This is a genomic window from Cohnella endophytica (assembly GCF_003628305.1).
Taxonomy (GTDB): domain Bacteria; phylum Bacillota; class Bacilli; order Paenibacillales; family Paenibacillaceae; genus Cohnella; species Cohnella endophytica.
The window spans coordinates 1-54,713 of record NZ_RBZM01000018.1; the positions used below are offsets into that span (position 1 = coordinate 1).

The following is a 54,713-nucleotide window of genomic DNA, read 5'->3' on the forward strand; positions in this document are numbered from 1 at the left end:
AGATGAGATTTCCCAATTCGTAAGACCCCTTGAAGAACACGAGGTTGATAGGCTCGGGGTGGAAGCGCGGTAACGTGTGGAGCTGACGAGTACTAATCGGTCGAGGGCTTATCCTAAACGAATTGACACGTAAGACAAATGATACATTCACCTTTCTTCTAAGCTTTGTTTCGCATCCAGTTTTCAAGGCGCAATAGCCTTAAGTAGAAGCGATCTCATTCGGGATGGCTTCTTTTTTGTTGTCTTTTTCGGTAATTCTGTTCAATAATTTCACCAATTCCCGCTTTTACCGCTAATTAACTACCATTGGCACATCTTGGCCGATCCCACGATAATCCGCCACTTCTCCCATAAACTCATCAGCAGAGCCTTTCCTCCAGATGCAAACAATACCGTTACCTTGTATTGCGGGAGGCAAAATGGATGAAACGGTACCGTAACTTGAGCAGGTTCGCAATCTTTTCCTTAGTCATCGTGCTCTTGGCATGTCCATTGTCAGGTTGCGCGACGGATAATACCTCCGCGGATTCTTTGGACGATCAACTGATCTCCGCCGCAGTTAAACAACAACAAATTCGAAAAGCAACTAAGAAGAGAAAATACGCGAATTACGCTGCAGCCGATAGCCGGCCCGTCACCTTAAACCCGTCGACTCAGCCCGTTCGCGCGATCTATGTTTCTTCGCACGTTGCCAACGGCAAAAGAATGAACGCTCTGATCGACTTGGTGAAGCAAACGGAGCTTAATGCGATGGTCATCGATATTAACAGCGGCGTTTCTTTGGTGGCAACCGAGGGTAAGGGGAGCAAAGCAAAAAACTATAAAAAGCTGGTTTGGTCGAATAAGCGATCGGCGCAGCATTTTCGCGAAGTGATTAAGAAGCTAAAAAACGAAAACATATACTTGATCGCCCGCATCGTCACTTTCAAAAATCCGGAGCTGGCGCGCGCGGTACCGGCCTGGTCGCTCAAACGCAAGAACGGCAAAACATGGACGGACCGTAGCGGAACGCCATGGATCGATCCCTACCGGCAAGACGCATGGGAATATCCGCTAGCGTTAGCCGAGAAGGCTGTAGAAATCGGGTTCGACGAAATCCAATACGATTATGTTCGTTTTCCGGAGAATGCCGCCAAAGTAGACCGTGAAGTGGCTTATGACAATGAAGAAGGCTGGAAAAAGAGCGAAGCGATTAGTAAATTTCTTCATCGGGCCAATCTCCGTATCCATAAATCGGGGGCAAGGGTATCCGCCGACGTGTTCGGATTGGTCGGATCTACCGACGACGATATGGGAATCGGCCAAAGCTGGAGCGCGATCGCCAGGGAGGTCGACGTGATCTCGCCGATGATCTATCCTTCCCACTATTCCCAAGGAATGTGGGGAATCGCGAATCCGGATCTTAGTCCGGGGCCGATCATTACCCGTGCGTTGAAGGATACGGTAAAGCGAAACCGCAAGCTGAACGAGAAGGGGATTGCGACCGCGAAAGTCAGGCCGTGGCTGCAAGGGTTCACGGCAGGCTGGGTTCATCCGCACCAAACCTACAAAGCGGCACAAATTCGCGAACAAATTTTAGCGGCTCGCAAAGCGGGATTTTATTCCTATATGATCTGGAACTCATCGAACAAATACCCCAAAATCAACACCTAAGATGGATAGGATTGGGAGTCAAGAATGCTGATTTGATGCGGCTTTAGAGGTTTCGAATGTGCTTGACAGCCTATGTCGCCTCTGCTAAGATTGACGATAATCAATCGGAGACATTCACCGGAGAAGATCCGGCTAAGGGGGTAATTGGCTGTGTGGCAAACGAAATTCGCCAAAGAAGGGCTTACGTTCGACGATGTGTTGTTGGTTCCTCGGAAATCTTCTATTCTTCCTCGGGACGTTGACGTATCGACGGTACTCAGTCCTTCGGTAAAGCTTAATATTCCGTTGATCAGTGCGGGAATGGATACGGTCACGGAATCGGCTTTGGCGATCGCAATCGCTCGCGAGGGCGGAATCGGAATTATTCACAAAAATATGTCCATCACTCAGCAGGCCGAAGAAGTGGATCGGGTTAAACGTTCCGAGAGCGGGGTTATTACGAATCCTTTTTCCTTGACTCCTGATCATCACGTATACGACGCCGAGGAACTGATGGGTAAATATCGCATTTCCGGCGTGCCGATCGTGGATAACGACGGTAAATTGGTCGGTATTCTCACGAACCGCGATCTGCGCTTCGTGCATGATTACTCCATCAAGATCAGCGACGTAATGACGAGCGAGGACTTGGTTACGGCTCCGGTCGGTACGACGTTGCAGCAAGCGGAAGGCATCCTTCAACGTCATAAGATCGAGAAGCTCCCCCTCGTAGACGAGTCGAACACCCTTAAGGGACTCATTACGATTAAAGACATCGAGAAAGCTATCCAGTTCCCTAACGCGGCCAAGGATAGTCACGGACGCTTGCTTGTCGGAGCCGCGGTCGGCGTGTCCAAAGATACGTTCGAACGTTCGGAAGCTTTGGTGCAGGCACAGATCGACGTGTTAGTCGTCGATTCGGCTCACGGTCACCACATCGATATCGTAACCATGGTAAGCAAACTCCGCGAGAAATACCCGGAGCTGACGATTATCGCCGGTAACGTGGCGACGGGAGAAGCGACCCGCGATTTGATTCAAGCAGGCGCATCCGTCGTTAAAGTCGGTATCGGACCCGGATCGATCTGTACGACGCGCATCATTGCCGGTATCGGCGTGCCGCAGATTACGGCCATTTACGACTGCGCGTCCGTTGCTCGCGAGTACAATATTCCGATTATCGCGGACGGCGGTATCAAGTACTCCGGCGAGATTACGAAAGCAATCGGAGCCGGCGCAAGCTGCGTCATGTTGGGAAGCCTATTCGCAGGAACGGAAGAAAGCCCTGGCGAAGCGGAAATTTACCAAGGACGCCGCTATAAGTCTTATCGCGGAATGGGATCGATCGGCGCGATGAAGGAAGGTAGCAAAGACCGCTACTTCCAAGAAAACGAGAGCAAGCTCGTTCCCGAAGGGATCGAAGGCCGCATCGCCTACAAAGGTCCTCTTAAGGATACGATTCACCAGCTTCTTGGAGGTCTTCGCTCGGGTATGGGTTATTGCGGTACGAGTTCGATCGAAGAACTGAAGAACGAAACGCAGTTCATCCGGATCACGGGAGCCGGATTGCGCGAGAGCCATCCGCATGACGTGCAGATTACCAAAGAAGCGCCAAACTACTCCATGTAAATCCTGTTCGGGTTAGTATGCATAGAGAAAGCCGAGGGAATGGAATTATCCAACCTTCGGCTTTTTCCTTTAAGTCGTCGTATGTTACAATAGGACGAAGCTATTTTTATCGAAAAAGGGGAGAATGCGTTGAATCGCCATCATCTTAAGTCCATCTCGAAAGCATTCATCACGAAGCGGTTCATCGCCGTTGTCGTTCTAGTTCATCTATTGTTCTTATTCGGACTATCCTCTATGGCTTCCGCAGCCGACGAAATTCCGGGAGCGCCGCAGATCGCGGGCAATTCCGGTATCCTAATGGATGCGGAAACGGGCCAGATCCTATATCAATACAATGCGGATGCACCGTTGCCTCCTGCCAGCATGTCGAAGATGATGACGGAGTACCTCGTATCCAAAGCCGTAAAGCAAGGCACGGTTTCTTGGACCGATACGGTAAAAATCGGCGAGAACGCGGCCAAGCAAATCGGAAGCCGTATTCTTCTTGCTCAGGGCGATCAACATACGATCAGAGAGCTTTATATCGCGATGGCCGTTTATTCGGCTAACGATGCTACAGTGCAATTGGCGGAGGTCGTCGGCGGCAGCGAGGCGGGTTTCGTGAAAATGATGAACGATGCCGCTGCCGAGCTAGGCATGACGGCCTCTCATTTTATTAACGCAACCGGTCTTGACCGCGCGGATATGCCGGAGAAGTACCGTCCCGCCGAATCGGGCGAAACGCTAATGTCGGCTAGAGATTCGGCTGTTCTGGCTTATCATATCCTAAAAGAAGAGCCGGAATTCTTGGAGACTTCCAAAATTCAGGAATACAAGTTCCGTCCGCGGGACAAGGTACCGATGAAAAACTGGAACTGGATGCTCGAATCCAACGTGAACAATCCAACGTTGAAGAAATTCGCATATCCTGGCGTAGACGGCTTGAAAACGGGACATACCAGTAGCGCGGGCAACTGTTTTACGGGAACGGCGTTGCAAAACGGTACCCGATTGATCGCGGTCGTCATGGGAGTTCCGGGCGGCGTTAACGACGGCAAACGGTTCCTGGAGACGGCAAAACTGTTCGACTACGGATTCCACAGCTTCGAGAAGAAAACGATCGTTCAAGCCAAAGCGGTCGTACCCGGCTACGAGAAGTTAAAAGTCAAAAAGGGAAAATCCACCAAGCTTCCTGTCGTTACGGCAACGGACGTTACGGTGATGGTGCCTAAAGGGCAAGCGGTCGAGCCGACCGTACAAGAAGTGAAACCGGCGTCGGATCCTCTCGTCGCTCCGATTACGTTAGGGGATAAGGTCGGTACGGTAACCTATAAGTATAAGGATCCTTCGACGCAATCAGACAAAACGGTTACAATCGATCTAATCGCATCCGAAGACGTAAGCAAAGCCAGTTGGTGGAGATTGATGTTCCGCGGAATCGGCAATTTCTTCTCCGGTCTGTTTCATGGGATCGTTGATCTTTTCTAAATTCCGACTTAACTGGTTGTCTATTGAACATTATTCATGTAAAATTTATGTTTAGAATCTTCGGGAGGCTTAAATCATGGAAACAGGAACTTCGAGAGTGAAACGCGGCATGGCCGAAATGCAAAAAGGCGGCGTCATTATGGACGTTATGAGCGCCGAGCAAGCTAAAATCGCCGAGGCGGCCGGAGCTACAGCGGTTATGGCGCTCGAGCGCGTACCATCGGACATTCGCGCTGCCGGCGGCGTAGCCCGTATGGCGAACCCGGAACTAGTCGAGCAAGTTATGCAAGTCGTCAGCATCCCGGTTATGGCGAAAGCGCGCATCGGGCATTATGTAGAAGCAAGAGTGCTGGAATCCCTTGGCGTCGACTATATCGACGAGAGCGAAGTTCTGACTCCTGCCGACGAAGTGTACCATGTTGACAAAACCCTGTTCACGATCCCGTTCGTATGCGGAGCGAAGGACTTGGGCGAGGCGTTGCGCCGTATTCAAGAAGGAGCTTCCATGCTTCGTACGAAAGGCGAACCGGGAACGGGCAACATCGTCGAGGCCGTTCGTCATATGCGCTTGATCAATAGCCAAATTCGCAAAATCCAAAATCAATCCAAGGATGAACTCTTCCATGAAGCGAAAGTTCTTGGCGTTCCATACGATTTGTTGCTGAACATCCACGAAACGGGCCGCTTGCCGGTCGTTAACTTCGCCGCTGGCGGAATCGCGACTCCATCCGATGCCGCGTTGATGATGCACCTGGGCGCGGACGGCGTATTCGTCGGTTCCGGTATTTTCAAATCCGACAGCCCGGAGAAATTCGCTCGCGCGATCGTCGAAGCGACGACTCACTACGAAGATTATGCATTGATCGCCCGCGTATCGAAGGACCTTGGCGAGCCGATGAAAGGCATCGACATCAAGCAATTGCATGCCACTGAGCGGATGCAAGATCGCGGACTGTAAGTTCGCAATTCACGCGGTTAACAACGAAGCGGCTTCCATTCGACTCAGCACGATGTCGAAGGGGGCCGCTTAAGATATTTATAACGAGTACGGGAAGAGGTACGGCATATGAACATCGGAGTATTGGCGCTGCAAGGTGCGGTCGCCGAACATATACGCAGCATCGAGCTTGCCGGAGGAACAGGCATCGCCGTGAAGAGAGTCGAGCAGTTGTCCGAGATCGACGGACTGATCATTCCCGGCGGCGAGAGCACGACGATCGGCAAGCTGATGCGCAAATACGGATTCATCGATGCGATTCGGGAATACGCGGAACAAGGCAATCCCGTATTCGGAACTTGCGCGGGACTGATTGTCCTGGCCGAACGCTTGGAAGGCGATGAAGAGCCGCACCTTCGTCTTATGGACATGACGGTGGCGCGCAATGCTTTCGGTCGCCAACGCGAGAGCTTCGAGACCGACCTGGACGTGAAGGGGATCGAGACGCCTCTTAGAGCGGTGTTCATCCGCGCCCCGCTCATTAAAGAGGTCGGCGAACAAGTCGAAGTGTTGTCCGTCTATAAGGACGAAATCGTAACGGCAAGACAAGGCAATCTATTGGCATCCTCCTATCATCCGGAATTAACGGACGATTACCGATTGCACGAGCTGTTCATTCGCATGGCTGAAGAAAGGGGACAATCCCATGTTGGACGTTAAGTTACTTCGTTACGATTACGATAAAGTCGCGCAAGCCCTACATAATCGAAACGCTTCTTTAGATCTAATCTCTTCTTTCCCGCAACTGGACGTGAGCCGTCGGGAGAAGCTGACCGAGAGCGAACAGCTGAAGAACCGCAGGAACGTCGTCTCGCAAGAAGTCGCCAAGCTGAAACGGAGCGGCGAGAACGCGGACGAGCTCATCGCGGAAATGCGCGACGTCAATGACCGGATCAAGCTGCTCGACGATGAGGTCCGCGCAATCGAAGCGGAGATGGACACGCTGCTATTGTCCATCCCTAACGTTCCCCACGAGAGCGTACCTGTTGGCGCATCCGAGGAGGACAACGTGCTTCTTCGCGCCATCGGAGAACCGACGAAGTTCGAATTCGATCCGAAGCCCCATTGGGAGCTCGGAACGGAGCTCGATATTCTGGATTTCGAAGCGGCGGCGAAGGTTACCGGTTCGCGCTTCGTGTTCTACAAAGGGTTAGGCGCGCGTCTGGAGCGGGCTCTGATCAACTTCATGATGGATCTGCATTCGGATCAGCATGGTTACGAGGAAATCCTTCCCCCTTACATCGTCAATCGCGACAGCTTGGTCGGCACGTCCCAGCTTCCGAAATTCGAGGAAGATCTGTTTAAGCTGGAAGGAACGGATTATTATCTGATCCCGACGGCGGAAGTTCCCGTCACCAACTTCCACAGAGAAGAAATTCTGGCGACGGATGCGCTGCCTAAAGCATTCGTGGCGTTCAGCGCCTGTTTCCGTTCCGAGGCGGGAGCGTCCGGACGGGATACGCGCGGATTGATCCGCCAGCATCAGTTTAATAAAGTGGAGCTCGTGCAATTGGTCGCGCCGGACAAATCCTACGAAGTATTGGAGCAGTTGACCGGCCATGCCGAACGCGTGCTGCAGCTGCTGGAGCTGCCTTACCGCGTACTCGCGCTCTGTACGGGCGATATGGGCTTCGGATCGGCCAAAACCTATGACCTCGAAGTATGGTTGCCGAGCGCCGGCACGTACCGGGAGATTTCGTCTTGCACCAACTTCGAGGACTTCCAAGCTCGCAGGGCCGGTATCCGTTATCGTCCCGAGAACGGCGCGAAACCGGAGTTCGTGCATACGTTGAATGGTTCCGGTCTAGCTCTTGGACGCACGGTTGCGGCGATTATCGAGAACTACCAGCAAGCGGACGGAACCGTGAAAGTTCCCGAAGTTTTGAAGCCTTACATGGGCGGTATCGATTCGATTGCTCCTCGCAGGGGTTGAACAAGGCCTACCGTATGTGATATGATAACTTGGCAGTATCGGTCGTACCTTCACGGGTAAGTCGTCTGCCAGGCGTGGAGAGGTACCGAAGCGGTCATAACGGGGCGGTCTTGAAAACCGTTAGGGTGCAAGCCCACGTGGGTTCGAATCCCACCCTCTCCGCCATAACTTATTAAATCAGCGCCACACAAGGCTTTGTGGCGATTATGACTGAAACGCACTTGACTGTTGAACAACGGTCTGGTGCGTTTTTTTGTGTACGTGACCGTTAGACGAAAACCTAACGGGAGGAACGAAAAATGAGTGTAAGCACAGGTAAAACAGCCCAAAAACGCGGGCAAAGAAAAAATAATTTAGACATACCTCAGCGGTTATTAGACCGCCTGACTCCTTCGGTCTTAGAAACGCCCCGCACTTCACACCAAGAAGCCGAGAAACCACGCAATGAGACTTTGACTTTGGATAAACTGTTTAACCGATATTATACCGCACGGCAAGCGGCAGGCGCGGCAGAGCGTACCTTAGAGGATTACAGGAAACACATGAACTGGTTTCGTCGTTTCTTAGCAAATGAGTACAGCGGTCTTGATAACTTTGTACCCAATCGTGATGTGATTCGCTTATGGATTTCATCAATGTTGACGGTGCAGAAGTTGAAGCCTTCGACGATTAACATCAGATTGAGAACAGTCAAAGCAATGTTCAATTGGGCTATGAGCGAGGGAATTATTAAAGAGTCCCCGTTTGAAAATGTAGAATTGTTGAAAGTACCGGAAGAAGACTTTCAAGTGATTTCAAAGGCACAGGAACGAAAGCTGTTCAATTGCTGTGAACTGACTTCCTTTACTGGACTGCGCGATGCGCTGTTAATGTCCTTCCTGCTTGATACAGGGGTACGTATTGGTGAATGTATGAGGATTTTTGCAGAAGAAGTTGATTTGCAAAATCGTTCGGCATCTGTTCGTGCAGAATCAGCTAAAACTAGGAAGGCACGGACGGTATACTTCGGAGCAAGAACCCTAGAGCTATTGGTTATCTACCTTGCTTGGCATGAGATGAACGGACAAGCCCGAAACCTGTTTCTCAACGAGTATGGTCAACCGTTGGATAAGAATTGGGCGACAAGGTGCATCAGCTTCATTGGTAAAAGGGCAAGGATTTTAGGTGTTCGCATAAGTCCCCATACATTTCGCCATACGTTTGCGACTCGATATATAAAGGCAACAGGTGACCCGTTCTCATTACGTCGATTGCTTGGGCATTCATCCATGGAGATGGTCAACCGTTACGTTAATCAAGATGTAGCCGATGTTCGTGAGCAATATGAGAAGTTTATGAGCGGAGGAACTGAACGGTGGTAGCGGCACGAACTGAAAACTAATGAGGAAAACTAAAGTCCGTTAAATCGGACTTTTTTTCTTGTGATGAAAGTGGCTTTAGAGCAATATAGAGGAAATGAACTGTGTATGTCGAAAATCTATGCTGTTGGTTGAACGGGCAGAAGAGTTTAAGAAGAACCATGCCAATAGGAAATAAAGGAGAAAAATATGGACTTTATAAACCTTTGCTTAAATGAACTCGGTAAAATAACAAAAGGATATTACAGACGTAATTCCCTTTACTTCACATTGGATGAAATCAGACATATTTCAACGATAATAAAACATCAAAAACGAATTGATTCATTAGCTATTACTCCCTTTCATATAACCAATAATTCAATTATGGAGGCTTATTGGCTTGCTTTGTCCGTTAAGATCGTAGATGTAGTTCAAGACAAAAATCTTGTTTTACTAAGTGAAGCAGGTAAAAAGAGTCTGGAAGAAATTGAAGAGAAATATATTCATCAATGGGACAACACTTATTATGAAATTCTAAAAGACGATGTAAGTGGATTTATCGAATGTATAAATCGTTACGTTTCATATATGCAGAGCCAAGAAGCATTTTTAAGGGGAGAATACGATAATCCTAATGACAGCGAGCAGGGTATCTATTATGAACTTTGGTAAGCCATGTTGAGCTAACGGGCAATGATAGCGGAATCAAGCATGTCCATTGGCATAAAATGGGAAGTGAAGGAATTGGCATTTTAGACTGTCGAAGAAATCAGGAGACTCCAACGGGCGGTTGTCATTGTGAGAACGGGCAGAATGTTTAACACATAACAGTTAGGGGTCAGTAATAATGATGAAGTGGATAACATTCTATTATGGTAAGCCCTGCGAGAATGATGGTTCATTTAGAGCAAAATACTTTCGCTTTTGCTACTGGTTTATGGTTGTATTTTTCACATTCGGGCTAGTGTCCTCAATAGTAATGTGCTTCTTGAATGTATCAATGTTACCAGCTACCATTATCTCCGCTTTGATACTTCCATTCTTCACAAGAATTGCGTATTCATTGCCTTTAATGATGAATGGACTAAGACGAGAAAAATAATCTATTGAAAGTAGGGAAGGGGAGCCTATTGTTAGGCTCCCCTGCTTCTTTTGGCTAACAAAATACCAAAATGAAGTGCTTGTTTTTCTCCTTCAAGTCAAAAATCCAGACTCAATAAAACTCAGATTCAATTGAGTGTTTAGAGTTCATTCTTTCGCTATGTTTCAAATCAAGTAATTTATATCATAAATTACTTTGTAAATTGGAACAGTGTGGTAAGATACTGGATGGGAAATTGATATAAAATAACCAGTTGGTGGCTTACATGTTGTGTGTTAAAAATTGATGGGTAGAGTAACTGAATGAACTAATAGAATAGTTGGAGTATATAACCGTAGCAATACGGCTCAACATACAATAAAAAGGTGGATAATTAAAATTATGACACAAAGTGAAGAGTTACATGAAATATTAGATTCAGTTAGAAATGGTGAATGGAATACAAATGGATTTACTTTGAAGAAAGCATATATTACATCAATACTCTCACAAATGGCTTATGAGCATATTCCTGAGTTTGAAAGAGCTGGGATTAATCGTTTGAAATTGGTTCCTTGTAGGGAGTACTGGGCAATAATTCAAGAAGAGAAACCATCGGATTTACGTTTATTTATTCAAAGAAGTAATATGGGGAATGAAGGAATAAAAGTGGTGTTTATTATTGAGGAAGTGAATCTGATTTGTATTGGGATTCTGTGTTATGGTGTTTTATTTGTAGTATTGAGAGGTACGCACCATATGTACAAAGATAATATGGTCAATTTAAGAGCGAGAAAAGTGAGACGATATTATAAACAAAAGTATCATTATGGATTTTATAGAGAGGTTTCAAAGATTTTCGGGAGATTCAAGGAAGAACTAACCAACATTGAGGATTCAGTAAGTAGAGTGATATATACTGGACATTCTCTTGGAGGAGCATTAGCCACTATTTTGTATTATGAAACATCTTCTTGGAGAAGTTATAGGTTTTCATTGGATTCTAGTAATAACTGTTATGTTTTCGGGATGCCTAGAATCGGGAATAGATACGCAACTGAATTTGAAGGAGAACACTATCACATACTAAATAAGTTGGATGTCATTCCAACTCTCCCACCGAAGTTTATGGGATATTCTAATGTACTTAAAGAGGTCTATTTAACAGGTACTAGCATTGATAGAATTTTAATTCGTGAAAAAATTGGCACAGTAACATGGTTGAAACAATTGAAAGGATTATCAGATCATCGAATAGGAGAATACAAACGTAGGTTAAAAAGATTATTGGATAGATAGAGGCTAAATAGCCGAAAATGCGATGCTCCTGTGAAAGTTAGATTTGATTGGTGAGGTTATGCTAGGCAGTAGTGATTTCATTCAAAGTAACCATAGATTCAGAGATAGTTTGTATGTTCTTTGGTCGGCTAAAAGGCTTTTAAAGCTCTTTTAATTCTCTTATAGAGTTTAAATAGGTTTAAAAGGTTTAAATGAGCAGACCACTTCAAAAATCAAATGAAGTGGTCTTTTTCATAAAGAAAATCAGTTTAATCATATTTTTTTATGTCTAAATACAACTCAGATTGATATACTCATGCGCTTGTAACATGATATTCAGTTAGTTTTAGCAAGTCATGCTGGTACATGATAACGATAGGGTATCCGTTACCCATGATTCCCAATTTCTCTTTTAGTGATTTGTCGAGTCGCTTTCTACATAGGCAATACTTCTCAATGATTTCGCCTAGGCATCGTTTTAGTTGCTCTGTCTTGTATAGTTTTTGTCCTGAGAAGTATAGTTTTACATCCTCTAAGACAAACTGCTCTGTTGTAAAGCCATACGTTTCAATTTGGTACAGCATTGTTTTTTCGAGTTTCAATGACACGATCTCATTTAACTCATTGATTTCTTTGTTCGCGTCTTGCGGAAAAACCCTATTGGCTTCTTCAAGTCCAAAATTTCGATAGATTCCCTCATAGCTGATGGATTTAAGTGTCATGCCATTATCAATGTACTTTTTGCATTTTAGATCAATCACGCTCAATAGATTGTATGAGTAGCTTGGAACACAATAGACAGAGTTGCGATACTTGTAATTGTGCCGATTCTGCCATTGAGCGAACTTATTCGATAATTCGGGTGGAACATTATCTTCATCGTACTTTAGAAAAAGTTCTAACAACACAAATAGCCCAATCCTTCTATTTGCTGAGTCAGGAGACATGTTCAGCTGTTCTGCAATTGCTCGTACCGAATGATAGAACATAATTTCAGGGTTATCTCCTGATGGAAGATACTCTTTGATTAAGTCAAACAAAATGTATATGTCATCTCGAAAAGGCTTAATCACCTTGAAAAAATGAGGATATAGCAGTTCAAGTTCCGAGGACATTAGCAATCGTTTGTTCGCGTCTAATGTTCGCTTCATTTGCTTTTGCAGTTCTGTCTCGATGAGTTCGATGTTGTATATAGACATTAAGAAGTTTTCTGCTTCAACATTACTGCATCTAAGCAAACGCTCCACGATCTGAATGATAGTCCCGCAGAATGGATAGCTTTCGCTGTGACACTTGTATAGGAAGTGTTCGCTACCCTGACTGCTCACGAAAATACTCGCGCTTGGGTTTGATTCATGGTGGAAAATATCGCAGAAGCTACTACTGGTTGTGATGCCTAAGAACTCACGTAAGTCCTGCCTTTTAAGGTAGTCATGGACTTCATTCATGTTGTATAACGATACCTGTTGAGGTTGTAGTTTGTGGCGTAGAGAGTCAATATTTTGTTCTCGCATGTCATCAACGTTGTTTGCGTATTGATCTATGACTGATGGTTGTTTCTTTGGCGATTCAAGGGAATGAACCGAAGGTGGTTTTCGAGCGGACATATTAGATACTAACTCTATGTCCGACCAAAAACCCTTTTTGGCGAGGACAGAATCAACTAGCACTCTGTTACTCATGTCGATTGTATAGACTTCTCGACCGCCATAAAAAAGCCTTACACCATCTCTGCAAGCAGAGTCAGCGTAAGGCAGTTGCGAGAACAGGTATTCCCAGATATGTTCGAAGTGTTTGTAGATGAGAACAGGCTTATCTAATGCGAAAACAATTCTAAATTTATGTTTGCTTGGTGAATGTGAAAAGGATGTGTAGAGGAATGCCGCATTATCCTTGATGAAGGAATCAGATAAGGCTTCATCGAGTGACAAACCATCATCTATGTCTAAGGCAATAATCTGCTGACTGTGCCAGTATTGCTTTTGTCTTTTCTGTACTCCATCAATCGACTTTAATGTTGCAGGAACAAACGTTTTGCCTTTCACGAGTTCGCTTGCAAGTTCATCTATTGTAATATCTACTTCACAACGTGCAATTCGATTGCTAATCTTTCCAGCTTCTGCACCCTGTGGCTTGTAGGCGTATGCTTGCTTATCGAGTAATAATTTCATATAGAATCATCTCCTTGTAATGTGGAAAATCCCAATCAAAATTGATTGGGATTTTTCTTGTGAAAGGCTAACACTGGGGGTTACTTGTGTCCTTTGATCATGCCTTCTTCGAGTTTTCGCCATAAGACAGCATTTGGATATTGCTTAACGTGTAGTGACCTCGTTCATCAATTCGGTCTAAAGTTGGTCTCGTAGACAACTGCTTATCACTACCCAAATAAGTCGTACTTTGCTTGCTCCATTCATTCCAAAACTGTTCCTTTTCGCAAATCAGATCAGTCATCATCGCTACAACATCTGTCCAATCACAAGTTACGTTCACATAGTTCTTACTATATTTCCTTGATTTGATTGCTCTCTCGCAGGAACGATAAAGCAAGTTAGCGAATTGAATCTCATCTTGTTGGATTATCTCAGATGCAAGAAGACGCTCCTCAACGATGCGATTGATTCTTCGATCATTAGTTTGGATAGATTGCTTGGAACAACATGCTCTACAAACATGCCTACCTTTGCGAAAACGCTGTACTGGAATCAACTTGCCGCCGCTCTTACAACCTTCATTTACGCATACTTTTTCCCTGACACTACTAGCTTTCGTTTTTCTCATGTAAATCATCCTTTTCATATTTTCTGATAACAAAGAAAAACACTCCGAGTTTTTGCCCCGAAGTGCTTCATTTCCCTAAGTGAAAAAAACCAAATAAATTCCACTGTTTTGGCAACAAATGGAATTATCAATAAAACATTGATATAATTGCGTGTTGTGTTCATTGAGGTGTTTAAGTAGAGATGAGATGGCTAAGTTGATTGCGGAGGATTTGGGGTAACAAAGGGTATGGGTACAAAATACAAATAATGAGTACAAGGCATGGAAAGAAAGCGGAAGTATAGAGTAGAAGCACGAAACAGGGGTAAAAAGCAAAAGCATTAAGCGATCTCTTTCGTATCGTCAAAAAGTTGATAGGGGTGTCAGGCTACAAGTGTTCTCAACACTGTCGTAGCATGAATAGCGTTTACGACTGTAAACCATCCCCTGCCTGCTCCCGTACTGAGTCGAGTTGGTTGCATGTCACACTGATGACACATGGATATTCTCTTCTCATAAATATTATTATCAGATGAATAATTGAGAAAACCGTTGACTATTCATCCGATAATACGATATGCTAATTGTGTAAATTCATCTGATAATACATTGACAGAGTGGGTGACTGGGATGGCTGACTATATCGCGGAATTTCAGGCGTGGTTGCAGAATGAGGACAATGGTGAAAAGACAATTCGTTCTTATGGAAGTGAATTGCGGAAGTTCTTTCGCTGGTATGAGGAAACTGAGGGCAAAGGTTTTATTCCAACCGATATAACGCCGATCATGCTAATGGATTACCGCTCTTACATAATGAATACGTTGGAGCAGAAACCAACTACCGTAAATAAGGCGATAGCAACACTGAAAACATTTTTCGGTTGGGCTGTCGAAGTCGAATACTTGAAAGTAAATCCTGCTGTAAAAGTAAAGATGAAACGTGTTCAGCAAAACACTTCCCCCAAATGGCTCACCGATCAGGAACAGAATCGATTGCTATATGCAATTGAAGCTGAAAAGAATGAGATCAAGCAAACTAGGGATAAAGCCATTGTTGAAACAATGAGACTGGCTGGGCTTAGAGTGGAAGAAGTCAGCGATTTGAAGCTAGATCACGTTGATTTCAAACAAGAGTACATTACTGTTGTTGATGGTAAAGGTGGGAAGTATCGCACAGTGCCTATGCACAACGATTTGAAGAAGGCGTTGAAGGCTTGGCTTGGTTTTAGAACTGAGAGTGATAAGGCATTGCATAGAGCAAGTACGTATTTGTTTGTCTCTGAGCGTTCAGGGCAGCTAACGACAAGAGCGATTGCGTTCATGCTGGATGTGTATTTGGAGCGATGTGGCTTGTTGGAGAGATCAGAACAGGGAGAGAAGCTGGGAGGTCAACATTCAGTCCACTCACTACGCCATACTTTCTGTAAGAGCCTTGTCAATGCTGGTGTACCTATTCAGAATGTCGCTAAGTTGGCAGGACATGATTCGATACAAACGACATTGAGGTATGTAGAACCTTCACAACAGGATTTAAGGAAGGCGATACAATCTATATAAGTTTAGGAAGAAAAGAGAAGGTCGCGACCTTCTCTTATGTTAAGAATATTAGAATTTTTCATGTGCATTGTGCGCCGCCAACCCAAGCAAGTTCATACCATCAATAGTAAAGTCTTCGCCTTGAAAAATCTGAACTTCATATTGGGTTTTATCCTTGGATAAACGAACCTCGCCGATGCCAATGCAGATAGCTTCATTATATTTGCTCAAATATTTGTCGATATGATGAAAAAGTCCTACAAAGTTCGGGCTATTCGCGCGAAAAGCTTCTTCAAACATTATTTTGACTTGTGTTTTCTTTCTGAAAATTGTGACAATAATTCTTCCCTCATCTTCAACTTGCCTTTCAAAGTATCCAGTTACACATCGGTGTTTGCCAATATCAGTTTCCTTTAACACATCGGCATCTCTCTTTAATACGGGACGACTTCTATAAGTAACACCTGCTATTTCACCTTCATCAATTCCATCGACAGTAACAACGTTGATTTTTGGTCCCTTGTTATCTTTATCGGTTTTGGGACTCCTATTAATTCGCCACTCTCTTCTCTTGGCGCGGAGATTTTCAATTTGTTGTTCTGACATCCGCGCCAGTTCTAAGGCTTCTTTTAGAACCCTTCGCCGTTGATCGTCCTTCATTTCAACATTGATTTCCTCTGCACTTCTGCCGGCTTTAATACCTTGACGGACAAATTCATAGTCACAGCCACTTAAGTGATCTTCAAGTCTCCATGTTCTAAACTGAGCTGGCTTTGTCTGTACATATACAAGTTTTGCTTTGCAATTTTCTGTAGGGCAAAATAAGTGATATTTGAATTTGTTTCGGTACGATTCTTTGTCTATATCAGTCACATATACTGGCACACCTAAGTCATCATCATTTTCTCTGTAAACAGCGTTAGGAATCGACATATTGCCATCCACCTCACAGTTATTGGAAAGATGATACTTGTTACCTGTTTTATTGCAACTTACAAGGGACATTAGCCTATTACTTTGTTCCTATACCATCATACATTAAATGTCCTTTTTTAGCGACACATGGAAGAAAAGGCAAGCCGTATGGTACAATTTATTCGTAATGGTTATTGTTTGGGCAAGAGTGTGACGGGGGTGTTGTCATTGCTTATGCTACTATTTGCGTTATTTTTACTCATTATTAGCGTCCTTTTCTTTAAATATAGAGTTAGTAGAAATAGTGGGAAGAAGCAGAGCCAGTCATTCCTTCTTGATTATGATTTAAAGAATGTATCAATTACAGATATTGATCGAATGGAAGATGGTTCTGAATTTGAAATGTATTTGTACAGGCTCTTCCTCGAACTCGGTTATCAGGGCGTTTATAAGACGGTAGGGGCTAGAGACTTTGGCGCAGATATTGTCTTTACTGACAGAGAGGGCATAAGAAATGTTGTACAAGCGAAACGTTACACCGATTCGGTGGGAATAAGCGCAGTACAAGAGGTATTTTCTTGTATGCGGTATTATAAAGCTAAAAAAGCTATTGTAATTGCTTCTGCGAAGTTCACCGAACCATGTGAAACGCTGGCAGGAATTAATCATGTGAAGCTATTGGATCGTGATGATCTGATATGTATGATCGAAGCATTTAAGAAGGACGACATACAAGCGGTCAAAGATAGAATTGAGGCAGAGCCAAGAATGATCTTGGAATCATGGAATGAGGTACATAGCCCCTTACTAAAAGAAGTAAAGAAAGATTACAAAGCAGAGAAGTATGTTAAGGAAGTAATGGGTAAATAGAAAAAATTGAAAGAACGGATTTGGTTACATTGATTATCTCCTAGCAGAATGAGAGGGAAGAGTATGAAGTCAACTTCAGTTCCGTTTAATGAAGCTATTCTGATAGCAGTAGCCAAAATGATTGACGACTCGCTTTTAGATACAAAGAGAGAACCAAGCCACTCGGAGATCGATTTTCTCATTTCTCAAGTGAAGCTAACTAATGCTGATCCAAAGTCACAAGGGCAAAGTGTTGGTAAGTTCAAACGTATGCGGGCTGTGCTTTATTGGGCGCTTGAAAATGATGTTCCAGCAGGTGAGAAGCTTGTAAAGAGGTTAATTGATACTATTCGTGGTTGTGGAGGATTCAGAGAAGATTCAAGTAACTACGTTGGTAAAGAAGCGATCTCTAATACAATAGAAGCATTTCGTACAGAAGGGTACATGTTTTCACTAAGTGGAGAGATACAGCCTTTAGTTCTCGATAATTTATCCGAAAAAGAAATGACTGAGGCGTTACAGGCATATGTTCGTAGAGCCAAAAAAGGTTCGGTAGATGCGGCATTGCTGGCGGGAACAGGCAAAGATTTGATTGAGGCAGTTTCGAAGCATGTCATTAATGTAAAGTGGGGGCAAGTCAATTCGAATCAAAGTTTTCCATTTCTATTGGGTCAAGCCTTCACTGCTCTTGATATGGCAACACCACAAGTAAAATCCGAACCCAATGAGTCCTATATGAAGCGATACGAAAGATCGTTATACGAATTGGGATGTTCGGTAAACGCAATTCGAAACAAAGAAGGAACAGGGCATGGACGACCGTTTCTTCCAAGTATAACGCAAGCAGAAGCAATGAATGCAATTCAAGCCATTGGTATTATAGCTGATTACATGTTAATGAAATTGTAAAGCCAATAAGTTAGACATGTAGATTGAGTTCAACATATAAAGTAGGTGAATTGTTATGGACTATAGTTTATCCATTGGTATAGATGAGTATCATAATTTCAACCCCACACCGTATGCCGAAAACGATGCGAGAGAATTTAACGCAGTAATGGAGAAAGTGTTCAGTGTAGAATCATCTAATTTGATTCTTGGGAATAGGGTTACTTATACGACAGTCAAATCCGAAATTGAAAAAATTGCTTCTAAGCTTGATGAAGAGGACAGGTTTATCTTTTTCTATGCAGGGCATGGAGTGAACATAAATGGAATCCCTCATATTTGCATGCTCGATTCCAATAGGGATTTTGAGAATACATGGCATGATGTAACTGAATTTATGAAGTTGATAAGTGACTCTGGATGCCAGAAGATAATATTTTTTCTTGACGCATGTGAAAGCACTATTAATTATACTGCCAGAAAATTAGGTGTAACTAAGTTTTCATGGGACGAAAGAAAAGAACTCCTTGAAAATAGTAATTACTGTACAGTATTTAGTTCAACATCTCATAAGGGTGTTGCTGATGTAATGATTGATCAAAAACATGGAATTTGGAGTTATTACCTGTTAAAAGCTTTATGTGGCGAGGACAAACTAGCTCTGGATGATGAGAATTGTTTAACTAACTTTACATTGAAAAATTATCTTCATCATACTGTCAAGAAGCATTGCAAGAAAGATAGCACACTCGATATGCAATATACAGCTACATGGGGGAAAGAAGAAGCTGAATTTTTGATACGACGTTTTCCAGAAAAGCAAGTTGTAAAGTACGAAAAGATACCCCCTGCTAAGATAAAAGATGTACAGTTTGTTTCTATAACCTTCAAGAGCATTAAGAAATTGTCTGGATTTGGGAAGTCACATACTGTACCTAAATTCAAGAACAATAATACCAATTCATTTGTGCAAAAGTGTGCAAATGACGAAATTGAAAGTGTAATTGAAGATGTAACTAAATCGTTGCGTGAAGAATTTAATCTTAAAAGAAAGGAATATAGAGTTGCAAAGGATACAGGCTTTGGCGAATTTACTTGCCCATATTTCGAGTATTCTTTTCGTGTTGAATTAAGTGACGATGACTATTCTCAGGCAAAATTCATTTCTGAACTCAGACTGTTTGATATAAACAAAATATTGGAATCAAATTTAGACAATTGCTTTCCAGAGTGGTTTGACTCATTGCTGTTTTCATTAAACAAAAAGATTGATCTTGAAAAACTTGTTGATAATATTGAAGAAGCTGATAATTTTACTCAACTGTATGACTATGAGTTTGATACAGACCTAACATATGTTGAATTAATCCATAAACAAACAAGACGTACTGTCATGATTAGAGAGTACGAAATTGAGATTGGCTTCAAGGCAATGGAGTCAGTTGAAGAAATGCTTGATGGTCTAAAAGAAACAGCCAATAATTTGATGATAGTTTCTCCAAATTATATGTTCTTAGGTACGGGTTAAGAAGGAGCGTATGGGACAGGTTGACCATAGCTTCTAGAAGTATTAACATTAGGTTATCCTACGGTCATGCACCAAAATGAACGTTATAATTCAGACCGCTGTAGCGGTTCAACTAGAAAGTGCCATGAACTCAGTCATAGCAAGGGACGGCGGGTTTTTATAACGAGGGGCGGTCTTGAAAACCGTTAGGGTGCAAGCCCACGTGGGTTCGAATCCCACCCTCTCCGCCATAACTTTATCATTTCTAAACCGATCCGGTTCCGGGTCGGTTTTTTTAGTTGATCATAAGTCATGCCGAATAAGAACGGTACAATGGGTCAACCTAACGAAAGTGGAGGTGGTTATGATGGCAAGCAAGGACGAATTAACGGTGCCTAAGGAAGATTTGGCCGACGCCTGGCAACGAATGCTCCCGGAGCGGCTGCATGGCGGCGACAAGGCCGAGGTAAGAGCCGACGGCATCGACGACCGAACCTTAAGGGTTCATATTAAGACCGCGGGGCATCAGATGCTGGAGTTCGATTTTGCGGTAAAATACGTGGACAGCCGGGAGATCGATATCCAGTTGACGGACGTGGAGAAGGACGGACAGTCGGTGGACGAAAGAACGGATATTATGCAGGATTTGATTCTCGACTACCGTCGTCATCTGCACGAAACCGCGCAAGCGTTGCATCATTATACGCATTCCTAGAAGGAGGATTCTGCAGTGTCCGATTCCAACGGCATGAACGATAAGAACCTGAGCAACGTAGCGGAGGATTTGGAGCAGACGCCGGTTAATTCCCATCAAGCGCAGCAATTGCAGCAGAAGACGAACGACCGTCGTCATCAAGACGCGCTGAATCACGATAATTCGACCGATCTCCATCATTTCAAATCTTAAAGGGGGCTTCGCGCAATGAGTAAGCCTAAGACAGAACCGGTGGCACAACCCGCAGAGCATGGCTCGCGCCACTCGAAGGTAGACCACCAGCCGGTCGAGCCGCTCTCGGGCTCCAAGAAGGTCAAGAATCGGAAGCACACGAGACATAATAACGCGGAAGGCTGACGAAATCCCGGCGAATGCCGGGATTTTTTTCTGTTGGAATAGCGCTGGATATGCCCTCTTCGGTTTACCCCAAGTATATACATTGGTATAATGATATAAACTGCATAAAGGAGGACTTTGTTCATGACAAACACAAGCACACTAGCACCCCCTGGTCCAGTTCAACCCATTCGCCACAATAAGTCGACCCCCTGGGAGATCGCTCGAAGGATTCTCTTCATCGTGGTCGGCGCCGTTCTCGTCAGCGTGTCGCTGGAAATCTTCCTCGTTAACAATTCCATCATCGATGGAGGCATTACCGGTATTTCCATTATGGCCTCGCATTTAACAGGTGCTCGAATCGGTATTTTCCTCTTCCTGCTCAACCTTCCCTTTCTAATCCTAGGTTACCGAACGATAGGCAAGACCTTCGCGTTATCTACCCTTCTCGGCGTTGCCGTATTGTCCATTTCCACTAGTCTGCTCCACCACGTACAACCGTTTACGGATGATGTATTCCTTGCCGCGGTATTCGGCGGTATTTTCCTCGGTGCCGGTACGGGTATCGTTATACGTGCGGGCGGTTCCTTGGACGGAACCGAGATCGTCGCGATTCTGCTTAACCGCAAGCTGCCCTTCTCCGTAGGCGAGACGGTCATGTTCATTAACTTCTTCATTCTAGGAAGCGCGGGCTTCGTCTATAGTTGGGATCGGGCGATGTTCTCGTTGATTGCGTATTATATTGCGTTTAAGGTGATCGATCTGACGATCGAAGGCTTCGACGAATCGAAATCATGCTGGATCATCAGCGATCATTATAAGGATATCGGCGAAGCGATCACAGCGCGGTTGGGGCGCGGAGTGACGTTGCTGCACGGTGAAGGCGGTTATACGGGCGATCAGAAAAAAGTGATTTTCTGCGTCATCACCAGGCTGGAGGAAGCAAAGCTCAAGACGATCGTGAACGAGCTGGACGCGTCCGCATTCTTGGCAGTAGGCAACATTCATGATGTTAAAGGCGGAAGATTCAAGAAAAAAGACATTCATTAACAATTTTGATATTAAAATGCGTGCTTTAACGAAAATTTAACACAGGAAGCCTTTTCGCGAATGCGGAATTAAGATACAATGGTGTTTGCTTGTAATCATCATCTGATCATCCGGAAGGGGATACACCATTTTGTTCAAGAAAAGGTTAAGCTTTACGATCGTAGCGATCATTCTGACGGTTGCTTTGGTATTAAGCGGATGTACGAAAAATAAATCGCCAAAAGACGCGCTACAATCCTCAATGACGAAATCCGCCGAAATGAAGTCCTATAAATTCAAGGGCAGCATGAAAATCGACGATCTTAACGTTTCGGAAGATGCGCTGGCAGAAGATGGCGCGGCTTCGGCGATCAAGATGCTCAAGAGCGCGGATCTATCATGGACGGGTACTTATAAAGCCGATCCCATGATGCTCGAACTCAACCTGAAGCTTGCGCTTCAAGGAGACCTGGCCGTCACTTTCAATATTCCGGTCATCATGACGGAAGAGAAAGTCTGGGTGAAGATCCCGAATATCCCGATTCTTCCGATTCCTGAAGACATCGTCGGTAAATTCCTCGAACTTGACCTGAAGAAGCTTGCGGAAGACGCGGGCCAAGAATTGCCGAACATGGACGTCAGCAAATCCCAGAAATTCGGCAACGATCTGATGGGAATTATCTTTAAGAATATCGAAGAAGACAAATACTTGTCCGAGATCAAAGTCAAAGACGCGGGTCTTCCAGCTGACGTAGACGTGAAAAATGTCGTTCAATTCCACATCGATCAGTCCCAGCTCGAGTCGTTCGTGAACACGGTGATCGATAAGATCGCTCCGCAAGTGATCGAACTGTTGCAGAACAACGAAGAGTATCGCAAGTTGCTCAACGTGAAGCCGGAAGATTTGGAAGAGGCGAAGAAGCAACTGGCCGACGTGAAAGACGGCGATGTGGCCAATGGTTTGGCGGATATGAAGAAAGAGCTGAAGAAGCTCGACGTTAAAGCCAACATCGGTATCGACAAAAAGGAATTCCCGGTATATACGGACGCGAAAATCCAAGCGGATATCGAGTCTGCCGATCTTACCGGCGGAATTACTTTCCACCTCGTATCCCAGATGTCGAACATCAACGAAGACGTGAAGTTCGATATCGGCAAGCCGAAAGCGGAAGAAATCGTGACCATGGACAAATTGCAGGAGCAACTGGGTGGCATGTTCGGCGGCGGCTTGGACGGTATCGACAGCAGCCTGTAATCAGATAGAAATAGAACCCTCGCCGGTTGGCGAGGGTTTTTCTGTTCATGCGCGAACCCCTCTTGAATAAGAACGTAAGTTCCCGTTATAATAAGAACAAACGTTCCTATAATGGAGGGGTTAAACGTGAGTAACGGAGCCCATGCAACGATCGAGAAGTGTATCGGACGCAAAGTCGATCTCATCTACGTAGACACATCAGGAAAGTTCTCGCAACGCCGCGTAGATTTATTCGCGATTCATAACGGTCGGGCCCGCGTGTACGACGTAGGCAAGCGAGGGTTCAGAACGCTTGTGGTCGATCGCATACTGGCGGTTCGGGCGGTTAGTACCGCGAGAGGTCCGCTATGAGGGATGGAAGTGAAGGAAAAGCAAGAGGCGATTCGGAGTTCCCAGGGCTAGATCCGCAAGTATGGGAAGAAATTCTTCGCGTGCTTCTGGAATCGTACGGACATCAGACGGAGGCCAGGTTCCAATTGTACGATCCGTTCGAAGATTGCGCGGTCATCGGCGTCGTCGAACGCGTTGACCCGTATAACCGAACGTTTACCGTCGACGGAGAACGGTTTAAGATGGTGGATATTATCGGGGCGACCGTCGTGTAGGAGTTAAGAGGGAGACCTCGATGCGATCGGGATCTCCCTATATTAAGACACGAGAGAGAATAGTCCCATTGAAATTGAATTTACGGCCTTCCCAATTGCAAATTTTGCAACGGAAGGTTTTTTTTCTATTTATTCAGATCATTCAAAGCGCTATATAAACAATGACTAATTTGTAAAAAGTAATAAATGAAAGATAATCGTAACTTCTTCGTGTTTTCATTATTTTCGTACATGATAATATATTCAATACACCGGCACACTTCGACGGGAATATTCGAGGAGGAGCTACTTGGATAATCATAATAATCGCCGGTTGAAATAGCGCCATCGTTCCTCGAAACAATGTAAGCGCTTTATATTTGGCATTCTAATCTAACAATCATCTTAGTCGTCATTTCACAAGGAATGAGAGATCTAAGAAATCTCTTGGAGGTGGGTTAATTTTGAAAAAATCGTATGTAAGATTAATATCCATGCTATTAATTGCCGCTTTATCGGTAGCAAACGTATTCGGATTTATTCAAACTCCTTTTAACGCAACCGTTGCTTATGCAGCATCGACAGGCGGCGTAACCAATTCCGATTTTGAATCGGGAGGTTTAACCGGCTGGACTTCGACCGGCTCGGTTACAATCCAAACGTCCGACAAACATGCCGGAACTTCATCCGCGAAAATGTCTGCGGCGAATTCGACTCTTGAACAGACAATTACGAACATTCCGCAAGGAAGCTACACATTGTCCGCATGGGTCAAAGGCGCAACTAGCGGCAGCAGTAATAATGCCTATCTATTGGCGACGAACACAGGCGGACCTGATGCCAGACTGTTGGTTGACGGTTATATTAGCGCTACTGCTTGGACGCAGGTCGCTATTCGTAATGTGCTGATTTACAACGGACAAATCACCGTAAGTTTCTTGTCAGGTAACGGCACTAACCTAGCGATAGACGATGTCGAGCTGACGCTCGATAGCGATGATAATAATCCGGTCATGAACTGGAACTTCGAATCAAACGGGGGCAGCCTGGACAAGTGGGCAGTCGATCAAGGTACGGTATCGCAGACAATAAACTCGGATACCGGTACGACTGCCGCGGTACTCAGCGCTAATTCCCAGATCAGTCAAGTCCTCAACGTGAAACCGAACACTTCGTATATTGCGACCGTTCGGGCCAAGGTGGACAAGCAGGATACTTGGAAAACGATATATCAACGCGATTACAACGGCGCAACCGGCGAGCTCGTCGAAGTTGTAACCTATGGCGATAGAATAAACCTTGGCGTCAAGAACTTATCCGGTCAGGTTCTCCGTCAGGCGCCTGCAGGAACTGCGGGATATTCGCTTGTGACGATCGCGTTCCAAACCGGACCAAGCGATACGCAAGTGACGTTATATGCCAACACGATAAAAGACGCGAATTATGCAAATAGCGTTAAGACCTTTAATTCCGACGATACCGCTGCTCATGACTTGTGGCCGGGTAACGGTTCGGATAAGGCTTACGTGGACAACTTTGATGTATTCGAAATCGACAACTCGACAATTAAGGGGTCCGATGTTTCCTTTCTTCCTCTCATTGAGGATAAAGGCGGTAAATATTTTGCCAATGGCGTGCAACAAGATTGCTTAACGATCTTGTCGAACCATGGCGTTAATGCGATCACCGGAATGATCTTCGTTCACTCCGGCAATCCGGTGTATGACCAAAGCAATCCGAAAAAGATACTGATGTCCTATTTCAACGATATCGATGGAAATCCGTTTCCTCAAACGATGCAAGCCGGCTATTTCGACAAGATCCATTCGTTCGAGCTTGCGAGAAGGGCAAAAGATTTAAACCTCGCCTATCTTCCAAGCTTTCATTTCAGCGATACCTGGATGAGCGCAGCTAAAGCTTACGCTCCGTACGAGTGGATGTACAAAGATTCCAGCGGCAAATTAGTGGATCAAACGTTAGATCAGACGGCAACCACGATGTACAACTATGTTTACGATTTTACCAAGGGCTTGGTAGATCAGGGCACGCCTCCTACGATCGGGGTCAAGCTGGGCAACGAACAAGACGGAGGAATCGTATGGCCTACGGGCAAGGGTTACAGTTCTAACGGCTTCAAGGTGCTTCAAAATGCCGCTTATGACGCGATGAAAGCTGCCTATCCCGGAGCCAGCGGCTACATCCATTCGAATAACGGGTATACTCCGTCCACTTCGGATACCATATTCAACACTTTAAAAAGCAATAGCGTAAAGTTCGATGGACAGGCGTATTCGCTCTATGGCGGACATGCTTCAAGCGATATTCTCTTTATGATCATGAACAATATTACCAAATTCCCGGATAAAGACTATCTTGACGTGGAAACAGGATTTACGTTCACAAAATATAGTTCAACATGGACCAGCGCGAGTTCGTCTATGGGGCAATCTAGTTTTTACCAGAGCACCCCGAACGGGCAGTACAACTGGCTGCTTGACTACATGCAAGCGTTTAGGGATGCTCCCAACCCGAATAACCGAATGAGAGGTTTCTTCTATTGGGAAACCGACTGGATCGGAGTCGAAGGTGCCGGCGGAATGGCAGGCGACGCCAATAGCGTTGACAAACGGATCATGTTCAACAACGGCGACCCTGCGATTAAAGAGATGGGCAGCACGGCTAACGGTAAAATGGGCGATATGATGGACAGTATGTACGCGTATCTGTGGAGAGGTAAGGCTAAAGACAAGCCTGCGACAATGCAAACGCCGCTTAAGGGTTACGGCACATATACGATCGCTCAGACGCATCCGACGGGTATTTCTCTGAATAAATCGGCGACCAGCTTGATTGTAGGAAACACGCAAAGATTGCTTCCTACCCTTACGCCGACGAATGGAATTGTGGATAGCAATGTGACGTGGAGCTCGGATAATCCCGGCGTTGCGACAGTTGACCGTAACGGATACGTAACCGCGGTATCGGCGGGAGCGTCTCGAATTACCGTCAAGACGGTTGATGGAGGATTTAGTGCAACCTGCGATGTTTCGGTAGTTGATCTTACGGAAGCGGGAACGGGAAACCTGAATCTGACCCTTAACGGAAATCCGATTAGCGGCACCGTGTCCGAAAAAGTATGGGATAAGCTTATTTTGAAAGCAACGCTTCCAGCCGGCACGACAAACAAAACCGTTATATTTACGTCAAGCAATCCGCAAGTGGCTTCATTCCTTGGAGAAACATGGCAATCCTCCAATCCGGGTACGTTGTACCAACAAACAGACTTAACGCAGAATGTGCAGCTGAATGTTAAGTTCAACGGGACGACGACGGTGACGGCGACATCGGCGGACGGCACGGCGATCGCGAGCTTCCAACTCGACACGTCCAAAATTCCCGTAACTAAAGTCACGATCGACAAGTCGCCAAGCGTAACCGTAAGCCTCGGCAGAACGCAACAGTTGAAAGCTACCGTCGCGCCGTCTGACGCCAGCTTTAATACGGTAAAATGGACTTCGTCTAACGATGCAATCGCTACCGTTGACCAAAACGGTCTCGTGACAACAAAGTCGACAGGGAAGGCAACGATAACGGCTACCTCCGACGATGACTCGTCCCTATTTGCATCAAGCGAAATTAATGTTGTTCCGGTAATGGTAACCGGGCTAAGCCTTAATAAGTCCACAATTAATATTATGATCGGTTCAACGAAGCCGATTATTCCGATCATCACGCCGTCGGATGCCTATAATAAAAAAATCTATTGGGTTAGCTCCAACAATAACATTGCCACCGTTGACAATAACGGCAATGTCTCCGGTATTGCGGAAGGAGCTGCAGTGATTACGGCAACAACCGATGACGGCGGTTTCCATCAAGACGCTGTCGCAAATGTTCAATCGACGCCTGTCACGGTGAGTGGCGTATCGCTGAATAAGAACACATACTATTTTGCTTCGGATTATTTCTCAAGCACGAATCCGGCGCCAATTGCTCCGAGCGTTCAACTAGTCGCTAACATCTTCCCGGAAGATGCGACCAACACCGATGTTGTCTGGACTACCGACAACCCGCTCGTAGCCACAGTCGATGCATTCGGCGTAGTTACGGGAATTAAATCCGGTGTGGCTACGATTACGGCTAAGACCAAGGACGGCAACTTTACGGCATCATCTAAAGTTTATGTTCCGACCGTGAGCGAGAGTTTCGATAACCGGACGATAGCCGATAATTGGGGATCCGCTCTTGGAACCGGAGGGGGAGCCGGCAATATAGGCGGTTCGGTTACCGCGGTTGCCGGAAATAACGTCTTTCAAATTAGCGGCGGCGGATCCGGCGTCAGAAGTACGCAGAAGGCGTTCTCTCCGGCGATCGTCAATAACAAGATCGAACTGAATTTCGATTGGAACGTGGGCGCTCCAGCCAGCACGCCGGGTGCTCAGCTCAGCATCGAGGACAGCAGTAATAATCGCTACTTGACGCTGCAGTATAATTCCGCAACGGAATTAGTCTACGGTTCCGGCGGCGTTCCAAGTAATGCTGCAATTACCGGAACGAAAGTCGGTACGGGATTCAATGTAAACAATGCGACTTATCAAGTTCAAGTTACGTTGGATTTTGTCGCTAAAAAAATAAACTTAAAAATAACAAACAAAAGTAATTCTTCGGTGACTGCTAATATTTCCAATATTCCTTTTGATTCCGCGACAAATTACAACAACAATTTAGGCAAGGTCGAATTTGTACTTCCGAGAACTAGCGGCACGTCTTCATGGACAAGTTGGATTGACAACTTTAACGTATATGAAGCAACGCCTAAAGCGGCTTGGATTACATTAAATAAAACGTCGCTCAGTCTGCTCGGAATTCCGGGAACTCCTAGCAGCGCTTCCCAGTTAACAGCGACGGTTAATCCGAATGTCGCCGAAGTGGACCAAAGGGTGACATGGAAGTCGAATGATACTTCCATAGCTACGGTAAACAGCGCAGGAGTCGTAACGGCAGTCGCCGAGGGCAATACAACGGTAACCGCAACTTCCGTGGCCAATTCATCGCTGATTGCAATCTGCTCGGTCGATGTACATGGCACGATTGTCCCGGTTGAAGAAATCGGAATTAATGATACCGCCGGACATAAGATTGACGAAACCATCGTCAGTATGAATTCGGGCGATACGAAACAGTTAGTTTTGAATACCTTCCCAAGCAGCCCGGATTATAGGTCTGTAGAGTGGAAATCAGACAATACGAGCGTTGCTATTGTAGATTCCGCTACGGGGTTAGTCATGGCGGTGGGTCCGGGAGACGCGAAAATAACGGTTACGATAGACGCCTATCCTGAATACGGCGGATACATGCCATCCACGTTTTTGACCATTCATACGACTGGAGAAGTACTGGCTAACGTTCAAAACTTGCAGACGGCAATCAATAATGCCGTTGCTGCGAAATCGATGCCTGACGATTATTATACGGCAGCGAGCATCGGCACATTTAACGCGGCTCTGGCAAAGGCTCAAACAGATCTTGCGAGTGCGTTAGCCGACAAATGGGACACTTCCAAGCAAGGCCAAATCGATCAGGATACGGCGGATTTGAATAGTGCGGTATCAGGACTTACGATCAGCTCGGATATTAAAGTGACAACGGTTAGTCTTTCAGCGGGTACTCTGACGCTTTCTGCCGGGTTGTCCAAACAGTTAACCGCAACCGTATCGCCGACACATGCAACGGACAAGAGCCTTACTTGGACTTCCAGCAACCCGTCTATTGCAGATGTTGACCAGAACGGTAAAGTTATCGCTTATAAATCAGGTACTGCCACGATCAAAGCGACTGCAAATAATGGGGGCGCGTTTGGACAGAGTGTCGTAACGGTTTCCAGCGACGTTTCTTCCGGATATGCATTGAACGGCGGAGCAGTATCGGCGAGCAAATCCAGCGGCTCATCCCCTGCAACAAATCCGCTGACGAATGCTCCGTCAATGAGCACAAGCTCCGCCTGGTCGACTGGCGCAAACTTGCAAACGACTTCAACCCCTGAATGGTGGCAGGTTGATCTGGGCTCGTTGGCACGCATCGACAGCATCAAGATGGGCTTCTGGCAGACGATGAAATACAGCATCCTGGTTTCCGATAATGGTACGCAGTGGACGACAGCCGTCGACAATAGCGGAAGTTATGGCGGCGGAGCGGCTACGGCAATCTTTAACGTTAATATGCCTGCCGATACGTTTGCAAGATATATCCGGGTCAATATCTACGGAGTATCGACAACAACTGATTGGGTAGGAATTACGGTTTTCCAAGCCAATGGTGCTTTTGTCTCGCCGCCGGCATCCATTAGCCTGAACAAGAATTCCGATTCCCTTCTAGTAGGCAGTACATTACAGATGATAGCCAGCTTGGCTCAAGTGAATGTGGACACAAGAATTACGTGGACATCGAGCGATACAAGTAAAGCTACCGTTGATTCGAACGGACTTGTAACGGCCAAAGCACCTGGATTAGTTACAATTACAGCAAAAACAACAAACGGAAAAACAGCCGCATGTGACGTAAATGTCGTATCCGACTTACCGAGCATTCCTACTGGATTGACAGCAACGGCAAGCGGAACGGCAGCAATCGACTTGAGTTGGGCAGCGTCAAGCGATGCGACAGGTTATAATGTGTACCGTTCAGCGACACAGAACGGCACGTACACGCTGCTCAACACGACAGCGCCGGTAACGGGAACGAGCTACAGCGATACGGGCCTGACAGACGACACCATGTACTACTACAAGATTACGGCAGTAAATGCGGCAGGCGAATCCGCACAGACATCCGACGTATCGGCGAAGACGGATAAAGCGCTCTCTGCGCCGAATACGCCGACCGGTCTGCAAGCTTCGGCAAGCGGAACGGCGTCAATCGACCTGAATTGGGCTGCATCAAACGATGCGACAGGTTATAATGTGTACCGTTCAGCGACACAGAACGGCACGTACACACTGCTCAACACGACAGCGCCGGTAACGGGAACGAGCTACAGCGATACGGGCCTGACAGACGACACCATGTACTACTACAAGATTACGGCGGTAAATGCGGCAGGCGAATCCGCACAGACGTCCAATGTATCGGCGAAGACGGATAAAGCGCTCTCTGCGCCGAATACGCCGACCGGTTTGCAAGCTTCGGCAAGCGGAACGGCGTCAATCGACTTGAGTTGGGCAGCGTCAAGCGATGCGACAGGTTATAATGTGTACCGTTCAGCGACACAAAATGGTGCGTACACGCTGCGCAATACGACAGCGCCGGTAACGGGAACGAGCTACAGCGATACGGGCCTGACAGACGACACCACGTACTACTACATGATTACGGCGCTAAATGCGGCGGGCGAATCCGCACAAACATCCTATGTATCGGCGAAGACGGATAAAGCGCTCTCTGCGCCGAATACGCCGACCGGTCTGCAAGCTTCGGCAAGCGGAACGGCGTCAATCGACCTGAGTTGGACTGCATCAAACGATGCGACAGGTTACAATGTGTACCGTTCAACGACACAGAACGGCACGTACATGCTGCTAAACACGACAGCGCCGGTAACGGGAACGAGCTACAGCGATACGGGCTTGTCGGCAGGAACGACTTATTACTATAAAGTTACATCCGTGAACAGCGAAGGCGAGTCGGGTTATTCTACTGCAGCCAACGCAACGACAACAGCAACGAGTACCGACCCTGGTACTGACCCTGGTACTGGCCCTGGTACTGGCCCTGGTCCAGGTCCTGGACCATCCAACGGCACTTCGACGCCAAATACGCCTGTGGCCGAAGTCAAAGACGGAACTATAGGGATCAAAGCAAGCGCGGATACGAAAGGCACCGCTATCGTAAACGTCAATGCCGACGACCTGTCGAAGGCGATCAAGGATACCAAGAATAATTCGCTAAATATTAACGTAGAACTTGATCAGTCGGCGAATGCGGCGCAAGCCGTTGCCGTCAATATTCCTGCTCTTCAGTTGAAATCGGGCATCGATAAAGTCAAGAAGGTCGTCATCAATACGGGGCTCGCAACCGTCACTATTAGTTCGGAGCAATTAGATCGGATGTTGGGTGAATATTCAACGCAGCTTCAACTTTCCGTCACCCGTGCAGACGTAACCGGATTGTCCGAGGAAGCCAAAGGTCAAATCGGCCAAAACGACGTCTACGATTTCCATATGAGCGTCGATGGAAAGACGTTCGGTCAATTCACGGAGGCAAATGCTATAACGGTGGATATTCCGTACACGCTCAAAGCGGGAGAAGATCCGAATAAAGTCGTCATCTATTACATCGGCGACGACGGGAAGCTGGAAATTATCAAGAACGGGATCTTCAATCCGCTGACGGGAATGGTGAGCTTCAAACCTCAGCATTTCAGCAAGTATGCGGCTGCGTATGCGAACGTGAAATTCAATGATTTAAGCGGCGCGGCTTGGGCTCGATCGAGCATCGAAGCGCTTGCGGCAAGAAAGATTGTCTCGGGTGTAGGCGGAGACAAATTTAATCCAAGCGGAAATGTTACGCGAGGACAATTCATCCTTATGCTGATCACAGCGTTGAATTTGACGGACAGCGCAGCAAAAGCAACCTTCAGCGATGTGAAAGAGAAAGACTATTATTACCAGGCGGTTGCGACGGCTCAGAAATTGGGTATCGTATCGGGAAGAGCGGATGGAACCCTCGGCGCGAACGCGGCGATCACCCGTCAGGATATGGCCGTAATGTTGTACAAAGCTTTGCTAGTAAAGAAAACGATAGATCCGCAAGCGGCATCGACGCCATCGTTCGGCGATGCGGCAAGCATTGCTTCGTACGCGACGCAAGCGGTAGCGGCTATCCAACGCGAAGGACTGATGTCCGGCTTCGGAGACGGACGGTTCAAACCGTTGAATAATACGACGAGAGCGGAAGCGGCATCGGTCATCTTCAAAGTGTTAAAAGAAAAGTATTAACAGTAAGCCTAACAACATCATGATTTGAACCCGAAGTCCCGATAGAAAAATATCGGGACTTCGGGTATATTTCAACAAATTGCGGGTGGCAAATTCTTTTTGGTTCTTAGAGTGGGATTATGCTATAATGATTATTGCTGTGGCTCCGTAGCTCAGCGGATAGAGCGACGGTTTCCTAAACCGCAGGTCGGAGGTTCAAGTCCTCTCGGGGCCGCCATTTCCATAAAAAGTCGAAGAACCGTGCCGATGGCGCGGTTCTTTTTTGTGTTTATTTGGGGTCATAGCGAATACGAATAAGTTTTGTCGAGGCCGATGAAAGAGCAGGACTATTCATCTAAATAAGCGAATGTAAATAACTGGATTGCCCCCCGTACATCCGAGAGGAGCTGTGGCTTATGATTCGCGTGTTGATCGTCGAAGACGATCTTTTCTGGCAGGATCAATTGCGACATGAGCTTGGCGACGAGCCGGATATCGACGTGCTGGCTACCGTATCCGGCAAAGACGAAGCCCTTCAATTCATACAACAACATCCAACGGATGTCGTGCTCATGGATATTAATTTAACCGCGAACAATTTGGACGGTATCGAAGCGACTCGAATGATCGTCCGGCTCATGAGCGAGCGGACGAAAGTGATCATGCTCACCTCGCTCCACCAATCGGACATCATCGTCGATAGCTTCCGCAATGGCGCGATCAATTACATTACCAAATCGAATTACGCGCATCTCGTGGCCGCTATACGAGAAGCCGATCAAGGCAAAGCTTCGATCCATGCCGACGTCGCGGATGCCGTCCGCAACGAGCTAAAGCTCTCGATATTGACGCCGATGGAGCGCGAGGTTTATCAGATGAAAGCTCAGGGCTTCAACAAATTCCAGATCGCCGAAAAGCTGTTCAAATCCGTGAACACGATCAAAAGCCAGTTAAAGAGCATTCGCGACAAATTACGCTGATCGCGAACTCGATTTTCTCCTCCCGAGATTCAACCGATAGACTCTTCCACGAAGTGCTGTCTGGGAAAAGCCAATGCGATCGTCGTGCCCTTATTGATCTCCGAGCGAACGATCTTGAGCGTACCCGAATGTTTGCGAATAACGGATTGGCAATAACTGAGCCCCAGCCCGAAATGATTCGTATTTTTCTTCGTCGTATAGAACGGCTCGAATACCTTGGACAACAATTCCTTCGGAATTCCGCTACCGTTATCGTGTATTTCGATCGTAACGCCGTTTTTACCGGCGATCATTCTGATTTTCAGAACCCCATGGTCGGAATTCATCGCGTCGACGGCATTGATGCACAGGTTGAATAAGGCTTCCTGCATATGAACAGGATCGCAGAAGACGGTGACGTCCCGACCGAATTCCGTTATTTTATGGATTTTTTTGCGGTCCAAGTGAGGTTCTAGCTGGGTCATCAGCGCTTCCAGAATATCGTGCAGCGATCGGCTCGTTTTGACGAGCGAAATATCTCCGGTTTTGTCCTGTATTCTCTGGATCATCTGCTGCAAATGCCCGGTAACTTGCGGAATATGGTCGAGGAGCTCTTCGATGCGCCCGGTATTGTTCGTCTGAAGATGGGACCTGATTCTATCTTCGATATAATTCAACTTATCCAGCTCGTTCTTGATCGTATGGTTCAAGATCGCCGTTCCGGATTTGATCGCGGTCATCGAGCTTTCGAGCCGCTGCTTCTCGTTGTGCAGCTTGATTCCGAATAGGCCGTACTTGAAAGCAAAGTAACCGAATACGATAATCATCACAAAGGCAATGGCATTAAAAAATTGATCGGGCGTATGTATTTCCAGAAAACCGCTTTCCATCGCGGGCTGTTCGATCCGGGCATCTCGCGTTTGCGCGTTGGCATAGAAGAAGAGGAACATGATCAGCAACGCCGCGGAAGAGATTATCAAGGATCGCTTATAATTGACCCGGATACGGGTATCGTCCCTACCTTGAAACAGCAATCCGATGAAGACGATTCCGAACACGGCGCAACCGAAGACGTATGGCCAGAACCAATTGAACTCGTGGTAGAGAGAAGGATAAGTCTGGAAGTAAAACGAGATGAGGACCACCCCGAACACGCGGGCATACAAATCGGAAAAAGCGATGCAACCCATCAGAACGGTGTAGGGGAAAAGAAACACGAACGCATAGTAGGAAAAGAAGACAAATAACTGCACCGTATCCACGAGAACGGACGGATTCGCGCCGGCTTTCATGTCCGGCAACGCATAGAGCTGGATCCCGTTCGCGAGACGCTGCAATCCGATCAGGAACAGACAGGCGCTCATCCAGTGGGTCACTAATTTCTGATCGAACCTACGTCTTCTCCATAACATGGCGGCGGAATAAGCGAGAACAGCGAATTCGACGAAACGAAATAACATTGGACGCCTCCCGCAATTTCCCAGTATGATCAATTTAGCTATAAATTACTTTTATTGTATATCCCAACCGTTATATTCGCTAGAAGGAGAAGTGATGTGCAGTGGCTTTGCAGCAAATCATTCGCGCCTTCACGCTAGTCGGCATCCTATGTTCGATCGTACTTTTGGGTAGCATTACTTATCAATATTTTGATCCTTCACCCATCGAGCTTAACATTATCATGATAATCGCATTTTGCCCGCTTTTCTTGGGGGTGATCAGTTCTTACTTGGTTCAAGCCGAGCAGCTAGGCCGGTTCGGATTGATCAGCTTCATCGTCCTCACCGCCGGATACCTATTAGGAGGTGTCGGGTTGAATTGGGCCGTCGCTTTCGTCAGCCCCGTTTACGGAGAACTCACCCCTGCCGGAACCGTTCAATCTGCTAATCCACCATTCCCGATAATCCAAGGGATGGCGAGTTCATTCATCCTGCTCAATCTGGGCATGTTGTTGTACGGCATCGCGATTTTGCGATCGAGCCAAACGGCGAAATGGTCGGGCGTTATGTTCCTTCTCTCGATCGTCGGTGCGTTAGCTCCCCCCATGGATTCGAAATGCATATATTTCTTCTGCGCCGGTATCATCTGGATCGGCATTAAAGGTTGGAATTGGAAGCCGACGAATCAGGCGAACGCAAACGAAGGCGCTAGTGCGATGGAGCATGCCCAACAAAAAACAGTTCCTTATCCGTAAACGGAAAGGAACTGTTTTGTATGCACGGCTATTCTACAACCTCAATCTCGGCTACCATGCTCGGATGGATGGAGCAATAATACGTGTAGGTACCCGGTTGATCGAAAAGATGCGAGTAGCTCTGGTTGGGCGGTAAGTCGCGACTTGAGAACGAATCGCCTAGATCGTAGACGGTATGCGACATCGTATCTTGATTGATCCAGGTGACCGTTTGACCTTTGCGGATCGTGAGCTTCTTCGGCATGAAGGCCGCTTTGTCGATAACGATGGTCAGGGGGGAATCGTTGCCCTCTGAGCCGCCCTTCGTCCCGTGCTCATGTCCTGCGTCGGATGATCCGACCTTCATCGTTGCCGTCACGACAACCTCGCCTTTCTTACGATCTAGAAGCACGTTCGCGCCAAACGCTTCCGACACGAAACGAAGCGGGACCATCAATAACCCATTGATCTTCTTAGGCGAAGCGGGAAGGAAAACAAGCCGACCGTCGATTGCCGCCTGGGTATCGTTCTCCGCCAACCGAATTGTTTTCCGATCTCTCGTAAGCGTCACGACTTTCTTGCTTGCGCTCCACGTCGCCGTAGCTCCGAGTTGTTCGCCTAGGAAGTCTGGCGGCATGTACGTCGTTCCCCCGATCGTGACCGGCGCCGCCTTCATCGAGACTGTCTTCCCATTAACAACGGCTGACATGCTCCCCGGCTTGAGTCGCAAGGTCATTGTCATGCTCGAGGCAGCCTCGGAAGTCGGGTCCGTGACTTCGATCATCGTGTGCAAGCCGCCCGGATAAGCGCCGTCGTTCGTATTGTCGACGATATTATGGCTATGGAACGGAAAGCTTCCCGCCTGATCGAAGGTAACGAGCAGATCGTATCTTTCACCGGGTCCGATCAGAATCGTGTCTTTTGTTAAGGGCTCCGGAAGCGCTCTTCCATCCGACGCGATCACTTGGAAATGATAGCCGTGCATATGGAAGCTATGAGATTGATAGCCGGCATTAATCATGCGGATCAGAACCTTCTCGCCGACTACTCCGGATATCGATGCGGCCGAGTCCTCTTCCGTATCGGGATAAGCTTTGCCGTTGATCGTCCAGTAACGCGGCCGGTAGTTCGTTCGATCGTACGCTTTGCCCTCTTCCACCGCCTGATGCCAGACCGGATCGATTTCGTTCAACAGGAACACGTAGTCCTTATCGTAGGCAGGGCCGCCGGTCCACGCTTGGTTCGCGCCGTCCTTCGCCTTGACGACGAAAGCACCGTACATACCCATCTGCAGATGCTCGACGGTATCGACGTGACAATGGTAGAAGTAAGTGCCCGCGTGGCTCGCGGTAAACTTATACGTGAAGCTTTCGCCGACTTGTATGGCTTGAGAGGTATGCGGAACGCCGTCGTTCGCTTGATCCGTATCCAGGCCGTGAAAATGGATCGTATGGGCGAGATGTTTGATTCCCGATTTCTTAGGCCCGATATTGGTGAGCGTGATCTCGACGGTATCCCCTTCGTTCACCTCGATGGGCGGTGCCGGGAACGCGGCCGTTCCCGGTTCGTTCGCCAAGCTGTAGCCCCATACGTAGACAGATTTGCCGTCAGGAAGCGTTACATAGCCGTCGGTGGCGTACAAATGAAATGTTTTGACGGGCGGCTGCGCTTTGCGTTCGGCATTGGCGGTCGGCCTGCCGAACGTAAAGGCGAGTAGGACTGCAGCGAGCAAGAGTGACCGTAACGCTAGCTGAAGCGATTTTTGTCTCGCCATATGTCTAGTGATGCATCCCGTCCATCGCGCTTGCAGGAGCAGATGCCGGAGTCGCCGCGACCTTGCCGACCGATGCCGAGAAGGTCTTCGTTACCTCATTCCACGAATACGTTCCCCCGATACCGCGCACAATCGCTTCGGCCGATGCGTAAACGGCGCCTTTGACGGTTATCCCGGCTATTTTGACCGTTTTGCCGTTCGAGGTAACCGTCCAAGCATTCGCTTTCTTATCCCATACGGCTTTGCCGTCAAGCGCCTTGGCAAAGGAGTCTGCAGCAACAATCAAAGTTCCGTTGCTCCATTGCGCCTTCGCGGCATCGGCAACGGCTTTGCCGTTCGCCGTCAGCTTGACGGCCGACTTCGGAACGACGATGACGGTACCTTTCATCATCATGAACGAGTGCATGAAGCAATCGTAACCATAGGTTCCTTTTTTCGTGAACTTGAGCGTGAAGGTTTGATTTTGCATCATGATGCCGGAGTGCCGAACGCCATTGCCGTCGAATACGGGGGATCCGACCGGACCCATATAGTCCGGATTTACTCCTTCATCGCCCACCACTTGCACGCCTTTGGGCGCGTTAAACGTCACCATATGAGGCTCGTAGGGGTTTAGATTCGTCCATGTCACCGAGTCGCCTTCGCTAACGACAACGACTTCGGGATTCATCCTCATGACGTTCATGCTCGACTGCGCGGTAGACAAATCTACGTTGTAAGTCAGGCTGCCGTCCTTGTTCGAGGTATAGCGGGCGTCATGAGGAACGATCGCGGACACCGACTGCAAGTCGCTCTCTTCTAATTTGGCCGCGGCAGCCTGTTCCGCCTGCGTCGGGATCTTCGCCCCTTTCGGAAGAACGACAATCGTACCTTTCATGAAAGAATGAATTAAGCACTGGTAAGGATAAGCGCCGGCTGTCGGGAAAGTGATCTCGTACGTCATAGGCGCTCCCGGAAAGAGAAATCCCGAGCTTAAATACTTCCCGTCATATTTCCCTCCGCTCGGCGCGGAAGGCTCAGCGACATTAAAGCTCGGATCGGAAAAAAGGTCCCCGATCGCTTTATCCCCCAGGAATGTAACGGTATGCGGGTAGTTGCCCCCGTTCGCGAAGCTGACTGTATCCCCTTCATGAATGTAGGTGGTTCCCGGGAAAAAAGCATCGATTGACGTTCCGGCCGCATCATTCCCTTTTCCAACCGAGATCTTCCATGTTTGAGGTCCGTCGCTCGAAGATTCCGCCATAACGACCGAGCTAATCAGCATAAAGGCGGCAGTGACCATGAGCAGGAACGCTAAACTTTTCTTAAACATTTTTTCAGCTCCTTTTGCAGATGAAAGCAGGACGGGAATCGAGTGTTCGCTATGATTTCATCCCAATTTATTCACAGTATAGTCCCGTTCCTTTTATTGAAGGAGGATGAACTTTTTTCACCCTGCTAACCTCATATGAAAGTAACATTTTCTGGTTGACGCTTTTCTTAAGCCCATGATATAGTCACTATATTCCATTTATCCAATTAAAAGGAGGACGCCATCATGCAGAGCCAATTCATGAATGTAACATTCAACCGCATAAGCTTGTATCGATCGGCTGGTCCTATCGTGCGTATTCAGTGACTTCCTCCTGTATACCTCGCCCCCGGCGGTTACGCCTGGGGTTTTTTTGTTCCCTTTTCCAGGGTTCCGGCCGATTCATGCTAGCGTTGTTTTTACTTAGGAAAGGGGCTCCGCGATGCCACCCAAACAATCGTTATCTATGGCCTGGCTGCTTCAATATCTTCGGCCCGTGAAGTGGCGAATGGTTCTGTTGCTCTTCATGCTGCTGATTTCGATCGCTTTACAGCTTGTCAATCCGCAGATCGTCCAGCGCTTCATCGATCAGGCGACCGGTTCGGGCACAGTCTCAAGCTTGCTGGCGCTAGCCGGGTTATATCTCGTCGTCGCCGTTCTGAACCAGCTGTTCACCGTAGCGCTCGACTATCTCGGTAACGACGTAGCCTGGCGTTCGACTAACCGGATGCGAGCCGACCTGCTGAAGCACACCTTGCGGCTCGATATGCGATTCCACAATAGGAAGACGCCGGGGGAAATGATCGAACGGATCGACGGAGACGTGACCCACATGTCGAATTTTTTCGGGATGTTCATCGTACAGATCGTGGGAAGCTTCGTGCTTCTCACGGGCATTCTTGGGTACATGTTCGTCCATAGCCTGCCGATCGCCGCGACTATGACGGCGTTCACCTGCTTGTCCATCGGAGTCATGTTCGCGATTCGCAATTTGGGCGTAAAAAGCTCCCAGGAGGAGCGTCAAGCGAACGCCTCTCTGTTCGGCTTAATCGAGGAAAGAATCTCGGGCATCGAAGACGTGCAAGCCAACGGCGGCGTTCCGCGCCTGATGAATCGTTATCATCGCGCAATGCGGGCCGTGTTCCGGAGCGGACTCAAGGCGTGGATGCTTCGCGTCACTCCGTGGAACGCCACGGTCATCTTATTCACGATCGCCGTCACGGCAGTGCTCCTGATTAGCGTACGTCTGTATTTGCACGGCGAGATTACGCTCGGTACGCTATTTCTTTTTTTCCAGTACACGCAAATGCTCAACGATCCGATGGAGCAACTGGGCAACCAGCTGCAGGAATTTCAGAAGGCGAAGTCAGGCATGCTCCGAACCCGAGAATTGCTTTCTTCGCGAAGCGAGATTGAAGACGGAGTAGAGGAAGCGCTCCCTGACGGCCCGCTCTCCGTATCCTTCGAACAGGTGAGCTTCAGTTACAACGAGGAACAGCAGGTGCTGCACGAGATCAGCTTTGACTTGAAGCCCGGGGAACGGCTCGGCCTTGTAGGACGCACCGGCAGCGGCAAGTCCAGCATAAGCCGACTCCTGCTCCGGTTATACAATATCGACGACGGGATCATCCGGATCGGCGGGGTGGATATCCGCTCCTTGAGATTGAAGGCGCTGTACCGAAGGGTAGGTATGGTCACTCAAGACGTTCAACTGTTCGACGGTACGCTTAGAGATAATCTGACGCTATTCAACCCCAATCTGTCCGATGAAGAAGTCTTCGAGACAACCGATCGGCTTGGGCTTCGACCTTGGATCGAAGCCATGCCGCTAGGCCTGGATACCCGTCTGACTACCGGGGGCGCGTCGTTATCGGCGGGCGAAGCGCAGTTGTTCGCATTGACGCGGGTATTCTTGACCAAGCCGAGCCTGGTCATTCTGGACGAACCGTCTTCGCGGCTCGACGCCGCGACGGAGGCGGCTCTACAGACGGCAGTGGACCAATTGCTAGAACGCTGCACCGGCATTGTCATCGCGCACCGCTTATCCACGCTCGATAATGTCGATAAGATCATGGTACTGCGTCAAGGACGCATGATAGAGTTCGGAGCGAGGGATGCATTGGCGCAGAACCCGTCTTCGGAATTTTTCCGGCTGCTGCAATCCGACCGACAGGAGGAATTGGCATGACCGTCACTCAGTTCATGGGGCGCTTGTTCCGCTACAACCCCTCCATCTATATCGTGAATGGCTTGTTGTGGGGTCTATTTCATTCCTTACCCGTTGGTATAGGACTAGGAATGAAATGGTTCTTCGACCGTGCAACGGGGCAATCCCACGATTATCTCTGGCTTGTTTTTCCGCTTCTTGTTGTCGCACTTATCAGAGTGACGAGAGTCGGAATGTTTTACGTCGCCTTCTACAAATGGGTAACTTATATCTACATTTTGCAAGCCGTTCTACGCAGAAACTTGCTGGGGGGAATCATGAGGTGGCCCGGCCGCAACTTGCCCGCATCCCCCGGCGAAGCTATGACTCGTTTCCGTGAAGATGTGGACGAGGTAGTCGAATACGTGGAGTCGTGGGTCGATTTCTGGGGGCGCCTGGTCTATGCCGTTACCTGCATCGTGGTGATGGCCCGAATTAATGGACTGATCACGAGCGTTGCCTTCCTCCCGCTCGTGGTCGTTACGCTGCTCAACAACTTATCCGGGAATCGCGCTCGCAAGTACTCTAAGACGAATCGAGAAGCGACCGGCCGCATCACCGGCTTCATCGCCGAGACATTCGGGGCCGTTCAGGCCGTAAAGCTAGGACAAGCGGAAGACCATGTGCTGAATCGATTCCTGAAGCTGAATGAAAGCCGGCGACGGGCGGCGCTCCGCGACAATCTGTTCAAGCAGTGGATGAAGTCGTTGAACCAGCACGTGCTCAGCATCTGTACGGGGGTCATTCTATTAATGTGCGCCTCGGAGATGAAGGCGGGCCGTTTTACCGTCGGGGATTTCGCTTTATTCACTTCTTACTTGACCACTTTCTCGTTCAGCATCTCTTTGTTCGGTTACATGGTTTTCCAGCATAAGCGGCTTCGGGTGGCGCTCGACCGGATGAGGATTCTGTTCCGGCCGGGCGAGGAAGACCGAGTCGCGGAGCATAGCGAAATCTATCTGTACGGAGATCCTCCCGACGTGCCGGAACCGACCGCGGACGAAGGGGATCGTATGCGGAGCCTAGAAGTACGCGGGCTTACCTACAACTACCCGAATTCTGAAAATGGCATAAGAGATATTAGCTTCAGAGTGGAGCGCGGCCAATTCTTGGTCGTCACGGGAAGAATCGGCTCGGGTAAATCGTCGCTGGTGCGAACGCTTCTGGGACTCCTGCCGAAGACGGACGGGACGATTATGTGGAATGGGCGCTTGGTGGAGGACCCCGCCAACTTCTTAAAGCCGCCGAGAGCATCATACACGCCCCAAGTACCGCGGTTGTTCAGCGACACGCTGCAGGAGAACATTACGCAAGGGAAGAGTACTTCGCAGGACTCTCTCGACCGCGTTGTCCGGTTGGCCGTGATGGAACAGGATCTTCTGACGCTGGAAAAGGGGATGGAGACGTTCGTCGGACCCCGGGGGGTGATGCTCTCCGGAGGGCAGATCCAACGTGCCGCTACGGCGCGAATGCTGATGACGCAATCCGACTTGTTCATCTTCGACGATCTGTCCAGCGCCCTGGATATCGAGACGGAGAAAACGTTGTGGGAACGGCTGTTCCAAGAACGAGACGTAACTTGCATCGCCGTCTCCCATCGCCGGGCGGCGCTTATGCGGGCGGATCATATTATCGTGATGAAGGACGGCGTGGTCGAGGCGGAGGGAACGCTCTCCGAACTCCTGAATACCAGCTTGGAGATGCAATTGCTGTGGCAGGGAGAAGAAACTCCTTCGGAGGAAGTTGGCGATGGCGCCGAGCAACCTGCATGACGGAAACGTGCCAAGAGAACCGTGCAATCTCCACTCGATGTTGCAACATTATTCGACTTGATCGCGTTACTAAATGGACTGGTTAATTGTAAAAAAAAGTATGGTCGTATCGTCATGACAGCGGGGGTCCGATTCGATTGAGAGTTATCGTCAAATGGGGATTGCTTAGTTTGTTTACTTTGTTAGCCGTTTTTTTAATGAGCAATATTAGCAAAGCGTTTATCCATGATAAGCCGGATGAGATCCGATTGATCATGGGAACGCAATCGACGGTCGAAGAGGCGGTCTCCAACCTGCCCGGAAGTACCGTCGTTGACGCGGAAGCTAGCATCGTATCCGTTCCTTACGGAAGAACCGACGAGTATGGCAAACTGGCCGTCCAACTTCCGGGAGTATACCGCGTTGCCGGCGTTCCGCTCGCGAAGCCGGAAATCTCGTTTCGTTATTATTTTTTCTCTCTTAAAGATCGGCTGCAAGGCTACCTGCACGGCGATCTCGGCTTGATCCGCACCAGTAGCGGCAGGTACGATATTCCGGTTAAAAATCTGATTGCGGATACGATTTTGCGAACGTGCGCTTATTTTATTCCGGGTCTCATTGCCGGGGCATTGATGGCCGTCGCGTTATCGCTACTCGCATCTCTACGGCAATGGATCCGCAAGCTACTAGACGGGATTCACGCGCTGATTTCCGGGTTACCGGACTTTTTATTGATCATCCTTCTTCAATTCACGTCTATTTATCTGACCCGTCTAACGGGGAAAAGCGTTATTCTGGTTGCCCAATTCGGCGACGAAGTTCCGTTCCTGATCCCTTTTCTTACAATTGCGCTGATCCCTTGCATGCTGATCTACGGAACTTTGCGTCTGGCGATCGAGCGCGAGCTAACGCAGGATTACGTCACGACCGCATTGGCCAAGGGCTTGTCCAGACGGGAAGTGCTGTTGCGCCACGTACTCCGCAATATTATGGAGGATCTGTTGACGATTCTGCCCAAAGCGACTACGTTGGCGTTAGCCAGCATGGCCGTGGCGGAAGCGATCTGCGATATTCTTGGGCTTGGCGGTTATATCGTCAGTCCGAGAATGCAAAATATTAGCGGCACTCCGACGATCTGCATCGCTCTGGCGGTCATTTCCATGCTCTTTCATGTGCTATATGCGCTTCTTGCCAAACGATTCGTCGTGCGGTCCAGGGAGGTGGCATAACGATCATGAAACGAAATTCGCCGCTCTTTTACTGCGCGTGCGGTCTTATTGTCCTTATTGCTTTAATCGCTGCGTTCGGTGGGATGCTGAAACCGCACGGCATCTCGGAATCGGATAAAATCGTGATGATAACGAAGGAAATAGACGGTAAATTGGAGTATTCCATGCCGCCGTTCGAGCCCAACTCCTCCTTTCCGCTGGGTAGCGATCATAGAGGCTTCGACATCTTGAGTATGTTGATGAATGGCCTAAAATACACCTTGGGCGTTGCCGCCTTGCTAACGTTATTACGTTTTCTCATCGCCGTGCCTCTGGGAATGTGGTCGGGAGTAACGGGGAGAGGGAGCGGCTTCTTGAAGTCCATGCAGTGGGTAATATCGGCCGTTCCGGCATTTTTGTTCCTCTATCCTCCGCTAGCCGGAATGTACTTCGGTCTTGGATTAAACCTCAGAGGCAAAGCGGATCCGCACAACATGATGATATTTACGATCGTCTTTTTCGCGATGGTGACTTTCCTTGGCTTATTTCCGCTTGCTTATCAGATTGCGGAGAGAGCCCGCTTCTATAGCCGGAAGCCCTACGTCGAGGCTTCCCGTCTCATGGGCGGGTCGGTATTCCACACCATTAAGAGTCACATTCTAGCGAGCATGAGATTGGAGCTGCTGTTTACGGTGATCAGCGAGTTCATCTTGGTGCTCTTCCTGATGGGGCAGCTAGCCATCTTCAATATCATCGTCGGAGGCTCGGAAACGTTGGAATGGGAAGACGGGCTCGGGTATTATATTCATCTGACGACGACGGGAGAATGGACATCCCTTATCGCTTACGGCGCAAAATTCATTCGCATCTATCCTTTTATTTTGCTCCACGTAAGCTTATGCTTTACCGGACTTATCCTTTCGCTGCAGTTTTTCCTGGTCCAATTCAAGAAACGGTACGGAGGAACGGAACGGGCCAATTATCAATGAGTATAAAAGAGGACCATATAGGAAATTCGCGACCAAGACTCGTCAAATCGATAGAATCCCGCCCGACATTATGATACCATCAGGAGCATAGAGAAATTGTCGGACGATCGGGGCGTGAACGGATGGCAACCAACATACGGGATGTAGCCAAAGCGGCGGGAGTGTCGGTCGCGACGGTGTCCAAGGTACTGAACGGATATACGACCGTGAACGCAAAGACGAGAGAAAGGGTGCTGGAGTTCGTTAAGGAGCTGCAGTTCCAGCCGAATTCCGCCGCGCGGTCGCTCGTAGGACGCCGATCGATGACGATCGGCATATTCCTGACGACAGGGCTGGCGCATCCTTTCTTCGCGCAAATCCTCACGGGGATGGAGCAGGCGCTGAAGGCAACGGGTTATGACCTCATTTACCTAGCGCAATTATCGTGGAACAAAGATTACAGCTTTGTCCGCCATTGCCAGAGCCGGAATGTCGAGGGAGTCGTCGTCTTCGGCTTCCAGCACGAGGATATGGACTTCGAAGAACTGATCGAATCCGGCATTCCGACGCTGTTCATCGATCTGGACGTCAAGGAAGGGCGCGCGGGATATATTAGCTCGGACAATCAAGAGGGGATCAAGCGCGCGGTCGCCTACATCGTCGGGCTGAACCATCGCCGAATCGCGTTCCTGTCCGGAACGAAAAATTCCTACGTGGGCGGACTGAGGTTGGAAGGCTACAGAGAAGGATTAAAGCTGGCGGACATTCCTTATTCCGAGTCTTACGTCGCCTACGGAGACTTTACGAAAGAAGCGGGTTACGAACGAATGAAGGAACTGCTGGCGCTTCCCGAGCGGCCGACCGCCGTCATCTGCTGCTCGGACATGAGCGCGGTCGGGGCTATGGACGCGATTCGCCACGCGGGCTTGTCGGTGCCAGGCGACATCTCGGTCATCGGCTTCGATGACATCGAACTGGCCAGCCATGTGAATCCCCCGCTTACGACGGTGCGCCAGGATACGTTCACGATCGGGAAGAGAACGATCGAACTGGTTGACGAGCTCATTAACGACGAGGGTCTGCCTCCTCCGGAAGCGATCGTGCCGACGGAGCTCGTCATTCGCGGGTCTTGCGGTCCCGCGCCGGAATAACCCATCGCACGCATGCAAAAAGGTGATCTTAGCAGCCGATAAGCCGGCCGATAAGATCACCTTTTTTTCATCGCTCAATCGCTTAAGCTTCGTCACGCAGTTCTTCCAACAGATTAGCCTTACCCATACGCCGTAGCGGTCCTTGCACGGAGAGCAGTCCGACCAGCAAGGCCAAGCCGCAGGCGATCAGTGACGCTTCCCATGGGAAGCTGAAAGGGAATCCCTGAACGTTGGATAATTGCTTATAGAGGAGGTAACACAATCCGAAGCCGAGCCCGATGCCCCAGAATCCTCCGATGACTCCGAACCAGACGCCTTCCGAAGAAGCCATTTTCCGAATTTGCCCCATCGTCATGCCCACCGCTTGCAGCAGTCCGATCTCTTTGCGCCGCAGAAGCAGGTTCGTCTGGACGGTGTTAATAATGTTCAAGCTGCCGATGCCTCCGATAATGATCAGGAAGCCGTAGACGAAAATCTGCATCTGCAGATTAAAATTGCGCGTCTCTTTCTGCTCGGCGGCGTAATCGATAAGGCGGACTCCCGTCGTCGAACGGGCAATCTCTTCAAGCTTCCGATGAATCGGAGCGGGATCGGCATCATCCTTAAGCGCGATATCCAGCCCGATCCGCGCCGTCCCGAAATCCAGCGTCCCTTCGCGGGGAGGCGCGGCCTCCAGAAGCTTGGCATACGTCTCTTTCGTTGCGATAACCGTGAGCTCGTTCTGTTGATAGGCTCCGTTAAACGGCGATTGCGTCAGAATTCCCGCTACCGTAACCTCGCGTACGTTGTCCGCTCCCGGGTTATCGCCGAGCCCCATGTTCAACAGCAGCTTATCTCCGACTTTGTAACGCGTGATCGGCATCAATTCTTTTTTGCCGCTTAAGGTTTTCGGTTTAACGGTTTGCACGATCACGACCCCGTCCGCAGTAGCCAGTTGGTTGGGATCAACGGTACCGGATTGCAAATAGTTTGCCGCTTCCTTAAGGCGAGCCTCATCGTATAACCGAACTCTGGCTTGAACCGCAAGATCGGCTTGATCTTTCCACTCGATTCTCGACGGCGCCGTAAATCCGGTTGACTTCGTAATGCCGGCATTAAAGCGATCTTCAGGAACAAGCGCCTGGGAGTCTAGGTTATTATAAGTTCCGTATACCCCGCGAACTCCCGGAATGTCTCGGAGCTGCTTCATCGCTTCGTCCGATGCGACATCGGCGACTTTCTCGAATTTGCCCGATTCATCGGAGCTATAATTTTTGTAAAGCTGGAAAGCCATTCGGTCGTCTTCGTTCGATGTCGTCGTCATGCCCAGCACCTGCTGGGTAAAATAATGGAACACGATAAACAGCGTGATGCTGACAACGATCGAGAAGGTCGTGATGCGGAATTTCGTCCGGTTCCGGCGAATGTTGTTCGAAGCCATCTTGCCCTCGATACCGAGAAGGCTAAGAAGGGAAGGGATGCGCAAACGACGGTACGATTCCCGTACGATGCTTCCGGCGCCTTTGACCGCTTCCACGGGCGAGACGCTCGAGGCTTTGCGGGCGGGTAACCAAGCCGCGACATATACGGCCAGGAATCCGACCAATAGACTGCCGCCCATAATCCACCAATGGAACGTGAGTTGGAACTCGTCCATCATGAGGATTCTCAGACCGCCTAGGGTCATGAGCCATAAGACCAGCCACAATCCGAACCACCCGGTCACCAAGCCGAGAGGGACGCCGATCGCGGCCAATACCGTTGCTTCCCGGAACACGAGATTGCGGATCTGCGCCGGTGAAGCCCCTAACGTGCGAAGCAAGCCGAACTGTCTGATCCTCTCGAGCACGGCAATATGGAACGCGTTATATATAACCGCGATGGTCGAGAGAACGACAAGCCCGACCAACGTGCCGAAAATAACGGCCAGAGCCCGATTCAGCCCGGCATCCGCGCTATCTCCTTTAACCGCGAGAAGTTCGAAGTTGGTGAAGAGATCGGGATTCAGCTTCTTGAATTGTTCCAGATTGGCGTTGACGCTCACTCCGGGTTTCAGCGTCAAGAAAAGCATGGATTCGGCATCCACGTGGCTGGCCGCGCTCCATAACGTGTAAGCGTTGGCCGCGCCTTGAAGCTGGCTGTTTTTCTGGTTCTTCAGCAGCCCGACGATCCGGTACGTATGGGAATGTCCGTCCGGTCCTTGCAATTCCGTCGTCCCGTTCAGCTTTGGCGTACCCGCTAATTGCTCAAGAAGCCATTGCTCCACGACGATTTCGTCGGAAGAAGCGGGTAAGCGTCCCTTCTGAAGAAACGCGGGCATTAGGCTAAACGCATCCTTGTCCGCCTGATTTACCGTCACGGAATAACCGTCGTTAAGCTTGGTAGTCATTCCCGCGCGATAGATCCCTAGCCGATCTACGAGAACGTTGTTCTTGAGCGTATCGTATAGCTCCTGGGAAGGCTTGTTATAGCCGATATGATAAGAGCCGTTGGTGGCCTCGATATTCGACAAATAATTGTCCTTAAAAGCTTGGCCCATCGTTCCGAGCGCGCTGATCAGCGCGACGGAAAGCATAATTCCGATGATGGTCAAAAGAGTTTTCCTACGTTGTTGCTTCAGGTATCTGCCCGCCATTGCGCCGTAGCTTCTCATAGGGCTTTCCCCCGGCTGTGCGTATCGTTCAAGAGCATGCCGTCCTGCAGGTTCAGCACGCGATCGGCTTCCGCCGCCACGTTCATGTCGTGGGTGATGACGATAACGGTCTGATGGTATTGGCGTACCGCGAGCTTAAGCAGCTCGATGACTTCCCGCCCGTTCGCGCTATCGAGGTTACCCGTCGGCTCGTCCGCGAGCACGATGGCGGGGCGGTAAGCGAGCGCCCGGCCGATCGCGACCCGTTGTTGCTGTCCTCCGGACAGCTCCGACGGCAAATGCTTGCGGCGTTCATGCAGGCCTAGCGTGCGGATCAGATCGTCTACGTACGCTTTGTCGGGTTGACGATGGTCGAGCAGGAGCGGGAGCTGAATGTTCTCTTCCACGTTCAAGACGGGGATGAGATTGTACGCTTGGAAAATAAATCCGATCTTCCTGCGGCGGAACACGGCGCGATCTTTTTCTTTCAGCGCGTACAGGTTTTCTCCGTCGATGTGGACGTAGCCGTCCGTCGGCTTGTCGAGCCCGCCCAGCATATGCAACAGCGTGCTCTTGCCGGACCCGCTGGCTCCGACGACGGCGACGAATTCGCCCTGATTCACGCCGAAGGACACCTGGTGCAACGCGTTTACTTTCGTCGAGCCGGTGCCGTAGCTTTTGCTTAATCCATCTACTTGTATAACGTTCATATCGAAATTCATCCTCCGGTTTGGGTTCTGTTCTCGTAAAGCAACGAACCCAGTATAACGCGGCAACCTTACAGGAGAAGGGGGAGCAAGCTTACAGTTCCGTAAGCTTGGAGGCGTTCGCGCCGGCGGGCAGCTTGTGGTGGGGAAGCGTGATGCTAAATACCGACCCTCCGGACGGGATGGAGGCAGCCGATAGAATGCCGCCGTGTTTCTCGACGATCGATTTGGCCAGCGGCAATCCAAGACCGACGCCGCTACCCGCGGAAGAGGTACGGTAGAACTTCTTGAAAATATGCGGAAGATGACGAGCATCGATGCCGGAGCCTTCATCTTTAATCAGCAAGCGCACGAAAACGGGCGTAGTCGATAGCGCGATCGTCACTAAGCCGCCGTGCGGACTGTGCTCGACGGCGTTCTTCAGCAAGTTCCCGATCGCTTCCGCCAGCCAGTGCGGATCGTGAGGAATGATCCATTCTCTGCCGCTGCCATCGTCATCGGTTACTATGCGCACCTGTTTATTTTCCGCTAATCGTTCGATCGAATTCAGAGCTTGCCGCACGGTTGCGGCGAGAGACGCGTCCGCGATGTTTAATTCCAGCGCGTTAGCTTCCAGACGGGCGAGCTTGAGCATCGTTAAAGTCAGCCATTCCATCCGATCGAGTTCGTGCCTGCAAGTCTCCAGGAACTCCGCGGTATGCTCGGGATCGACATTTCCCTCCCGAAGCAAATCGATATAGATCATCAAGGATGCGAGCGGGGTCTTTAATTGGTGAGAAATATCGGCGACCGTATCCTTCAGGAACGTCTGGTCCTGCTGAAGCTGTTCGTTCGTCTGTCTGAGGCGCATCGAAAGCTCCTGAGCGCTGTTCGCCAGGAGTCCAAGCTCGCCTTCGGCATACATCCGGAAGCTCATCGGCCGATTATGTTTGACGGTGTCCTCCATGGCCAGCGCCAGCTTGCGAATATCGGAGAGCTGTCTGCGGTACTCCCGGAACATTAGCCATGCGGCTAGCGACGCAAGGAGAAGGGCGGCGCCGATCAACGTCCAGAACGTGCGCGACCGATACTCGCCGAGCGCGGGAAGCCAGTCGGCCGCGATCTCCTCCGTCATTCCGTAACGTTCCATGAATTCGCGACCTTTCGCGATGTCGTCCGGGGAGATGTCCTTGTTATCCGTAAGCCGCTTCAGCCACGCCTCGGCCCATTCCGGATGGGTCTCGGCCATATTCCCGAGCGCGGCAGCTTCCTTATCGAGCCACTCTTTCTTCAGCTTCTCGGCGGAATCGTAGCCGTACCATACGATGAACGCGATTGCGAGCGCGAGCACCAGGCCTAGCGTGGCAGCAAGCCGGCGAAGAGAAGGATTGCGCCACATTCTCCCGGCGTCCGGCAAGGAGCGGTCTATCCGTTCCATCGATATCCGGCCCCTCTAACGGTGACGATCCGTTGCGGTTGCTGCGGATCCTCCTCGATTTTCTCCCTTAGCCTGCGGATATTGACCGCTACCGTATTATCGTCCAGAACTTCCGCTCCGTCGGGCCACACTTGCTGAATGATCTGATCCTTCGACAGCACCGATCTGGGATGAGTCATGAATAATCTGAGCAACCTAAATTCCGTAACGCTGAGGGGAACGTCTTGTCCGCGCTTCTCCAGTCGCATCTCGCCTACGTTAAGGCTCAGGGTTCCCGCGGTGAGCAGGGAGGCTTCCTCCTCGCGCGCGATCGGACCGCGCCGCCGGAGCACGGCCTGCACGCGCGACGTGAATTCCCGAAGCCGGAAAGGCTTCGTAATATAGTCGTCTCCTCCGAGATCGAGTCCGCGGACGATGTCGAATTCTTGATCGCTCGCCGTGAGGAAAATAATCGGGGTATCCCGGCTTTCCCGAAGCTCGCTGCAGAAATCAAAACCGTTGCCGTCCGGTAGCTGAACGTCGAGGAGTAGCAGGTGAATTTCGTTGTCGCGGAGCAGAATCCGCGCTCCTTCCAAATCGCGCGCGCTAAGAACTTGGAAGCCTTCATGCTGCAGCGTGAACTGAATTCCCCTGTGGAGAGCTTCGTCATCCTCGACCAATAAGATGGTGGCATTCATAGCGTTAATTCCCTTCTGTCGTATCGGCAAGCGAATTAAGACATAAACGGCGTATTTTTAGGAAAAAGTACCTAGTTATTGTCGGAAAATAATTACGAAATAGGGGTTTTGGCTCGACACATTTCTACAAAAATTTGGATATTCTTGTCCTATAATGGGTTTAGTTCGTTTATCCTATCGTTGCATATCAAAGCATGCCGAAAATCCGAAAATTATTACGAAAGGAAAGGTCAGATGACTCACTTGGAGACTTCGCATTTAGTTAGGCGCCTCCAGTTGCTTCAGCGTCGTTTGTGCGAAATGGCTAACGACCTAGGCAATCTGACCGATCCCGAGATCGTGGCGGTTAGCGAGGAAGCCGACCGCCTCATTATTCAGCTTCAACGATTGCGCAAGGAAGAAGCGGAATACCGAAAGATGTCGAACCACACTTGCAACGTATCGATGCTAGCGACTTCTAAGCTTGCGGAAGAAATCGGACAACAGGAAAGAGCATTCTTCGTGAAGCACTCCTGATGTCCATGGAGATACGTGGTTGAAACGGGAATCTTGAAGAAGATCCATTAAAGTTCCTACGCAACCGGCTTTCGGATCGGAAGCGCCGTACACGACGCGTTCCACTCGGGATTGCAGAATGGCGCCCGCGCACATCGGGCAAGGCTCTAACGTGACGTACAGCGTGCAACCAAGCAGTCTCCAGGACTGCAACCGTTCGCTTGCGTCGCGAATGGCAATCATCTCGGCGTGGGCCGTTGGATCACGGTCCCGCTCGCGAAGATTGTAGCCCTCGCCAACGATAGTCCCATCCCGAACGATGACCGCGCCGATCGGAACCTCTCCCAGGGATTCGGCCAGACGAGCCCTCTCGATGGCTTCCCTCATCCACCGTTCATCTTCAGTTATCAACATCCAATTCGACCCCTTACTCAGCGAACGTGTATTCGTTGTTAACATGGTGTGCATAAAATTGTGGATAACCTACGTGTTGTCCACAGACTTATGCACATTTTTATTTTTTATGTGGGTACAACTCCATTTTATTGTATCAGGTTGGCAAATAAGGTCAAACCGAGTGAAAACCCGAATAGAGTATAGAGAGGGCGTTGGACAGCCTGTGCGGAAGTCATGGGCAAGGGAGAGAGGATGGCCGAAATGGAACAGTTCGAGTCGGTATTCCGTAAGCATCCGGAGTTGGATCCGACCGGGAAGCTATCGATCATGGGCACGTCGAGTTGCAATGCGGAGCGGATGAACGCGTACGTGAGAAGAAGAAATCCACAGGCTCCGGAAGTTGCCGAAGCCTTCTTGCGGCTTGGGGAACAATACGGGGTCAGAGGAGACGTGGCGTATTGCCAGTTAGCGTACGAGACGAACGGCTGGACGACCGATCTCGCGGGACCTGCCTGGTCGCCGGTATCCCTGGTGCAGGGGGTAACCGAGGAGATCATCGAAACGAGAATGCGGATTTTGTATTTATTCGCTTCGGAGCAATCGTTGCCCGTGGCCGGAATAGAGGCCGCCGGCAAGCACGTTGCCGTTCTGGAGCGGGCGGGGTGGAGAGGAAAGGTCCGTTGTTGGGAGGATCTGAGCGGCAAATGGCCAGGCAGGGGCAGGCTCCTCTATGGACAAGATGTGGTGGCGATGTGGAGGAGCATGCTGACTTGGAGAGGGAGAGGCGAGGTCATGATGGACGAGCAATCCGACAAGCGGAGCGGTCATTCTGCGGCAGATCCGGCGAAGGGGCGCGTCACGGGCGGCGGCTTGGATTGGTCATCCGTCAGCACCGAGGAGATGAGGTGGCTTCAGGGGCTGCGGTTACTGCCGAATCCCGCGCCCCATCCCGATCGGAAGGTGACATGGGCGGAGCTGGCCGAGCTGCTGCACCAATGGGAAATTCGGCCTTCGGCTGATACAATGGAGAGGAATCAAGTCTTATTGAAGAAAGAAGGATAGGAGCATGATTTCCTCCATGAGAACCGCCATACTTGCAGGTGCTACCGGACTTATAGGCTCATACTTATTGCAACGGCTACTCGCCGATTCGAGATACGGGAAAGTGATCGCCCTTTCCAGAAGAGCGATCCACGCCAGCCATCCGAAGCTGGAGGTGCAAGCCGTGAGCTTGGACACGTTGAAGGATGTCGCGCCAACGCTTCGGGGCGACGATTGGTTCTGCGCGCTGGGGACGACGATCAAACAGGCGGGCTCGCAAGAGGCGTTCCTTCGGGTAGATTACGAGTATCCGATGGCGCTTGGCGAACAAGCCGCGGCAACGGGAGCGAAGCAGTTTCTAATCGTGTCGGCCGCAGGCGCATCCCCAACGTCAAAAATCTTCTATAGTCGGGTTAAGGGAGAGGTCGAACGGGATCTGGGCAAGCTGGAGCTACCGCGGCTTCACATCTTCCGGCCGTCGTTGTTGCTCGGCGAGAGAGAAAAGCACCGGAGCGGAGAGAAAGCGTGGGGAGTTCTGATGCGCGGCGTGAATCCGCTGCTGCTAGGATCCCTCCGCAAGTATCGGGCCATCCACGGAGACACCGTGGCGGAGGCCATGATCCGCGTGGCGAACGGAACGTTCGAGCCGGGCGTTCATATTCATGACGGGATCGGGATGTCGGGGCGCTGAGCCTTAGAAAAAGCACCTGACGCACCAGAAACAGCAGACACACGAGGCCACTAGACACATCAGACACATCAAATACGCCAGAAACAAAGACACACCAGACACATCAGATACATCAGATACATCAGATACATCAGATACACCAGACGCAGCAGACACATCAGACACACCAGACACAGCAGACACACCAGACACACCAGACACACCAGACACACCAGTCATCTAAGCGGCTCTTACCGTCTCCCCACCTGCAAAAAGTACAGTTTGTTCAAGACAAATCGGCGACACCGCGAAACAACCTGCAAAAACTACAGTAGAATTTCAGGTTTTGGCTGATAATTTGGGATTTGGAGTAAACAACCTGTAGTAACGGCTAGGCCCCTTAAATCTGGAGTCTGTCCCTTAAAAGAAGCCGCTCAGTTAGCGTAGCTCTGTATTTTGAGTTCTTACAGTGCTCTGTAAAATTGTGAGCGGTCTTCAAGCTGCATTACCCACTC

General features: G+C 49.0%; 42 protein-coding genes, 2 tRNA genes and 1 rRNA gene. 34 read left to right on the forward strand and 11 right to left on the reverse strand.

Features of this window, described 5'->3' with window-relative positions; all coding sequences use genetic code 11:
* The 11 genes from D7Z26_RS26535 to D7Z26_RS26585 all read left to right on the forward strand — a co-directional run.
* Nucleotides 1-116 (forward strand): 23S ribosomal RNA (locus D7Z26_RS26535); the annotation flags it as partial.
* A 307-nt stretch (nucleotides 117-423) separates the two neighbouring features.
* Nucleotides 424-1,653 (forward strand): putative glycoside hydrolase, encoded by a 1,230-nt coding sequence (locus D7Z26_RS26540; protein WP_120980052.1) that lies wholly within the window; start codon nucleotides 424-426, stop codon nucleotides 1,651-1,653.
* Between the two features lie 150 nt (nucleotides 1,654-1,803).
* Nucleotides 1,804-3,261 (forward strand): IMP dehydrogenase, encoded by a 1,458-nt coding sequence (gene guaB / locus D7Z26_RS26545; RefSeq protein ID WP_120980053.1) that lies wholly within the window; start codon nucleotides 1,804-1,806, stop codon nucleotides 3,259-3,261.
* A gap of 129 nt (nucleotides 3,262-3,390) precedes the next feature.
* On the forward strand, nucleotides 3,391-4,728 hold the full coding sequence (locus D7Z26_RS26550) for a D-alanyl-D-alanine carboxypeptidase family protein (RefSeq protein WP_233567217.1): 1,338 nt from the start codon (nucleotides 3,391-3,393) through the stop codon (nucleotides 4,726-4,728).
* A 73-nt stretch (nucleotides 4,729-4,801) separates the two neighbouring features.
* Nucleotides 4,802-5,686: a pyridoxal 5'-phosphate synthase lyase subunit PdxS gene (gene pdxS / locus D7Z26_RS26555; protein WP_233567222.1), complete on the forward strand. Its 885-nt coding sequence runs from the start codon at nucleotides 4,802-4,804 to the stop codon at nucleotides 5,684-5,686.
* A 108-nt stretch (nucleotides 5,687-5,794) separates the two neighbouring features.
* Nucleotides 5,795-6,385 (forward strand): pyridoxal 5'-phosphate synthase glutaminase subunit PdxT, encoded by a 591-nt coding sequence (pdxT, locus tag D7Z26_RS26560; RefSeq protein ID WP_120980055.1) that lies wholly within the window; start codon nucleotides 5,795-5,797, stop codon nucleotides 6,383-6,385.
* Nucleotides 6,372-7,658, forward strand: a complete 1,287-nt coding sequence (gene serS, locus D7Z26_RS26565) for a serine--tRNA ligase (RefSeq protein WP_120980056.1) — start codon at nucleotides 6,372-6,374, stop codon at nucleotides 7,656-7,658. Before pdxT ends, serS begins: the two co-directional genes overlap by 14 nt.
* A gap of 76 nt (nucleotides 7,659-7,734) precedes the next feature.
* Nucleotides 7,735-7,823, forward strand: a tRNA-Ser gene (locus D7Z26_RS26570).
* A gap of 134 nt (nucleotides 7,824-7,957) precedes the next feature.
* Nucleotides 7,958-9,019: a tyrosine-type recombinase/integrase gene (locus D7Z26_RS26575; RefSeq protein ID WP_120980057.1), complete on the forward strand. Its 1,062-nt coding sequence runs from the start codon at nucleotides 7,958-7,960 to the stop codon at nucleotides 9,017-9,019.
* Nucleotides 9,020-9,205: 186 nt separating this feature from the next.
* Nucleotides 9,206-9,670 (forward strand): hypothetical protein, encoded by a 465-nt coding sequence (locus tag D7Z26_RS26580; RefSeq protein WP_120980058.1) that lies wholly within the window; start codon nucleotides 9,206-9,208, stop codon nucleotides 9,668-9,670.
* Between the two features lie 811 nt (nucleotides 9,671-10,481).
* Nucleotides 10,482-11,378: a lipase family protein gene (locus tag D7Z26_RS26585; RefSeq protein ID WP_120980059.1), complete on the forward strand. Its 897-nt coding sequence runs from the start codon at nucleotides 10,482-10,484 to the stop codon at nucleotides 11,376-11,378.
* 293 nt (nucleotides 11,379-11,671) lie between these two features.
* Here D7Z26_RS26585 and D7Z26_RS26590 read toward each other — a convergent pair whose 3' ends face one another.
* A complete protein-coding gene (locus D7Z26_RS26590; protein ID WP_120980060.1) occupies nucleotides 11,672-13,528 on the reverse strand; it encodes a hypothetical protein in 1,857 nt (618 codons plus the stop codon).
* A gap of 97 nt (nucleotides 13,529-13,625) precedes the next feature.
* Nucleotides 13,626-14,138 carry a hypothetical protein gene (locus D7Z26_RS26595; protein WP_120980061.1) on the reverse strand — a complete coding sequence of 171 codons (513 nt, stop codon included), beginning with the start codon at nucleotides 14,136-14,138 and terminating at the stop codon, nucleotides 13,626-13,628.
* Between the two features lie 609 nt (nucleotides 14,139-14,747).
* Here D7Z26_RS26595 and D7Z26_RS26600 point away from each other — a divergent pair.
* Entirely contained in the window at nucleotides 14,748-15,674 is a 927-nt protein-coding gene (locus D7Z26_RS26600) for a tyrosine-type recombinase/integrase (protein WP_120980062.1), read from the forward strand.
* A gap of 48 nt (nucleotides 15,675-15,722) precedes the next feature.
* Here the strand turns inward: D7Z26_RS26600 and D7Z26_RS26605 are convergent, their stop codons facing one another.
* Nucleotides 15,723-16,586, reverse strand: a complete 864-nt coding sequence (locus D7Z26_RS26605) for a hypothetical protein (RefSeq protein WP_120980063.1) — start codon at nucleotides 16,584-16,586, stop codon at nucleotides 15,723-15,725.
* Between the two features lie 150 nt (nucleotides 16,587-16,736).
* Here D7Z26_RS26605 and D7Z26_RS26610 point away from each other — a divergent pair, with 150 nt between their 5' ends.
* The 13 genes from D7Z26_RS26610 (at nucleotide 16,737) to D7Z26_RS26665 (ending at nucleotide 33,683) form a co-directional block, all read left to right on the forward strand.
* Complete coding sequence (locus D7Z26_RS26610) at nucleotides 16,737-17,438, forward strand: restriction endonuclease (RefSeq protein WP_233567219.1); 702 nt, start codon at nucleotides 16,737-16,739, stop codon at nucleotides 17,436-17,438.
* 63 nt (nucleotides 17,439-17,501) lie between these two features.
* Nucleotides 17,502-18,326 carry an abortive infection family protein gene (locus D7Z26_RS26615; RefSeq protein WP_120980064.1) on the forward strand — a complete coding sequence of 275 codons (825 nt, stop codon included), beginning with the start codon at nucleotides 17,502-17,504 and terminating at the stop codon, nucleotides 18,324-18,326.
* A 55-nt stretch (nucleotides 18,327-18,381) separates the two neighbouring features.
* On the forward strand, nucleotides 18,382-19,833 hold the full coding sequence (locus tag D7Z26_RS26620; protein ID WP_120980065.1) for a caspase family protein: 1,452 nt from the start codon (nucleotides 18,382-18,384) through the stop codon (nucleotides 19,831-19,833).
* Nucleotides 19,834-20,179: 346 nt separating this feature from the next.
* Nucleotides 20,180-20,527 (forward strand): hypothetical protein, encoded by a 348-nt coding sequence (locus D7Z26_RS26625; RefSeq protein WP_199731790.1) that lies wholly within the window; start codon nucleotides 20,180-20,182, stop codon nucleotides 20,525-20,527.
* Nucleotides 20,528-20,542: 15 nt separating this feature from the next.
* Nucleotides 20,543-20,719, forward strand: coding sequence for a hypothetical protein (locus D7Z26_RS27385; protein WP_158602454.1), 177 nt, complete (start codon nucleotides 20,543-20,545; stop codon nucleotides 20,717-20,719).
* Nucleotides 20,720-20,734: 15 nt separating this feature from the next.
* Nucleotides 20,735-20,884 carry a small acid-soluble spore protein P gene (locus D7Z26_RS26630; protein WP_120980067.1) on the forward strand — a complete coding sequence of 50 codons (150 nt, stop codon included), beginning with the start codon at nucleotides 20,735-20,737 and terminating at the stop codon, nucleotides 20,882-20,884.
* A 123-nt stretch (nucleotides 20,885-21,007) separates the two neighbouring features.
* Nucleotides 21,008-21,913, forward strand: a complete 906-nt coding sequence (locus D7Z26_RS26635) for a YitT family protein (RefSeq protein WP_120980068.1) — start codon at nucleotides 21,008-21,010, stop codon at nucleotides 21,911-21,913.
* A gap of 130 nt (nucleotides 21,914-22,043) precedes the next feature.
* The gene (locus D7Z26_RS26640) at nucleotides 22,044-23,147 is read left to right on the forward strand and encodes a hypothetical protein (RefSeq protein ID WP_120980069.1); all 1,104 of its coding nucleotides are present in this window, start codon (nucleotides 22,044-22,046) and stop codon (nucleotides 23,145-23,147) included.
* A 126-nt stretch (nucleotides 23,148-23,273) separates the two neighbouring features.
* The gene (locus D7Z26_RS26645) at nucleotides 23,274-23,498 is read left to right on the forward strand and encodes a hypothetical protein (protein WP_120980070.1); all 225 of its coding nucleotides are present in this window, start codon (nucleotides 23,274-23,276) and stop codon (nucleotides 23,496-23,498) included.
* On the forward strand, nucleotides 23,495-23,752 hold the full coding sequence (locus D7Z26_RS26650) for a YolD-like family protein (RefSeq protein ID WP_120980071.1): 258 nt from the start codon (nucleotides 23,495-23,497) through the stop codon (nucleotides 23,750-23,752). Before D7Z26_RS26645 ends, D7Z26_RS26650 begins: the two co-directional genes overlap by 4 nt.
* Nucleotides 23,753-24,195: 443 nt before the next feature.
* Complete coding sequence (locus D7Z26_RS26655; RefSeq protein WP_120980072.1) at nucleotides 24,196-32,724, forward strand: Ig-like domain-containing protein; 8,529 nt, start codon at nucleotides 24,196-24,198, stop codon at nucleotides 32,722-32,724.
* A gap of 141 nt (nucleotides 32,725-32,865) precedes the next feature.
* Nucleotides 32,866-32,941, forward strand: a tRNA-Arg gene (locus D7Z26_RS26660).
* A 178-nt stretch (nucleotides 32,942-33,119) separates the two neighbouring features.
* Nucleotides 33,120-33,683, forward strand: coding sequence for a response regulator transcription factor (locus D7Z26_RS26665; RefSeq protein ID WP_120980073.1), 564 nt, complete (start codon nucleotides 33,120-33,122; stop codon nucleotides 33,681-33,683).
* Nucleotides 33,684-33,712: 29 nt separating this feature from the next.
* Here the strand turns inward: D7Z26_RS26665 and D7Z26_RS26670 are convergent, their stop codons facing one another.
* Entirely contained in the window at nucleotides 33,713-35,122 is a 1,410-nt protein-coding gene (locus D7Z26_RS26670; protein WP_120980074.1) for a sensor histidine kinase, read from the reverse strand.
* 101 nt (nucleotides 35,123-35,223) lie between these two features.
* Between D7Z26_RS26670 and D7Z26_RS26675 the strand changes: the two genes are divergently transcribed.
* Nucleotides 35,224-35,856: a hypothetical protein gene (locus D7Z26_RS26675; protein WP_120980075.1), complete on the forward strand. Its 633-nt coding sequence runs from the start codon at nucleotides 35,224-35,226 to the stop codon at nucleotides 35,854-35,856.
* 28 nt (nucleotides 35,857-35,884) lie between these two features.
* On the opposite strand, the gene D7Z26_RS26680 is transcribed toward D7Z26_RS26675, so the two are convergent.
* A complete protein-coding gene (locus D7Z26_RS26680) occupies nucleotides 35,885-37,609 on the reverse strand; it encodes a stalk domain-containing protein (RefSeq protein WP_120980076.1) in 1,725 nt (574 codons plus the stop codon).
* Between the two features lie 4 nt (nucleotides 37,610-37,613).
* Nucleotides 37,614-38,921 (reverse strand): plastocyanin/azurin family copper-binding protein, encoded by a 1,308-nt coding sequence (locus tag D7Z26_RS26685; RefSeq protein ID WP_120980077.1) that lies wholly within the window; start codon nucleotides 38,919-38,921, stop codon nucleotides 37,614-37,616.
* Between the two features lie 421 nt (nucleotides 38,922-39,342).
* Between D7Z26_RS26685 and D7Z26_RS26690 the strand changes: the two genes are divergently transcribed.
* The 5 genes from D7Z26_RS26690 to D7Z26_RS26710 all read left to right on the forward strand — a co-directional run bounded on the left by D7Z26_RS26690 (nucleotide 39,343) and on the right by D7Z26_RS26710 (nucleotide 46,184).
* Nucleotides 39,343-41,088 carry an ABC transporter ATP-binding protein gene (locus D7Z26_RS26690; protein WP_120980078.1) on the forward strand — a complete coding sequence of 582 codons (1,746 nt, stop codon included), beginning with the start codon at nucleotides 39,343-39,345 and terminating at the stop codon, nucleotides 41,086-41,088.
* A complete protein-coding gene (locus tag D7Z26_RS26695; RefSeq protein ID WP_120980079.1) occupies nucleotides 41,085-42,878 on the forward strand; it encodes an ABC transporter ATP-binding protein in 1,794 nt (597 codons plus the stop codon). Before D7Z26_RS26690 ends, D7Z26_RS26695 begins: the two co-directional genes overlap by 4 nt.
* 137 nt (nucleotides 42,879-43,015) lie before the next feature.
* Nucleotides 43,016-44,086, forward strand: a complete 1,071-nt coding sequence (locus D7Z26_RS26700) for an ABC transporter permease subunit (protein WP_120980080.1) — start codon at nucleotides 43,016-43,018, stop codon at nucleotides 44,084-44,086.
* 5 nt (nucleotides 44,087-44,091) lie between these two features.
* On the forward strand, nucleotides 44,092-45,054 hold the full coding sequence (locus tag D7Z26_RS26705; protein ID WP_120980081.1) for a hypothetical protein: 963 nt from the start codon (nucleotides 44,092-44,094) through the stop codon (nucleotides 45,052-45,054).
* A gap of 122 nt (nucleotides 45,055-45,176) precedes the next feature.
* A complete protein-coding gene (locus D7Z26_RS26710) occupies nucleotides 45,177-46,184 on the forward strand; it encodes a LacI family DNA-binding transcriptional regulator (RefSeq protein WP_120980082.1) in 1,008 nt (335 codons plus the stop codon).
* A gap of 82 nt (nucleotides 46,185-46,266) precedes the next feature.
* Here D7Z26_RS26710 and D7Z26_RS26715 read toward each other — a convergent pair whose 3' ends face one another.
* The 4 genes from D7Z26_RS26715 to D7Z26_RS26730 all read right to left on the reverse strand — a co-directional run bounded on the left by D7Z26_RS26715 (nucleotide 46,267) and on the right by D7Z26_RS26730 (nucleotide 51,596).
* Nucleotides 46,267-48,816, reverse strand: a complete 2,550-nt coding sequence (locus tag D7Z26_RS26715; RefSeq protein WP_120980083.1) for an ABC transporter permease — start codon at nucleotides 48,814-48,816, stop codon at nucleotides 46,267-46,269.
* Entirely contained in the window at nucleotides 48,813-49,505 is a 693-nt protein-coding gene (locus D7Z26_RS26720; RefSeq protein WP_120980092.1) for an ABC transporter ATP-binding protein, read from the reverse strand. Before D7Z26_RS26720 ends, D7Z26_RS26715 begins: the two co-directional genes overlap by 4 nt.
* A gap of 91 nt (nucleotides 49,506-49,596) precedes the next feature.
* Nucleotides 49,597-50,919 carry a sensor histidine kinase gene (locus D7Z26_RS26725; protein WP_120980084.1) on the reverse strand — a complete coding sequence of 441 codons (1,323 nt, stop codon included), beginning with the start codon at nucleotides 50,917-50,919 and terminating at the stop codon, nucleotides 49,597-49,599.
* Nucleotides 50,907-51,596, reverse strand: a complete 690-nt coding sequence (locus tag D7Z26_RS26730) for a response regulator transcription factor (RefSeq protein WP_120980085.1) — start codon at nucleotides 51,594-51,596, stop codon at nucleotides 50,907-50,909. The genes D7Z26_RS26725 and D7Z26_RS26730 overlap by 13 nt, the downstream gene beginning before the upstream one ends.
* Nucleotides 51,597-51,830: 234 nt before the next feature.
* On the opposite strand from D7Z26_RS26730, the gene D7Z26_RS26735 reads away from it, so the two are divergent.
* Nucleotides 51,831-52,112, forward strand: a complete 282-nt coding sequence (locus D7Z26_RS26735; protein ID WP_233567221.1) for a Spo0E family sporulation regulatory protein-aspartic acid phosphatase — start codon at nucleotides 51,831-51,833, stop codon at nucleotides 52,110-52,112.
* Here the strand turns inward: D7Z26_RS26735 and tadA are convergent.
* Complete coding sequence (gene tadA / locus D7Z26_RS26740; RefSeq protein WP_120980086.1) at nucleotides 52,044-52,505, reverse strand: tRNA adenosine(34) deaminase TadA; 462 nt, start codon at nucleotides 52,503-52,505, stop codon at nucleotides 52,044-52,046. The two genes, D7Z26_RS26735 and tadA, sit on opposite strands and share 69 nt — an antisense overlap.
* 243 nt (nucleotides 52,506-52,748) lie before the next feature.
* Between tadA and D7Z26_RS26745 the strand changes: the two genes are divergently transcribed.
* Nucleotides 52,749-53,549, forward strand: coding sequence for a glucosaminidase domain-containing protein (locus D7Z26_RS26745; protein WP_147423905.1), 801 nt, complete (start codon nucleotides 52,749-52,751; stop codon nucleotides 53,547-53,549).
* A 16-nt stretch (nucleotides 53,550-53,565) separates the two neighbouring features.
* The gene (locus D7Z26_RS26750; protein WP_199731791.1) at nucleotides 53,566-54,219 is read left to right on the forward strand and encodes an NAD(P)H-binding protein; all 654 of its coding nucleotides are present in this window, start codon (nucleotides 53,566-53,568) and stop codon (nucleotides 54,217-54,219) included.
* Nucleotides 54,220-54,713: the final 494 nt, after the last annotated feature.

Coding starts and splice junctions, on each gene's coding strand:
- D7Z26_RS26685 (WP_120980077.1), bottom strand. CDS start 38,921: ATGTTTAAGAAAAGTTTAGCGTTCCTGCTCATGGTCACTGCCGCCTTT.
- D7Z26_RS26680 (WP_120980076.1), bottom strand. CDS start 37,609: ATGGCGAGACAAAAATCGCTTCAGCTAGCGTTACGGTCACTCTTGCTC.
- D7Z26_RS26590 (WP_120980060.1), bottom strand. CDS start 13,528: ATGAAATTATTACTCGATAAGCAAGCATACGCCTACAAGCCACAGGGT.
- D7Z26_RS26605 (WP_120980063.1), bottom strand. CDS start 16,586: ATGTCGATTCCTAACGCTGTTTACAGAGAAAATGATGATGACTTAGGT.
- D7Z26_RS26585 (WP_120980059.1), top strand. CDS start 10,482: ATGACACAAAGTGAAGAGTTACATGAAATATTAGATTCAGTTAGAAAT.
- D7Z26_RS26630 (WP_120980067.1), top strand. CDS start 20,735: ATGAGTAAGCCTAAGACAGAACCGGTGGCACAACCCGCAGAGCATGGC.
- D7Z26_RS26625 (WP_199731790.1), top strand. CDS start 20,180: ATGGCAAGCAAGGACGAATTAACGGTGCCTAAGGAAGATTTGGCCGAC.
- D7Z26_RS26705 (WP_120980081.1), top strand. CDS start 44,092: ATGAAACGAAATTCGCCGCTCTTTTACTGCGCGTGCGGTCTTATTGTC.
- serS (WP_120980056.1), top strand. CDS start 6,372: ATGTTGGACGTTAAGTTACTTCGTTACGATTACGATAAAGTCGCGCAA.
- D7Z26_RS26540 (WP_120980052.1), top strand. CDS start 424: ATGAAACGGTACCGTAACTTGAGCAGGTTCGCAATCTTTTCCTTAGTC.
- D7Z26_RS26720 (WP_120980092.1), bottom strand. CDS start 49,505: ATGAACGTTATACAAGTAGATGGATTAAGCAAAAGCTACGGCACCGGC.
- D7Z26_RS26650 (WP_120980071.1), top strand. CDS start 23,495: ATGAGGGATGGAAGTGAAGGAAAAGCAAGAGGCGATTCGGAGTTCCCA.
- D7Z26_RS26580 (WP_120980058.1), top strand. CDS start 9,206: ATGGACTTTATAAACCTTTGCTTAAATGAACTCGGTAAAATAACAAAA.
- D7Z26_RS26735 (WP_233567221.1), top strand. CDS start 51,831: ATGACTCACTTGGAGACTTCGCATTTAGTTAGGCGCCTCCAGTTGCTT.
- D7Z26_RS26715 (WP_120980083.1), bottom strand. CDS start 48,816: ATGAGAAGCTACGGCGCAATGGCGGGCAGATACCTGAAGCAACAACGT.
- D7Z26_RS26695 (WP_120980079.1), top strand. CDS start 41,085: ATGACCGTCACTCAGTTCATGGGGCGCTTGTTCCGCTACAACCCCTCC.
- D7Z26_RS26710 (WP_120980082.1), top strand. CDS start 45,177: ATGGCAACCAACATACGGGATGTAGCCAAAGCGGCGGGAGTGTCGGTC.
- D7Z26_RS26725 (WP_120980084.1), bottom strand. CDS start 50,919: ATGGAACGGATAGACCGCTCCTTGCCGGACGCCGGGAGAATGTGGCGC.
- D7Z26_RS26615 (WP_120980064.1), top strand. CDS start 17,502: ATGAAGTCAACTTCAGTTCCGTTTAATGAAGCTATTCTGATAGCAGTA.
- D7Z26_RS26670 (WP_120980074.1), bottom strand. CDS start 35,122: ATGTTATTTCGTTTCGTCGAATTCGCTGTTCTCGCTTATTCCGCCGCC.
- D7Z26_RS26730 (WP_120980085.1), bottom strand. CDS start 51,596: ATGAATGCCACCATCTTATTGGTCGAGGATGACGAAGCTCTCCACAGG.
- D7Z26_RS26690 (WP_120980078.1), top strand. CDS start 39,343: ATGCCACCCAAACAATCGTTATCTATGGCCTGGCTGCTTCAATATCTT.
- D7Z26_RS26665 (WP_120980073.1), top strand. CDS start 33,120: ATGATTCGCGTGTTGATCGTCGAAGACGATCTTTTCTGGCAGGATCAA.
- D7Z26_RS26750 (WP_199731791.1), top strand. CDS start 53,566: ATGAGAACCGCCATACTTGCAGGTGCTACCGGACTTATAGGCTCATAC.
- D7Z26_RS26635 (WP_120980068.1), top strand. CDS start 21,008: ATGACAAACACAAGCACACTAGCACCCCCTGGTCCAGTTCAACCCATT.
- D7Z26_RS26745 (WP_147423905.1), top strand. CDS start 52,749: ATGGAACAGTTCGAGTCGGTATTCCGTAAGCATCCGGAGTTGGATCCG.
- D7Z26_RS26620 (WP_120980065.1), top strand. CDS start 18,382: ATGGACTATAGTTTATCCATTGGTATAGATGAGTATCATAATTTCAAC.
- D7Z26_RS26610 (WP_233567219.1), top strand. CDS start 16,737: ATGGTACAATTTATTCGTAATGGTTATTGTTTGGGCAAGAGTGTGACG.
- D7Z26_RS26575 (WP_120980057.1), top strand. CDS start 7,958: ATGAGTGTAAGCACAGGTAAAACAGCCCAAAAACGCGGGCAAAGAAAA.
- pdxT (WP_120980055.1), top strand. CDS start 5,795: ATGAACATCGGAGTATTGGCGCTGCAAGGTGCGGTCGCCGAACATATA.
- tadA (WP_120980086.1), bottom strand. CDS start 52,505: ATGTTGATAACTGAAGATGAACGGTGGATGAGGGAAGCCATCGAGAGG.
- D7Z26_RS26595 (WP_120980061.1), bottom strand. CDS start 14,138: ATGAGAAAAACGAAAGCTAGTAGTGTCAGGGAAAAAGTATGCGTAAAT.
- D7Z26_RS26600 (WP_120980062.1), top strand. CDS start 14,748: ATGGCTGACTATATCGCGGAATTTCAGGCGTGGTTGCAGAATGAGGAC.